45 protein-coding genes are annotated in these 42318 nt (G+C 60.7%); 26 read left to right on the top strand and 19 right to left on the bottom strand.

The genetic code is table 11. The features are described from left to right. A partial coding sequence (locus G5253_RS17880; RefSeq protein ID WP_421203883.1) for a hypothetical protein occupies nucleotides 1-276 on the top strand: 276 nt, incomplete at its 5' end. Here G5253_RS17880 and G5253_RS17875 read toward each other — a convergent pair. Then, nucleotides 233-2815, bottom strand: coding sequence for a bifunctional acetate--CoA ligase family protein/GNAT family N-acetyltransferase (locus tag G5253_RS17875; protein WP_266135756.1), 2583 nt, complete (start codon nucleotides 2813-2815; stop codon nucleotides 233-235). The genes G5253_RS17880 and G5253_RS17875 overlap by 44 nt on opposite strands. A 73-nt stretch (nucleotides 2816-2888) precedes the next feature. Continuing rightward, nucleotides 2889-3080 (bottom strand): hypothetical protein, encoded by a 192-nt coding sequence (locus G5253_RS17870; protein ID WP_005339486.1) that lies wholly within the window; start codon nucleotides 3078-3080, stop codon nucleotides 2889-2891. Between the two features lie 192 nt (nucleotides 3081-3272). On the opposite strand from G5253_RS17870, the gene G5253_RS17865 reads away from it, so the two are divergent. Continuing rightward, complete coding sequence (locus tag G5253_RS17865) at nucleotides 3273-4133, top strand: hypothetical protein (protein ID WP_266135757.1); 861 nt, start codon at nucleotides 3273-3275, stop codon at nucleotides 4131-4133. Here G5253_RS17865 and ilvY read toward each other — a convergent pair. Next, nucleotides 4122-5015 carry an HTH-type transcriptional activator IlvY gene (ilvY, locus tag G5253_RS17860; protein ID WP_005342097.1) on the bottom strand — a complete coding sequence of 298 codons (894 nt, stop codon included), beginning with the start codon at nucleotides 5013-5015 and terminating at the stop codon, nucleotides 4122-4124. The genes G5253_RS17865 and ilvY overlap by 12 nt on opposite strands. 221 nt (nucleotides 5016-5236) lie before the next feature. Between ilvY and ilvC the strand changes: the two genes are divergently transcribed. Beyond that, nucleotides 5237-6718 carry a ketol-acid reductoisomerase gene (gene ilvC / locus G5253_RS17855; RefSeq protein WP_041210772.1) on the top strand — a complete coding sequence of 494 codons (1482 nt, stop codon included), beginning with the start codon at nucleotides 5237-5239 and terminating at the stop codon, nucleotides 6716-6718. Here the strand turns inward: ilvC and G5253_RS17850 are convergent. The 6 genes from G5253_RS17850 to coaBC form a co-directional block, all read right to left on the bottom strand. Continuing rightward, complete coding sequence (locus G5253_RS17850; protein WP_378006418.1) at nucleotides 6715-6900, bottom strand: hypothetical protein; 186 nt, start codon at nucleotides 6898-6900, stop codon at nucleotides 6715-6717. The two genes, ilvC and G5253_RS17850, sit on opposite strands and share 4 nt — an antisense overlap. Further along, entirely contained in the window at nucleotides 6888-8537 is a 1650-nt protein-coding gene (gene pgi, locus G5253_RS17845; RefSeq protein ID WP_266135687.1) for a glucose-6-phosphate isomerase, read from the bottom strand. The genes G5253_RS17850 and pgi overlap by 13 nt, the downstream gene beginning before the upstream one ends. A gap of 347 nt (nucleotides 8538-8884) precedes the next feature. Continuing rightward, the gene (locus G5253_RS17840) at nucleotides 8885-9721 is read right to left on the bottom strand and encodes a mechanosensitive ion channel domain-containing protein (RefSeq protein WP_005339493.1); all 837 of its coding nucleotides are present in this window, start codon (nucleotides 9719-9721) and stop codon (nucleotides 8885-8887) included. A gap of 165 nt (nucleotides 9722-9886) precedes the next feature. Beyond that, nucleotides 9887-10483, bottom strand: coding sequence for a nucleoid occlusion factor SlmA (gene slmA / locus G5253_RS17835; protein WP_005339495.1), 597 nt, complete (start codon nucleotides 10481-10483; stop codon nucleotides 9887-9889). 69 nt (nucleotides 10484-10552) lie between these two features. Beyond that, nucleotides 10553-11011, bottom strand: a complete 459-nt coding sequence (dut, locus tag G5253_RS17830) for a dUTP diphosphatase (RefSeq protein WP_005339498.1) — start codon at nucleotides 11009-11011, stop codon at nucleotides 10553-10555. An 80-nt stretch (nucleotides 11012-11091) separates the two neighbouring features. Further along, nucleotides 11092-12294: a bifunctional phosphopantothenoylcysteine decarboxylase/phosphopantothenate--cysteine ligase CoaBC gene (gene coaBC / locus G5253_RS17825; protein ID WP_005357385.1), complete on the bottom strand. Its 1203-nt coding sequence runs from the start codon at nucleotides 12292-12294 to the stop codon at nucleotides 11092-11094. A 148-nt stretch (nucleotides 12295-12442) separates the two neighbouring features. Here coaBC and radC point away from each other — a divergent pair, with 148 nt between their 5' ends. The 6 genes from radC (at nucleotide 12443) to G5253_RS17795 (ending at nucleotide 16105) form a co-directional block, all read left to right on the top strand. Continuing rightward, nucleotides 12443-13117, top strand: a complete 675-nt coding sequence (gene radC, locus G5253_RS17820; RefSeq protein WP_033113596.1) for a RadC family protein — start codon at nucleotides 12443-12445, stop codon at nucleotides 13115-13117. Between the two features lie 136 nt (nucleotides 13118-13253). Then, entirely contained in the window at nucleotides 13254-13490 is a 237-nt protein-coding gene (gene rpmB / locus G5253_RS17815; RefSeq protein ID WP_005307492.1) for a 50S ribosomal protein L28, read from the top strand. Between the two features lie 11 nt (nucleotides 13491-13501). Beyond that, nucleotides 13502-13669 (top strand): 50S ribosomal protein L33, encoded by a 168-nt coding sequence (gene rpmG / locus G5253_RS17810; RefSeq protein ID WP_005307500.1) that lies wholly within the window; start codon nucleotides 13502-13504, stop codon nucleotides 13667-13669. A gap of 93 nt (nucleotides 13670-13762) precedes the next feature. Next, nucleotides 13763-14218: a hypothetical protein gene (locus G5253_RS17805; RefSeq protein ID WP_216952392.1), complete on the top strand. Its 456-nt coding sequence runs from the start codon at nucleotides 13763-13765 to the stop codon at nucleotides 14216-14218. A gap of 24 nt (nucleotides 14219-14242) precedes the next feature. Continuing rightward, nucleotides 14243-15055, top strand: coding sequence for a bifunctional DNA-formamidopyrimidine glycosylase/DNA-(apurinic or apyrimidinic site) lyase (gene mutM, locus G5253_RS17800; protein WP_005357390.1), 813 nt, complete (start codon nucleotides 14243-14245; stop codon nucleotides 15053-15055). 177 nt (nucleotides 15056-15232) lie between these two features. After that, entirely contained in the window at nucleotides 15233-16105 is an 873-nt protein-coding gene (locus G5253_RS17795) for a VirK/YbjX family protein (protein ID WP_216952390.1), read from the top strand. Between the two features lie 106 nt (nucleotides 16106-16211). Here G5253_RS17795 and coaD read toward each other — a convergent pair whose 3' ends face one another. Then, on the bottom strand, nucleotides 16212-16694 hold the full coding sequence (gene coaD, locus G5253_RS17790; protein ID WP_040069411.1) for a pantetheine-phosphate adenylyltransferase: 483 nt from the start codon (nucleotides 16692-16694) through the stop codon (nucleotides 16212-16214). Nucleotides 16695-16828: 134 nt separating this feature from the next. Here coaD and G5253_RS17785 point away from each other — a divergent pair, with 134 nt between their 5' ends. Next, complete coding sequence (locus G5253_RS17785; RefSeq protein WP_266135685.1) at nucleotides 16829-17866, top strand: glycosyltransferase family 9 protein; 1038 nt, start codon at nucleotides 16829-16831, stop codon at nucleotides 17864-17866. Nucleotides 17867-17917: 51 nt separating this feature from the next. Here G5253_RS17785 and G5253_RS17780 read toward each other — a convergent pair whose 3' ends face one another. Beyond that, nucleotides 17918-18694, bottom strand: coding sequence for a glycosyltransferase family 2 protein (locus G5253_RS17780; RefSeq protein WP_266135684.1), 777 nt, complete (start codon nucleotides 18692-18694; stop codon nucleotides 17918-17920). A gap of 367 nt (nucleotides 18695-19061) precedes the next feature. Here G5253_RS17780 and waaF point away from each other — a divergent pair, with 367 nt between their 5' ends. The 5 genes from waaF (at nucleotide 19062) to G5253_RS17755 (ending at nucleotide 23121) form a co-directional block, all read left to right on the top strand. After that, the gene (gene waaF, locus G5253_RS17775) at nucleotides 19062-20096 is read left to right on the top strand and encodes a lipopolysaccharide heptosyltransferase II (RefSeq protein ID WP_124243350.1); all 1035 of its coding nucleotides are present in this window, start codon (nucleotides 19062-19064) and stop codon (nucleotides 20094-20096) included. Nucleotide 20097: 1 nt separating this feature from the next. Continuing rightward, nucleotides 20098-21363: a lipid IV(A) 3-deoxy-D-manno-octulosonic acid transferase gene (gene waaA, locus G5253_RS17770; protein ID WP_216952385.1), complete on the top strand. Its 1266-nt coding sequence runs from the start codon at nucleotides 20098-20100 to the stop codon at nucleotides 21361-21363. Nucleotides 21364-21458: 95 nt separating this feature from the next. Beyond that, entirely contained in the window at nucleotides 21459-22439 is a 981-nt protein-coding gene (locus G5253_RS17765) for an MDR family oxidoreductase (RefSeq protein WP_216952383.1), read from the top strand. Nucleotides 22440-22513: 74 nt separating this feature from the next. After that, nucleotides 22514-22651, top strand: coding sequence for a hypothetical protein (locus G5253_RS17760; protein WP_216952376.1), 138 nt, complete (start codon nucleotides 22514-22516; stop codon nucleotides 22649-22651). Between the two features lie 137 nt (nucleotides 22652-22788). After that, the gene (locus tag G5253_RS17755) at nucleotides 22789-23121 is read left to right on the top strand and encodes a DUF2799 domain-containing protein (protein WP_216952374.1); all 333 of its coding nucleotides are present in this window, start codon (nucleotides 22789-22791) and stop codon (nucleotides 23119-23121) included. Between the two features lie 18 nt (nucleotides 23122-23139). Here G5253_RS17755 and G5253_RS17750 read toward each other — a convergent pair whose 3' ends face one another. Together G5253_RS17750 and G5253_RS17745 are read right to left on the bottom strand one after the other, a co-directional pair. Continuing rightward, nucleotides 23140-23304: a hypothetical protein gene (locus G5253_RS17750; protein WP_216952372.1), complete on the bottom strand. Its 165-nt coding sequence runs from the start codon at nucleotides 23302-23304 to the stop codon at nucleotides 23140-23142. A gap of 112 nt (nucleotides 23305-23416) precedes the next feature. Further along, nucleotides 23417-23857, bottom strand: coding sequence for a flagellar basal body-associated FliL family protein (locus tag G5253_RS17745; RefSeq protein ID WP_216952370.1), 441 nt, complete (start codon nucleotides 23855-23857; stop codon nucleotides 23417-23419). Between the two features lie 145 nt (nucleotides 23858-24002). Between G5253_RS17745 and G5253_RS17740 the strand changes: the two genes are divergently transcribed. Both G5253_RS17740 and ubiA read left to right on the top strand, forming a co-directional pair. Further along, nucleotides 24003-24539 carry a chorismate--pyruvate lyase family protein gene (locus tag G5253_RS17740; RefSeq protein ID WP_266135683.1) on the top strand — a complete coding sequence of 179 codons (537 nt, stop codon included), beginning with the start codon at nucleotides 24003-24005 and terminating at the stop codon, nucleotides 24537-24539. Continuing rightward, nucleotides 24536-25405, top strand: a complete 870-nt coding sequence (gene ubiA, locus G5253_RS17735; RefSeq protein WP_005339536.1) for a 4-hydroxybenzoate octaprenyltransferase — start codon at nucleotides 24536-24538, stop codon at nucleotides 25403-25405. Before G5253_RS17740 ends, ubiA begins: the two co-directional genes overlap by 4 nt. 69 nt (nucleotides 25406-25474) lie before the next feature. On the opposite strand, the gene plsB is transcribed toward ubiA, so the two are convergent. Beyond that, nucleotides 25475-27898: a glycerol-3-phosphate 1-O-acyltransferase PlsB gene (gene plsB / locus G5253_RS17730; RefSeq protein ID WP_266135682.1), complete on the bottom strand. Its 2424-nt coding sequence runs from the start codon at nucleotides 27896-27898 to the stop codon at nucleotides 25475-25477. A gap of 204 nt (nucleotides 27899-28102) precedes the next feature. Between plsB and lexA the strand changes: the two genes are divergently transcribed. The 4 genes from lexA to dinF all read left to right on the top strand — a co-directional run bounded on the left by lexA (nucleotide 28103) and on the right by dinF (nucleotide 31627). Next, complete coding sequence (gene lexA / locus G5253_RS17725; RefSeq protein ID WP_005339540.1) at nucleotides 28103-28726, top strand: transcriptional repressor LexA; 624 nt, start codon at nucleotides 28103-28105, stop codon at nucleotides 28724-28726. Between the two features lie 484 nt (nucleotides 28727-29210). Further along, nucleotides 29211-29426, top strand: coding sequence for a hypothetical protein (locus G5253_RS17720; RefSeq protein ID WP_019446524.1), 216 nt, complete (start codon nucleotides 29211-29213; stop codon nucleotides 29424-29426). 210 nt (nucleotides 29427-29636) lie between these two features. Beyond that, a complete protein-coding gene (locus tag G5253_RS17715) occupies nucleotides 29637-30263 on the top strand; it encodes an SCO family protein (protein ID WP_005339543.1) in 627 nt (208 codons plus the stop codon). 2 nt (nucleotides 30264-30265) lie between these two features. Then, complete coding sequence (gene dinF / locus G5253_RS17710) at nucleotides 30266-31627, top strand: MATE family efflux transporter DinF (RefSeq protein ID WP_266135681.1); 1362 nt, start codon at nucleotides 30266-30268, stop codon at nucleotides 31625-31627. A gap of 13 nt (nucleotides 31628-31640) precedes the next feature. Here the strand turns inward: dinF and trmL are convergent, their stop codons facing one another. From trmL to G5253_RS17695, 3 genes are all read right to left on the bottom strand, one after another. Continuing rightward, nucleotides 31641-32105 (bottom strand): tRNA (uridine(34)/cytosine(34)/5-carboxymethylaminomethyluridine(34)-2'-O)-methyltransferase TrmL, encoded by a 465-nt coding sequence (trmL, locus tag G5253_RS17705; RefSeq protein WP_266135680.1) that lies wholly within the window; start codon nucleotides 32103-32105, stop codon nucleotides 31641-31643. A 74-nt stretch (nucleotides 32106-32179) separates the two neighbouring features. After that, nucleotides 32180-33550 (bottom strand): ATP-binding protein, encoded by a 1371-nt coding sequence (locus G5253_RS17700; RefSeq protein ID WP_410170594.1) that lies wholly within the window; start codon nucleotides 33548-33550, stop codon nucleotides 32180-32182. Further along, a complete protein-coding gene (locus G5253_RS17695) occupies nucleotides 33532-34227 on the bottom strand; it encodes a response regulator (RefSeq protein ID WP_227341731.1) in 696 nt (231 codons plus the stop codon). Before G5253_RS17695 ends, G5253_RS17700 begins: the two co-directional genes overlap by 19 nt. Before the next feature lie 85 nt (nucleotides 34228-34312). Here G5253_RS17695 and G5253_RS17690 point away from each other — a divergent pair, with 85 nt between their 5' ends. The 4 genes from G5253_RS17690 (at nucleotide 34313) to G5253_RS17675 (ending at nucleotide 37769) form a co-directional block, all read left to right on the top strand. Then, entirely contained in the window at nucleotides 34313-35224 is a 912-nt protein-coding gene (locus G5253_RS17690; RefSeq protein WP_216952360.1) for a cation diffusion facilitator family transporter, read from the top strand. Nucleotides 35225-35232: 8 nt separating this feature from the next. Further along, on the top strand, nucleotides 35233-36012 hold the full coding sequence (gene cysE / locus G5253_RS17685) for a serine O-acetyltransferase (RefSeq protein WP_005339552.1): 780 nt from the start codon (nucleotides 35233-35235) through the stop codon (nucleotides 36010-36012). A gap of 20 nt (nucleotides 36013-36032) precedes the next feature. After that, nucleotides 36033-37313 (top strand): hypothetical protein, encoded by a 1281-nt coding sequence (locus G5253_RS17680; RefSeq protein WP_266135679.1) that lies wholly within the window; start codon nucleotides 36033-36035, stop codon nucleotides 37311-37313. Nucleotides 37314-37559: 246 nt separating this feature from the next. Then, entirely contained in the window at nucleotides 37560-37769 is a 210-nt protein-coding gene (locus tag G5253_RS17675; protein WP_005342050.1) for a cell division protein ZapB, read from the top strand. Between the two features lie 77 nt (nucleotides 37770-37846). Here the strand turns inward: G5253_RS17675 and elbB are convergent, their stop codons facing one another. Then, on the bottom strand, nucleotides 37847-38497 hold the full coding sequence (elbB, locus tag G5253_RS17670; protein ID WP_421203875.1) for an isoprenoid biosynthesis glyoxalase ElbB: 651 nt from the start codon (nucleotides 38495-38497) through the stop codon (nucleotides 37847-37849). A 400-nt stretch (nucleotides 38498-38897) separates the two neighbouring features. On the opposite strand from elbB, the gene polA reads away from it, so the two are divergent. After that, nucleotides 38898-41663: a DNA polymerase I gene (polA, locus tag G5253_RS17665; protein WP_266135677.1), complete on the top strand. Its 2766-nt coding sequence runs from the start codon at nucleotides 38898-38900 to the stop codon at nucleotides 41661-41663. Nucleotides 41664-41749: 86 nt separating this feature from the next. Here the strand turns inward: polA and G5253_RS17660 are convergent, their stop codons facing one another. Further along, the gene (locus G5253_RS17660) at nucleotides 41750-42292 is read right to left on the bottom strand and encodes a gamma carbonic anhydrase family protein (RefSeq protein ID WP_201954613.1); all 543 of its coding nucleotides are present in this window, start codon (nucleotides 42290-42292) and stop codon (nucleotides 41750-41752) included. Between the last annotated feature and the right edge of the window lie 26 nt (nucleotides 42293-42318).

Here is a 42318-nt window from a genome sequence, read left to right as displayed (position 1 = left end):
TGGGAAGGCCTTTTTGCTATGGGCTGTTTTTGCCAACTGACCCCGATGGTTGCACACCGGAACCAACACAAAGCCCGACCTCATGACCGGGCTTTGGTGTTTTTTAGCTTGTTAAACCGCCAATGGCTCGCGTTTACCTGTCGGAAGGATGGCCAGATAGCCGGTTATTTCCACCATTTTCTGGCTATATCCGGCCTTATCAGCCATTTGAGCGAGTTTACAGGCGGCCAAATCAGCCTTTTGCCGCCTGCTGGTTGCAGGGAAGTTCCATATTGACCACCCCCTCTTCCATTTGCACATCGATCTTGAAGCCAAGTCGTTTGGCGAGGTTGACCATGCCGCGATTGCTGGGCATGGTCATGCCGGATAACTGGCCAATCCCCTGCTCTTTGGCGTAACGGATGATCTTCTCCATCATCAATTTGCCGAGCCCCACCCCTTTCAAGTCCGATCGCACCAGAATGGCAAACTCGGCATCGCTCAGGTCCGGAGTCGAGATAGCGCGTACCACGCCGAGGATTTGATCCTGCTGCTCGCCATCTTGCCCCACAGCCACGAAGGCCATCTCCCGGTCGTAATCGATCTGGGTCATGCGAGCCAGCTCTTCATGGCCCAGCTCGCCCACATCGGCAAAGAAGCGTTTGTACCTGTCTTCATCGGAGACCTGCAGCACGAACTGCTTGTGAGCCGGTTCATCTTCCGGCCGGATCGGGCGCAGCAGGATATGGCGCTGATCCTTAAGCCAGGCACCCTCCTCCAGTTCGGTAGGATAGGGACGGATCGCCAGTCGGTTGCTGGTCGGGATGGTGGGGTCAGCCAGCGTAAGGCTGGCATCCAGTACCACCATTTCGGCACCGCACGCTTGTAGCGGGTGCAGGTCCAGCTCCTGAATCTCCGGAAAGGCGAGTAATAGCTCGGAGAGCTGGCAGAGCACCTGACCGAGGGCATCGATATCCAGTCGCTCCGGCGTGGCCTGCTCACGGATCTTGCGACTCTTGAGTGCGCCAATGATCTGGTAACGAGCCAGCGCCTGATTGAGCGGCGGTAGCGCTGCTACCATCTCCTGTGGTTCGGCGCCCGATTCCCCCAGCAGGATGACGGGGCCAAAGATGGCGTCTTGCTGGATCCGTACCCGCAGTTCGAGGCCGCCGCTGCGGCGAGCCATCCGCTGCACCAGCAAGCCTTCGATACGGGCGCCCGGATCATGTTGTCTGACCCTGTCCAGAATGGCATCTGCCGCTTGTGCCACTTCGGCCGAGGTGCGCAGGTTGAGGACCACCCCGTGTACCGCAGACTTGTGCAGGATATCGGGCGATCGCAGTTTCACAGCTACCGGATAGCCGATCTGCTCGGCAGTCAGGGTCGCCTCGATGGCGTCGGTGACGATCCAGGTTGGCAGGGTAGCGAGCCCGGCAGCCTGCAAGATAGGGTGGGCGAGATGTGTATCCAGCCTCAGCTGTTTGCGGTCTTGCGCCTGGCGGATCAGCTGCTGGCACTGCTCGCCATTGAGCTGGTTGCCATGCAGGGATGCCGGGGTTTCCATCAACTGCTTCTGGTTGCGGCGGTATTCCACCATGTGCATGAAGGCGGCCATGGCGCTTTCCGGCGTGCGGTAGGTCGGGAAGCCCGCCTCGGTAAAGAGTTTGCGCCCCTCCTGCACCGAGTATTCGCCCGCCCAGTTGGTGAGGATATTGAAACGGCGCGCTCTGGGATGCTGTTTCAGATGGGCGATAAGATGGCTGGCCAGCGGCGCGCTCGGTGCCGTGAGCGAGGGGGCGTGGATAATCAGGATGGCGTCGATGCCGTCTTCCTGCAACACGCTGTCCAGCGCCTCCTGATAGGTGGTGATGGTGGCATCGCTGCCGATATCGAGCGGCGGGCGAGCCAGCTTGCCGCCCCGCTCCAGCAGCACATCTACCGCCATATTGGCCAGCCCGCGACCGTTGGAGATGATGGCGAGCCGCTCCCCCTTGAGGGTCATGGAGTGGCTGAGGGTTTCCACCGCGGCAAACAGTTCGTGGGTATCCCGCACCCGCAGCATACCGGCGCGACGGATGGCGGCATCATAGACATTGTCGAGACCGTGGGCCGGATCGTGGCGCCCGCTTTTCAGCACCAGGATCGGCTTGTTGCGTGAGGCTGCCCGCGCCGCCGAGAGAAAGTGGCGGGCGTCGTGCAACTTGTCCATGTAGATCAAAATGGCGCGGGTGACGCTGTCGCGGGAGAGCTGGTCCAGCAGCTGGCCGAAGTCGATATCGCAGTGATCACCAAGGGAGATGAAGGCGGAAAAGCCCAGTTCATGCTGCTTGGCCCAATCCAGAATGGTGGTGCTGACGGCGGCGGATTGCGACAGAAATGCGACCTGCCCCGGCTTGGCGGCAATGGGGGAAAAGCTGGCGTTGATTCCCTGGCCGGGCAGCAGCATTCCCATGCTGTTGGGGCCGAGCAGGCGAATGCCATATTGCTGGCAGACCCGTTTCAGCTCCAACCGCTCCTCGGGGGAAAAGTCGGCGGCCAGTATGATGGCTGCGCCCGTACCCTTCTGGCCGAGCGCTTCCAGCAACGGCAAGACCCGCTCTCGCCTGGTGCAGATGATGGCGAGATCCGGGGTCAGCGGAAGACTGGCGATATCGGGATAGGCCAGCACGCCGGCGATGGCCTTGTTGCGCGGGGTGACGGGGAGGATGGGCCCTTTGAAGTGGCCCGCCAGCAGGTGACGCACGATCACATGACCCGCCTTGAGCGGGTCGGTCGAGGCGCCGATCACGGCGATTGATTGGGGTTTGAACAGCCGATCCAGACCGCTTGCTTTCATGGGCACTCCCGACAAAAGAGGGAAGATACCAGTCTAATACGCCTTTGCTGCGGGTTCTGTGACCGGATCCTGATCACCGTTTGTTCAGGGCATTGGCACGCAGATAAAAGCGCAGTTCGCCCTGCACCCGGCGAATGGCTCCCAGGTGGCGTTCCTGAAGATAGATATCCTGCTCCCGATCGAGCGCCGTACTGGGCACGCCCATGCTCTGCAGATACTCGTCAAACAGGGTTGAACCCTTGATCTCTACCAGATGCTGTTTCATGGCTCTCCTCCCTGCGCCTTGGCGTGTGTTGATGAACTCCCAGTCTGAGATGACCTGCCGGGTTTGCCTATTGTCACTTTTGACACGAGATTTGACACGAGAGCGCTCACACATCTTTCAGAGAGGGCGCCGTTGAGACGCTGGCTGGCGTTATAGTATGGCGAGGAGCACGAGGCACGGATGGTGCACAGGATGATCAGAGTCTGGTGGTGGTGCATGGCACTGTGGACGGTTGGCGTATCGGCAACCGAGCAGCCTATCCGCGCTTGGAATCTGCTGCTGGATCACCCCAACCCCGCCGTCGTCCAGTTGTTGCGCCTCTCCCTCGATCTCACCGTGCCCGAATATGGCCCCTATCAGCTGGTATCCAGCCCGCAGATGGAGCAGGGGCGGGCGGTGAAGGAGCTGCGTAGCGGCGAGCTGGTTCAGATCGGTGTCTTTGCCCCCGATGGTGAGCGAGAGCGGGAGTTGCTGGCAATCCACATTCCGCTGGCCAAGGGGCTGCTGGGATGGCGGGTGTGTCTGGTTCGGCAGGGGGATGAGGGGCGTTTTGCCGCCATCGGATCGTTGGCGGACTGGCATCGCGCCGGGCTCTCCATCGGTCAGCACAGATCCTGGCCCGATACCCAGTTGCTGCGGGATAACGGCCTCAAGGTGACGGTGGGCAATCTTTATGAGGCGCTCTTCAACATGTTGCGCAAGAAGCGTTTTGATTGCTTCCTGCGCTCGGTCATCGAGATCGAGGATGAGCTCAGGCAGCATCCGGATCTCGCCATCGAACCCCGTCTGGTGTTTCGCTATCCGCTGGCGCTGCTGTTTTTCGTCTCGCCAAAATATCCGGAGCTGGCGCAGCGCATCGAGCTCGGCCTGCTGCGGGCGCGGCAGTCTGGTGCTTTTGACCGGGTCTTTGAAGAGGGATTTGGCAGCACCATTCGGCGGCTGAAACTGGATGAGCGGGTGCGCCTCGAGCTGCATAACCCCGACTTGCCGCAGCCCAGTCGCGTCATGATGGCCGATCCGGCCCTTATCTATAAACCGGTGTCAGCGCAGTGAGCCCTGATTCTGCGCGGTATCCCAGAAGGCACGGATCAGCGGTTCCTCCAGCCGCTTCTTGAGCACCCCGATCCCCACATCAAATGGTTTGAAGGCAGGTTTGAGGTCGATGATCCGCACCTTGTCGCCGAGCGGGCTGTGGTCGATGACCGCCGCCGGCACCAATCCTACGCCACAGCCGAGCGCCACCATGGCGACAATCCCCTCGTTACCCGCCACTTCGGCATAGATGTTGGGCGCTATCCCCTTGTTGCGAAACCACTGATCGCTGCGTTTGCGGGCCAGCCCCTGCTCGGAGAGGATGACTGGCAACTGCTCCCAATCAGGTTCTCCCTGACGGAACCACTGGTTCAGTTGCGGTGCGTTGCGCGGCGCGATAAAGACCAGCGGCACCAGCTGCAGGCTGGCGAACTCCAACTTGGCGGGCAGGGCATCGGGACGGGCGGCGATGGCGAGATCGGCCTCATCGGCCAGGATCTTGTCCACCGCCAACGCCGGGTCGCCAGTCTCCAGCTTGATCTCCAGCTGGGGGTAGCGGCGGCGAAAGCGCTCCAGTACCTCGGGCAGCAGAAAGTAGCTGGCAGTGACCGAGCAGAAGACCCGCAGCCGCCCCTGCAGCGGTTCATCGCTGCGTTTGAGCTCCTGTTTGAGCTGGCGCCACTCCTGCAACAGGCCGCCGCCGAATTCGCGCAGCTTCTCGCCGGCGGGGGTGAGCCGTACCGAGCGGTTGTCCCGTTCGAACAGGATGCAGCCGGTCTCCTGTTCCAGTCGCTGGATGGCGCGGCTCAGAGTGGAGGGGCTGACCGCCATGGCATCGGCGCTCTTGCCGAAATGAAGGGAGTCGGCGAGGTGGAGAAACAGCTCGAGATTGCGAAGATCCATCTTTCAGCTCCTGGCGCGGCATATGTGCCCGATATCCAGCGGTTGGCGGCTTATTTCTGCCATCTCGCGGTACATTCAGCAGGCAATTATGAAGGGTGATCGTTTCAGTTATTGCAACGTACTGTTTCGAATATATCAGTTCAGGCAATAAGTGTCCCGCGCTATAGTGGTTCAGACAACGCCGCTATCCGGCATGGAATCAATCGAACGGAGCAATCACCATGGCTAACTATTTCAACACCTTGAACCTGCGTCAGCAGTTGGCCCAACTGGGCAAGTGTCGTTTCATGCAGCGCGAAGAGTTCGCGGACGGCTGCAACGTGCTGAAGGGCAAGAAGGTGGTGATTGTGGGCTGTGGTGCCCAGGGTCTGAACCAGGGTCTGAACATGCGCGACTCCGGGCTGGATATCTCCTACGCCCTGCGCAAGGCCGCCATCACCGAGAAGCGCGCTTCCTGGCAGAAGGCTACCGACAACGGCTTTGCGGTCGGTACCTATGAAGAGCTGATCCCGACCGCCGATCTGGTGCTGAACCTGACTCCGGACAAACAGCACTCCGACGTGGTAAAAACCGTGATGCCGCTGATGAAGCAGGGCGCCGCGCTGGGTTACTCCCACGGCTTCAACGTGGTGGAAGAGGGTCAGCAGATCCGCTCCGACATCACCGTCGTGATGGTTGCGCCCAAGTGCCCGGGTACCGAAGTGCGTGAAGAGTACAAGCGCGGCTTCGGCGTACCGACCCTGATCGCCGTTCACCCGGAAAATGACCCGAAAGGCGAAGGCATGGCCATCGCCAAGGCGTGGGCCTCTGCTACTGGCGGCGACCGTGCCGGAGTGCTGGAGTCCTCCTTCGTGGCGGAAGTGAAATCCGACCTGATGGGCGAGCAGACCATCCTCTGCGGCATGCTGCAGGCCGGTTCTCTGCTCTGCTACGACAAACTGGTTGCTGAAGGCACAGACCCGGCCTACGCCGGCAAGCTGATCCAGTTCGGTTGGGAGACCATCACAGAAGCCCTGAAGCAGGGTGGCATCAGCCTGATGATGGACCGCCTCTCCAACCCGGCCAAGCTGCGCGCCTTCGAGCTTTCCGAGCAGCTCAAGACCCTGATGCGCCCGCTGTTCGAGAAGCATATGGACGACATCATCGCCGGTGAGTTCTCCCGCGGCATGATGGCCGACTGGGCCGAAGACGATGCCAAGCTGTTCGGCTGGCGCGAAGAGACTGGCAAATCTGCCTTCGAAAATGCGCCGGCGTTCGCAGGCAAGATTGCCGAGCAGGAGTACTTCGACAATGGCGTGGTGATGGTGGCCATGGTCAAGGCGGGTGTCGAGCTGGCGTTCGAGACCATGGTGGCCTCCGGTATCTACGAGGAGTCTGCCTACTACGAATCCCTGCACGAGCTGCCGCTGATCGCCAACACCGTTGCTCGCAAGCGTCTGTACGAGATGAACGTAGTTATTTCCGACACCGCCGAGTACGGTAACTACCTGTTCGCCAATGCTGCTGTGCCCTTGCTGCGCGAGCACTTCATGCCGACCCTGAAAGCGGGCGATCTGGGTGCCAGCAAGGCGGAAGGGCAGAGCGTGGATAACCTGGCGCTGCTGGCGGCCAACGAAGCGACTCGCAACCACCCGATCGAGAAAATCGGTCAGGTACTGCGTGGTTATATGAAGGACATGAAGCGCATCGCCGTTGGTGGTTAAGCCAGCATCGGGCTGGATGATGAAGGGGCGGAGATGACGATCCCCGTCGCCGGTCGGGCTGGACACCCGACCGGCCAGCCAGAAAAATCAGCCTGACAGTCATAAAAGATGGTCATAAAAAAGCCCCGCTCATCGAGCGGGGCTTTTGCATTCAGGAAGGCCGGATAAATCAGGCTTTCCACGCTTTCCAGGTGTTGATCAGACCGTTGGTGGAGCAGTCGTGGCTGGTGACAGCCTCGTTGTTGCCCAGCTCCGGCAGGATCTTGTTGGCCAGCTGTTTGCCCAGCTCCACACCCCACTGGTCGAAGGAGAAGATGTTCCAGATTGCGCCCTGTACGAAGATCTTGTGCTCGTACATGGCGATCAGGGCACCCAGGGTTTTCGGGGTCAGGCTCTTGAACAGGATGGAGTTGGTCGGGCGGTTGCCTTCGAACACCTTGAACGGCACCAGATCCTTGACCTGCTCCAGCGTTTTGCCAGCAGCCAGGAACTCGGCTTCGACCTCTTCCTTGCTCTTGCCGAAGGCCAGCGCCTCGGTCTGGGCGAAGAAGTTGGCCAGCAGTTTCGGGTGGTGGTCACCGATCGGGTTGTGGCTGATGGCCGGCGCCAGGAAGTCACAGGGGATCAGCTTGGTGCCCTGGTGGATCAGCTGGTAGAAGGCGTGCTGGCCGTTGGTGCCCGGCTCACCCCAGATGATGGGGCCAGTCTGGTAGTCAACCGGCTTGCCGTTGCGATCCACGTACTTGCCGTTGGACTCCATGTTGCCCTGCTGGAAGTAGGCAGGGAAGCGGTGCATGTACTGGTCGTACGGCAGGATGGCTTCGGATTCGGCACCGTAGAAGTTGTTGTACCACAGGCCAATCAGCGCCAGCAGCACCGGCACGTTCTGCTCATAGGAGGCAGTGGCGAAGTGCATGTCCATCTCGAAGGCGCCTTGCAGCAGGGCTTCGAAGTTCTCGAAACCGACAGACAGGGCGATGGGCATGCCGATGGCAGACCAAGAGGAGTAGCGGCCGCCAACCCAGTCCCAGAACTCGAACATGTTGTTGGTGTCGATGCCGAACTCGGCCACGGCCTTGCCGTTGGTGGAGAGCGCGGCGAAGTGCTTGGCAACGTGGGCCTTGTCACCGGCGATGTTGATGAACCAGTCGCGGGCGGTCAGGGCGTTGGTCATGGTCTCCTGGGTGGTGAAGGTCTTGGAGGCCACCAGGAACAGGGTGGTTTCCGGATCGATCTTCTTCAGGGTCTCGGCGATGTGGGTGCCATCGACGTTGGAGACGAAGTGCATCTGCAGGTGGTTTTTGTAGGGACGCAGTGCCTCGGTGATCATCACCGGGCCGAGATCGGAACCACCGATACCGATGTTGACCACGTGCTGGATCGCTTTGCCGGTGTAGCCTTTCCACTCGCCTCCGATTACCTTCTCGCAGAAGCCTTTCATCTTGGCCAGTACGGCGTTCACTTCCGGCATCACGTCCTTGCCGTCGCACTCGATGGGGCGGTCGGAGCGGTTGCGCAGGGCCACGTGCAGTACGGAGCGGCTTTCGGTCATGTTGATCTTGTCGCCATTGAACATGGCATCGATCGCGCTGCGAAGATCGGTCTCTTTGGCCAGATCAACCAGCAACTTGAGGGTTTCTTCGGTGATCAGGTTCTTCGAGTAATCAACCAGGATGTCGCCGCCGAAGGTGAGGGAAAACTTGTCAAAGCGCTTCGGGTCCTGCGCGAACAGATCCTTGAGTCGGGTCTCTTTGTTTGCTGCAAAGTGGGCTTCCAGTGCCTGCCAGGCCTGGGTTTGGGTTGGATTGATATTTTTCATAGGATTCCTGAAATGCCAAGTTGTGTTTGAACCTTGCAGGCAAGGTCCCGCCAAACCTTATTATCCGAGCATTATAGCGAGCCGATCGGGCGGCCCGTGTAACAGATTTTTACCGATTGTCTTTTACCGCAATGGGTCACTGTCGGGAGCATGCAACCAGAACATTGGGATTATGTGTCACGAAAGCAAGGCGGATCTTGCGCTTGCTCATGATTGGGGCCACCCCGATAGCCTGAAATTGTTTTCATCCGGTTGGCGTGGTTATGCACCGACATGGCCATGGGCTGGGGCCAGAAACGACAATGCCAGCCCGAAGGCTGGCATTGTCTGTTGCAGCAGAACCGCGATCACGCCTGCGGTTTTTGCATGTGCATCACCATCTGCGGGAAGGGGATCTCGATGCCTTCGGCATCAAAGGTCAGTTTCACCTTCTCGTGGAAGTCGAACCAGACACCCCAGTAGTCAGCGGTTTTCACCCAGGGGCGCACCACGATATTGACCGAGGAGTCGGCCAGCGCGGCGACGGCGATGGTGGCTGCCGGATCTTTCAGGATGCGCGGCTCTTCGCTTACCAGACGCTCCAGGATCTGTTTGGCCTTGCGCAGGTCAGAACCGTAGCCGATGCCAAAGGTCATATCGACGCGGCGGGTATCCATACGCGAGTAGTTGACGATGGTGCCGTTGAGGATGGCGGAGTTCGGTACTACCACCATCTTGTTGTCACCTGAGGTGAGGGTAGTGGTAAAGAGCTGAACGGACTGCACCACACCCGCGGTGCCCGCCACTTCGATAAACTCGCCCGCCTTGATGGGGCGGAAGATGATCAGCAGGAAGCCGGCAGCGAAGTTGGAGAGCGAGCCCTGCAGCGCCAGACCGATGGCCAGACCGGCGGCACCGATAATGGCGACGAAGGAGGCTGTCTGCACGCCGACACGGCCCAGCGCGGCGATCACCACGAACACCAGAATGGCGTACTTGAGGATGCTGCCGACGAAGTGGGTGACTGTGGTGTCCAGCTTGCGGGCCTGCATCACCTTGACCACGCCACCGCTGATGAGGTTGGCGGCGATATAGCCGACCAGCAGGGTCAGCAGGGCGGCGGCGATATTGACGCCGTATTCGATCAGCAGTCCCTGATTATTGACCAGCCAGGTCTGCGCTTCGGTAATGATTTCGGGTTCCATAGGATGTCCTGTCAGGTTCTAAAAGGTTTATGGTGGATAAATCTAACACCGCAGCGCGACAGTACGGGTCGCATCTGGTACTTCTTTTCTGCCATAAAAACCTGCCATAAAAAAGAAGGGAGGCCAAAGCCTCCCTTCTTTTTGCTGAATGACGCGAAAAAACCATCAGCTCTGCAGCAGTTGGCTGCGGATAAATTGCCACTGATCTTCGAAACCGGCGGTCGGCTTGAGCTTGAACTCGGAACGGACAAACTGGCTGATACGGCCTTCGGTGTAGGCCAGCAGCAGATTGGCCAGCATGGTCTCGTCGAGCTGGAAGCCTTGACCCTCGCGCAGCCGCTTCTCGCGCAGCACCTGCTTGATCTGGGTCTCCAGCTTGTCAAACAGGATGCTGATGCGATCCCGCAGCCGGTCGTGCTCGCCCAACAGGGCATCGCCGTTGAGGATGCGGGTGATGCCGGGATTGCGCTCGGCGAACACCAGCAGCAGCTGCAGGATGTGGTGGCAGCGCGCCATGGTGTCTTTCTCTTCCGCCATGATCAGATTGACCCGTGACAGCAGGGAATCCTCGATAAAGTCGATCAGCCCCTCGAACATCCGCGCCTTGCTTGGAAAGTGTCGATAGAGGGCTGCTTCAGAGACGCCGACCTCGGCCGCCAGACGGGCCGTGGTGATGCGCTGACCCGGACTGGTTTCCAGCATATGGGCGAGCGCCTGCAGGATCTGATCGCGCCGACTCTGTTTCTGATTACTGCTTGCCATGGATTCCCCTAAAAAAAACAATGGCTTGATTCTGTTATTAGGCACCGCCCATCGGGCTGGTGTGGTCTGTTATTGGCGACCAGAAGAACCAAAACCGCCTTCACCCCGTTCGCTCTGATTGAACTCATCGACCAGTTGGAAGCTGGCCTGAACCACCGGCATGATCACCAGCTGGGCGATGCGCTCGCCGGGTTGCATGGTGAACTCATCCTTGCCACGGTTCCAGACCGAGACCATCAGCTGACCCTGGTAATCGGAATCGATCAGTCCGACCAGGTTGCCCAGCACGATGCCGTGCTTATGGCCGAGGCCGGAGCGGGGCAGAATGGTGGCACACAGACCCGGATCCTGGATGTGGATGGCCAGACCGGTCGGCACCAGAGTGGTATCGCCCGGAGCCAGAGTCAGCGGCGCATCCAGCAGGGCGCGCAGATCCATGCCGGCAGAGCCGGGAGTGGCGTAGGCGGGCAGCGGGTACTCGGTACCGATACGGGCATCCAGAATCTTCAGTTCAATTTGTGTAGTCATGAATCGCTTTTTCAGTTGGATCTTGTATTGGCGCCCCTCTTGGCAGGCGGGGCGCCGTGAGTCTTGTTCTTTCGGGACGCTCAGTGCCGGTAGTGGCGTGCAATCAGGGCGATCAGGTGACGGGCCAGCGTCAGCTTGTCGGCCAGCGGCAGCGGGGCCTGGCCCCCTTGCCAGAACACGGTCAGGGCGTTGTCATCGGCGTTGAAGCCTTGCCCCTCACGGGACACATCGTTGGCGGCGATCATGTCCAGCCGCTTACGCTGCAACTTGTCGAGGGCGTATTGTTCCACATCCACGGTTTCGGCGGCAAATCCGACGGTGAAGGGTTTGTCTGAAAGGGCACCAACGGCCGCGATGATGTCGGGGTTTTTCACCAGCTTCACCACCATCTGGTCGTTGTCGCCGGTTTTCTTGATCTTCTGGCTGGCCACCTGCTCAGGACGATAGTCGGCTACCGCCGCGCAGCCGATGAAGAGGTCGCACTCGCCGACCCGGCTCATCACCGCCTGATGCATCTGCTCGGCGCTCTCGACATCGACGCGGGTAACACCTGCTGGCGTAGCCAGCGTCACCGGGCCGCTCACCAGCGTCACCTCTGCGCCTGCTTCACGGGCGGCGCGAGCGATGGCGTAGCCCATCTTGCCGGAGCTGTGGTTGCTGATGTAGCGCACCGGATCCAGCGCCTCGCGGGTTGGCCCTGCGGTCAGCAGCAGTTTGACGCCTGCCAGCAAGGGCTCGGCGGCCAGTTGCTGACAGCAGCGATCCACCAGTTCGAGGGGGTCCAGCATCCGCCCCGGGCCCACATCGCCACAGGCCTGGCTGCCGGCATCCGGCCCCCACAGCAGAATGCCGCGGCTGGCCAGGGTCTTGAGGTTGGCCTGGGTCGCTGCGTTGAGATACATCTGCTGGTTCATGGCGGGCGCCAGCGCGATGGGCGCCGGCGTGGCCAGACAGAGGGTGGTCAGCAGTTCGTCGGCCATGCCTGCAGCCATCCGCGCCATCAGGTTGGCGCTGGCGGGGGCGATCAGTACCAGATCGGCCCACTTGGCCAGCTCGATATGGCCCATGCCCGCTTCGGCAGAGGGGTCCAGCAGGCTGTAGGCCACCGGATGACCGGAGACCGCCTGCAGGGTCAGCGGGGTGATGAACTCCTTGGCGGAGCGGGTCATCACCACCCGCACCTCGGCACCCTGATCTTTCAGACGGCGTACCAGCTCGGCACTCTTGTAGGCGGCGATCCCGCCGCTGACACCCAACAGGATGCGTTTATCGGCCAATCTCATCTGCTGTTTCTCTATCCGGCTCACTTTGACTGGTCGGCTAAGATACCACAGGCAGGGGATGACGACAGGGGTTGGCATCAAGGGGTTGTGGCGGGGAACACGCAAATATTTGCTATGTTTTTCCTCAACAGGGAGAGAGGAGAGACAAATGAGCATCAAGGAGTGGCCGGAAGATGAACGCCCCAGAGAGAAGCTGCTGCGACAGGGGCCGACGGTGCTCAGCGATGCCGAGCTGCTCGCCATCTTCCTGCGCACCGGCGTCAATGGCCTGAGTGCGGTCGATCTCTCCCGTAACCTGTTGAATCAGTTCGGATCGCTGCGCAATCTGCTAGGCGCGGATCAGCGCGCTTTCTGCGAGGCACACGGTCTTGGCCCAGCCAAATATGCCCAGTTGCAGGCGGTGCTGGAGATGGCCAAACGCCATCTGGCGCAGCAGCTGCAGCGGGGCGATGCCCTCACCTCACCCCAGCTGACCCGCGACTATCTGCAGGCCCAGCTGCGGGATCGGCCGCGCGAAGTGTTTGCCCTGCTGCTGCTCGACAATCAGCACAGAGTCATTCAATTTGTTGAGCTTTTTTACGGCACCATCGATTCGGCGAGCGTCTGGCCAAGAGAAATCGTGCAGATCGCGCTCAAACATAATGCAGCCGCGGTGATTCTGGCGCATAATCACCCGTCCGGCGTCGCCGAGCCCAGCAGGGCCGACCGCCAGATCACGGATCGGATCACGGCCGCTTTGGCCCTGATCGATATCAGAGTGCTGGATCACTTGGTGATCGGTGACGGCATCACGGTTTCTTTTGCCGAGCGCGGTTGGCTATAACTGTGCTCTGGCACCGTATTAGTTGATCTTTGATCACGGATGCTGTATAAAATGCCGCCTTCTGTTTGCCCCGCAATCGAAGGCCAGCGGGGCAGATATTTGCTCGAGCAATGAAGTAAGATTTGGAGAGACTGACATGTCTAGAGTATGCCAAGTAACCGGCAAGCGCCCGGCAGTTGGTAACAACCGTTCGCACGCTAACAACGCTACCAAGCGTCGTTTCCTGCCGAACCTGCACACTCACCGTTTCTGGGTTGAGAGTGAAAAACGCTTCGTAAGCCTGCGCGTATCCGCAAAAGGCATGCGTATCATCGACAAGCGTGGCGTTGAAGTGGTTCTGGCTGAACTGCGCGCCAGCGGTGTTAAGGTATAAGGAATTAGATCATGGCTAAAGGTATTCGCGAGAAAATTCGCCTGAACTCCAGCGCCGGTACTGGTCACTTCTATACCACTACCAAAAACAAGCGCACCATGCCCGAAAAAATGGAGATCAAAAAGTTTGATCCCGTTGTTCGTCAGCATGTGATCTACAAGGAAGGCAAAATCAAGTAATTACTTGATGCTGCATTCCCAAAAACCCGGCTTCGTGCCGGGTTTTTTTATGCGTCGAATTCAGTACACTGCCGGTTCAAAGGGAGACTTGCCATGTTCAAATTGAGCCGCAAAGGCTGGAATAACGTGATCATCGTGGTGGTGCTGATCGTGATCACCCTGTTGCATCGTATGGAGTTGGCCCAGCAGGAGAATAGCGCCAAGCGGGCTCGCCCCTTGCTGCCTGATGCGGCTGTGGTGCTCACCTGGCAGGGGCCGAGCTGGCAGATTGAGCGGATCGGTCAGGGCTGGCGCAGCGGGCCGGATCTGGGGCTCGACAGCGCGCAGCTGGATGCCCGTCTGGCACGTTGGCAGGGCTGGTTGTTACCCCCCGGTGAAGCGGTACGCGGTGCGCCGGTGACCATCAAGGTGTGGATTGCCGGCCAGAACGATCCGGTCGAGATCGGCCTCTATCAGAATAGCGGTCAGTATGGTGCCCAGCTGCCCTCCGGTCTCTGGCTCGCCCTCACAGCCGAGCAGTATCGCGATCTGCTGCGCCCTGCCCCCTGAGTTCCTTTTCCTTGTGAGGTACCCATGCCTGAATTGCCAGAAGTTGAAGTCAGCCGTCAGGGGATCTCCCCCTGGCTCACCGGTATCAAGGTGACGCGCGTGGTGGTGCGGGATGGCCGCCTGCGCTGGCCGATCCCCGGTGAGATTCAGGAGCTGGTGGACCTCACCATCCATCGGGTGCGCCGCCGTGCCAAATACCTGCTGCTGGAGACCGATTTCGGCACCGCCATCCTCCATCTGGGGATGTCCGGCAGCCTGCGGGTACTGGATATCGGCACCCCGGCCGAGAAGCACGACCATGTGGATATCGAGCTGGAGAATGGCAAGCTGCTGCGGCTAAACGATCCGCGCCGCTTCGGCGCCCTGCTCTGGACCAGGGAACCGGCCGAAGCCCACGCGCTGCTCGCCAAGCTGGGGCCCGAGCCGCTCACCGATGCCTTCAGTGCTGATTACCTGCAGGGGCGTGCCAAGGGGCGCAGCACTGCCATCAAGCAGTTCCTGATGGACAATCAGGTGGTGGTCGGGGTAGGCAACATCTACGCCAACGAGGCGCTCTATGCCGCCGGCATTCACCCCAAACGGGCGGCGGGCAATATCAGCGCCGAGCGGCTGGGAACCCTGGTGGCCGAGATCAAGCGGGTGTTGGCCGAAGCCATCCGGCAGGGCGGCACCACCCTCAAGGATTTCACCAGTGCCGATGGCAAGCCAGGCTATTTCGTGCAGCAGTTGCAGGTCTACGGCCGTGGCGGTCAGCCCTGTTTCCACTGTCACACCCTGCTGACCGAGACAAGAATGGGGCAGCGTACCACGGTTTTTTGCAGTCATTGCCAGCGCTGAGCGTACTTTTTTCCCCGATCCGGGGGAAGTTGTAACAGCATATTTCCAGGCTGTTGAATATTTGCGCAGTCATTACTAGTATCAGCGGCCGTTCAGGCGGTTTGAGAACTAGAAATGACTTTAAAATCAATAGACTGGGAATATTTATCCCGGCAGGAGCGCTATTGCGCAAAATCCATGGCCCGCTTCCTCTACCCCGAGGGATGTGACCGGAAAACCTTCAATCGCGGCAAGTTCGTGCTGCGCAGCCTGCTCTATCGCAAGTCGCTGAGCCGGGTCTTCAGCCTGTTTCAGTGCGACTCGCTCAAGGCACTGCCAGCGGTCTATCCCGAGCTGCTCGACAAGCCTATGCGACCCTATCGCTTCGCCTGTGCCAGCGCCCGTGAGCGGGCCGAGATGCTGGAAAATCACTACCGGTTGCTGCTGGAGTGCTACCCGCAGCTGATCGACCCCCTCTATCTGGGCGAGGGGATCGCGCTGGGGCACTATCCCCAGAGTGGCTGCCGCATTCTGCTGCGCCACGATGGCACCTTCCGCCGCGAGGCCGAGCTGGCGCTCTCCATCGTCAACGGCGAGGGGCAGCGCCTCTACAGCTGCGCCTTTTCGCTGGCGGGTAGCGTGGATCGTTTGATTCTGATGATCGGCTCCATGCAGGGGCCGGAGCCTGCGGTCGACAATGCTCAGGATCGGGTGCGCGAGCTGACCAAAGAGGGACACGGCCTGCGGCCCAAATCCCTGCTGGTGCAGCTGGTGCTGCAACTGGCGCAGAGCATGGGGGCGGCGGAGGTGCTGGCGGTGCGCAAGCGTGCCCACGTGTTTCAGGCTAGGCGCTACAGCAGCAAGCAAAAAGCCAACCTGCAGGCCGATTATGACGAGCTGTGGCAGGAATTCGGCGCCCGGGATGTGGATGCCAACTTCGTCGCCCTGCAAGCCCAGCCGCGCAAGCCGCTGGAGGAGATCGCCTCCAAGAAGCGGGCCATGTACCGGCGCCGCTACGAGTGGCTCGATCTGCTGGTGCAGGAGATGAATGAGCGGTTTGCCCGTCAGTAACCGGCAAGCATGCTGACCTCTCTATAACGAGAAAGATACAACAAGGGCTACCCGTGGGTAGCCCTTGTTCGTTGTTGCCGTCGGGAATGGCCAGTGTGGAAGGGAATCACCCTTTCTGTTTGGCGGCGATGGCTTGGGCCACCACGGGGTCGACAAACTGGCGGATGTCGCCACCGTGCAGCGCCACCTCTTTCACCAGGGTGGAGGAGATAAAGGAGTTCTCCTCGGCCGGGGTGAGGAAGACGCTTTCCAGCTCAGGCATCAGGCGGCGGTTCATATTGGCCAGCTGAAACTCGTACTCGAAGTCGGAGACGGCGCGCAGGCCGCGGATCAGCACGTTGGCCTGATGCTCTTTGGCGAAATCGACCAGCAGACCGGAGAAGCCCACCACCTTGACGTTGGGAAGCGTGCTGGTCACTTGCTGGACAAGCTGGACACGTTCTGCCAGATCGAACAGAGGTCGCTTGCTCGGGCTGTTGGCGACACCGACCACCACCTCGTCAAACAGCTTGGCGGCGCGGCCGATGAGATCGGCGTGGCCATTGGTAACGGGATCAAACGTCCCGGGATAGATCACCCTGGTAGTCATCTTTGCGGTCCTGCAACCTGGAAATTTGGTCGCATTATAAGGTCGTCGCTTGAGAATAGCAGTGCATCAGGCAAGAATACGCCATCGCGCATCAAGCCTCCCTGCATTGGTGACAGGGAGCAAAGGGATTTTTTATGAAACGTATTCTGGTCGTTCGCAATGACAAGATTGGTGACTTCATGCTGGCGTGGCCGAGTTTCGCCATGCTCAAAGGCTCCATGGAGTGTCATGTGACTGCCCTGGTTCCGGCCTACACGGCCCCGCTGGCCCGGCTCTGCCCCTGGATTGATGAGGTGATCATCGATCCGGGCGTGCGTGCCGACAAGGAGCAACAGCGGGCACTGCTGGCGCGGATCAAGGCGGCGGCGTTCGACGCGTCCATCTGCCTCTTCTCCAACTCCCGCAACGCCATGCTGGTGTGGAAGGCACATATCCCTTACCGGCTGGCGCCGGCGACCAAGCTGGCGCAGGTGCTCTACAACCAGCGACTGGTGCAGCGCCGCTCCCGCTCCCAGAAGCCGGAATCCGAGTACAATCTGGAGCTGATCCGCCGCTTCCTGGCCGATCAGCAGGTGGCCGTGGTGGAGCCCAAGACCCCGTTCCTGCAGTTCGATGAGGAGACTCTGCGGCAGGTGCGCGAGCAGCTGGCGCTCAAGCTCAAGCTCGATGCCAGCCGCCCCTGGCTGATGGTGCATGCCGGTAGCGGCGGTTCGGCCAACAACCTCTCCATCGAGCAGTACGCCCGCATCATCATCAAGCTCAATCAGACCTGCCCCGAGCTGCAGTGTGTGCTGACCGCAGGCCCGGGCGAGGAGAAGATGGCCGAACAGCTGGCGGCCGAGCTGCTGGCCCACGGCGGCAACGGCTGGATCTACCGCTCCAGCGATGGTCTGCCGATGTTCTGTCAGGTGTTGGCCAACGCAGCCCTGTTCGTTGCAGGCAGTACTGGCCCGCTCCATATCGCTGGCGCGCTCGATGTGCCGACCATCGGCTTCTTCCCGATGCGCCGCTCCGCCACTCCGCTGCGCTGGAAGCCCCTCAACAGCGAAGGGCGTCACCTCGCCTTCAGCCCGCCGGAGGATAGCGACCATCCTGAGGATATGAGTCAACTCGATCCCAAGACCATGGTGCCGGTGATGGCCCGCTGGGCGGCGCCTTTCTGGCGCAAATAACGTATGCAGCAATGCAAACAGGGCCCCGCGGGGCCCTGTTTCGTATGACGGTTATTCCGGCTGCTGCGGTTGCTGGCGCACCCAGAGGTCGGCGTATTTGACGAAGGTGGAGTGGGCGGAGAGGATGGCCAGCAGCAACCCCTGCTTGCCATCGAGGAAGCCCGCTTTGAGCAGGTACATCTTGATGAAGCAGCCGACGGCGTGCATCAGCCCCTGACTGAGGGAGCCCTTCTTGCCGCGAGCGGTGCGCTGATCGGCCCAGGCGCGGGCATAACCGGCGGATTTGACTAGATAGTGCTCCAGATCCCGATAGGTGAAGTGGTGCAGGTCGCCGTAGAGGTTGACGATCTTCAAGTTGGCGCGCACTTCCACCTTCTCGTGCACCAGCGCCTCGTTGTAGCTGGTGAGCGCCTTGGGATAGAGGCGCAGCACCCGATCCGGATACCAGCCACTGTGGCGGATAAAGCGGCCAAATACCCAGGAGAGGCGCGGCAGCGAGTAGATGGTGTCGCTGGCCGGATTGGCCATCACATTGGCGATGGCGGTTTTCAGCTCGGGGGTGAGTCGCTCGTCGGCATCCAGCCACAGCACCCAGTCGGACTGCACATGGGACTGGGCCAGTCGGCGCTGTTTGCCAAAGCCCGGCCACTTGGCGTTGACGAAGAAACGGGCCCCAAATTCGGCGGCAATGGCCGGGGTCTCGTCCTGACTGCCCGAGTCCAGAATGACGATCTCGTCCACCAGTCCGTCGAGGGAGGCGAGGCACTTGCGCAGGTTGTCGGCTTCATTCTTGACGATCAGAACGGCAGCCAGAGTCGGTTTTTTCACGAAATGGGGCTCTCGGTTGTTGCCCGTCTGGCGGGACATGCTCGAATTGGCGCCCATTCTAGCCTAAAAGCGTGGCCGGGGCATGACCCAGGTGGCGGCTGGCCGAGGCGATTACCAAGGATCTTCTGTTATTTATCCGACCATTTGCTTGTGGCGCGTAATCTCGCCCGGCCGAGGCAAAGCAGAGGCGGTTGCCAAGGAGCTTCTGTTATTTATCCGGCCGCTGCTTGTGGCGCGTAATCTCGCTCGGCCGAGGCAAAGCAGAGGCGACTACCAAGGATCTTCTGTTATTTATCCAGCCATTCTTGGGGCATAATCTCGCCCAGTGATGATTAACCGCCGGGCCAGACCCGAGAGAAGACGCGTAATGAAAATATTGGTGATCGGCCCCTCCTGGGTCGGCGACATGGTGATGTCCCAGAGTCTCTACAAGGCGATCAAGGCCAACCATCCCGAGTGCGAGCTGCACGTGATGGCCCCCGCCTGGTGCTGCGCCCTGCTGGAGCGGATGCCGGAGGTGGACAAGGCGATCACCATGCCCCTTGGCCACGGTGACTTCAAGCTGGTGGCGCGCCGCCGCCTCGGCAAGCAGCTGGCAGCCGAGAAGTACGATCAGGCCATCGTCCAGCCCAACTCCATGAAGTCGGCGCTGATCCCCTGGTTTGCCCGCATTCCGGTGCGTACCGGCTGGAAAGGGGAGCACCGCTTCGGCCTGCTCAACGATATGCGCAGCAACAAGTCCGCCTTCCCGCTGATGGTGGAGGGCTATCTGGCGCTCGCCTATCCCAAGGCGCAGATGAAGAGCCGGGCCGATATTCCGACCATTCCCCACCCCTCTCTGCACGTCGATCTGGTCAACCAGAGCAAGGCGCTGGAGCGACTGGGGCTGGATCGCGCCCGCCCGGTGCTGGTGCTCTGCCCCGGTGCCGAGTTTGGCCCGGCCAAGCGCTGGCCGGAGGGGCACTACGCCGTGGTGGCTCAGCAGCATCTGGACGAGGGGTGGCAGGTGTGGATCTTCGGCTCCAACAAGGATGTGCCGGTGGCCAATACCATCCGGGATCGGGTCAACCTGCTGACTCGCCCCAACTGCCACGTGCTGGCGGGCAAGACCAGCCTGCACGAGGCGATCGATCTGATGGCGCTGGCCAGCCGGGTCATCTCCAACGACTCCGGCCTGATGCACATCGCCGCCGCCCTCAACCGGCCGCTGGTGGGCGTCTATGGCTCCACTTCGCCGCTCTACACCCCGCCGCTGGCGGATCGGGTCGAGATCGTCCACACCGACATCGAGTGCCGCCCCTGCTTCAAGCGCACCTGCAAGTTCGGTCATCTCAAGTGCCTGATCGACCTGGCGCCGGAGCAGGTGGTCGATGCCTGCAAGAAGCTGGAGCAGAGTCAGTAAAATGCCCTACCGTCTGCTCTACAACCTGCTGATCCATCTGGGATTGCCGCTGGCGCTGCTGGCCCTCTACAAGCCGAAGAAAGGCAAGCCCGGCTTTGGCAAGCGCTGGGCCGAGCATCTCGGGCGGCTGCCCGCCACCGGACAGGAGGCGCCGCTCTGGATCCATGCTGTGAGCGTGGGGGAGACGCTGGCCATCACGCCGCTCATTCGTGCCCTCAAGGCGGAGCGGCCTGATCTGCCGATCCTGCTCACCACTACCACCCGCACCGGCGCCGATCAGGCTGCCAGGCTGGGGGATCTGGTGATCCATCGCTACGCACCGCTCGACTACCCTTGGGCCATTGCCGCCTTTCTCGACACCTTCAAGCCGCGCGCGCTCTGGGTGATGGAGACCGAGTTGTGGCCGAACTGGCTGGCCGCCTGCGAGGCGCGCCACCTGCCGGTGACCATCATCAACGCCCGCCTCTCCGAGCGTTCCTGCCAGCGTTATGCCCGCTTCCACGGCGCCTTCGACGCCCTGAGCCGGCCACTGACCCATCTGCTCTGCCAGCATCAGGATGATGCCGACCGTTTTGCCCGCCTCGGCATCGATCGTTCGCGGCTGGCGGTGACTGGCTCCATCAAGTTCGATATCCAGTTTGGTGACGAGGTGCAGACCAAGGGGCGCGCCCTGCGCCAGCAGCTGGGCGCCGAGCGGCCGGTCTGGATCGCCGCCAGTACCCATCTGGGTGAGGACGAGCAGGTGCTGGCCGCCTTCGATCTGCTGCTCAAACGCCAGCCCGACGCGCTGCTCATTCTGGTGCCGCGCCACCCCGAGCGGTTCGACCGGGTGGCTGAGCAGTGTGACCCTTACGGCTGCGTGCGGCGCACTGATGGTGCTGCGGTGAGTGCGGAGGATAAGGTCTATCTCGGCGATACCATGGGCGAGCTGCCGCTGATGCTGGCGGCGGCCGATGTGGCCTTCGTTGGCGGCAGTCTGGTGAAGATTGGCGGTCACAACCTGCTGGAGCCGGCAGCCCTCGGCAAGCCCTGTCTGACCGGCCCCGCCTACTTCAACTTCAGCGACATCACCCGCCAGCTGGTGGCTCAGGGGGGCGCCGCCATCGTGGCCGATGCCGCCGAGCTGGGCGAGCGGGTGACCCAGCTGTTTGCCGACGGCAACGCCCGTCGCGAGATGGGCGAGCAGGCCCGCGCCGTGGTGTTGCGCAATCAGGGTGCGCTGGCGCGCACTCTCTCGCACTGCCTCACTGCGCTGGAGAACGACTGAACCCATAACGAGCATCGCACTGGCTCTGGATTTTCAACTGCAAAAGTGCCAAAGCAGCTAACCGTTCCGTTTCAATCCCCATCAAAGAGGCAACCATGTTCAAGGCTCTGTTACTGGAAAACCAAGACGGCAAGACTGTTCCAACCCTGACCCGACTGACCGAGAGCCAGTTGCCGGAAGGTGAAGTGCGGGTAGCGGTCGTTTACAGCTCCATCAACTACAAGGACGGGCTGGCCATTACCGGCAAGGGCAAGATTGTGCGTCAGTGGCCGCTGGTGCCCGGTATCGACTTCGCCGGTACCGTGCTCGAGTCTGCCGACAGCCGCTATAAGCCCGGCGACAAGGTGGTGCTGACCGGTTGGGGCGTGGGCGAAGGGCATTGGGGCGGTATGGCCGAACAGGCGCGGGTCAAGGGGGACTGGCTGGTGCCATTGCCCGCCGGGCTGGATGAACGGCAGGCCATGTGCATCGGTACCGCCGGTCTCACCGCCATGCTCTGCGTGCTGGCGCTGGAAGAGGCGGGCATTACTCCCGAAAGCGGCGAGGTGCTGGTCACCGGTGCGGCAGGCGGTGTGGGGGCCACCTCGGTCGCCCTGCTGGCGGCCCTTGGCTATCAGGTGGCGGCGCTGACCGGTCGTCCCGAAGAGCAGGGCGCCATGCTGACCGCACTGGGTGCCAGCCGCATCGTGCCGCGCAGCGAGCTGCAGGTGCCTGCCAAACCGCTGGAGAAGCAGCTTTGGGCCGCTGCCATCGATACCGTCGGCAGTCAGGTGCTGGCCAAGCTGCTGGCCCAGATGAACTATGGCGGCGCTGTGGCAGCTTGTGGGCTGGCGGGCGGTTTCGATCTGCCGACCAGTGTGATGCCCTTTATCCTGCGTAATGTGCGGTTGCAGGGGGTCGATTCGGTGATGTGCCCGTTTGAACGTCGCCAACTGGCGTGGCAGCGACTGGCACGGGATCTGCCTGCCAGCTTCTTTGAACAGGCGGTCACCGAGATTGGGCTGGAGCAGGTAGTGGAGGCCGCCGAGGCCATCACGCAAGGCCAGATCGCCGGCCGCACCTTGGTCAAACTTTGAACTCTCTCTGACTGGCGAGCCCGACAATTCTGGATAAAATTGGAGTGCGGGTGAACTATCCAAGGAGAGTGAAGATGGGTGGACACAAGCCGGATTACGACTCCTCTGATGATGATTGGGAGCCGGATTCCTGGGAAGAAGAGCTGGATCAGTGGGAAGAAGAAGGCTGGCAGGACGATGATCCCTTCGATGACCCCTTCAACAACCCGTGATCCATAGCATTGAATGAACAGGCGGGCATTGTGCCCGCCTGATTTTTTTGGTGCGCTCACAGGGTGGATGCAAGTTGCTTGTGGTCATCCCCTGGCTGGTCAAGAATGAACAGCTCAAACGACACTCAAGGATGACTATGCGACTTTCCATCATATTGCTGGCGGCCCTGCTGGGGGGCTGTGTCTCCAACGATGACCCTTGCGAGAAGGTGTGGAGCGAAGTGGGGGAGGCTGACGGCAAGCTGGGCTTCACCACCGAACGGGTTGAGTTCCATCAGGGCCAGTGTGGCAAGAAGGTGGATACCGAACTGTGGAAGCAGGGACATCAGAAGGGATTGGCATGGTATTGCCGCCCCGAGCATCTCTATCTGGCTGGCCGCTCAGGCGAGGAGTATCGCGGTGTCTGCCCGAACGATACCCAGGCGCGCAGATTGTTCGAGCAGGGACGACAGGGTTGGACCGATCAATAGTGCACTGACCGTGAGGGGTTACTCCTCTTTCAAGCGGAGTGGCAGGCAGAGGTAACCCTTGTCATTGGCGCTGCGGGCGCACTTGCCGCAGACGAATTTCGGCTTGCGAACAATTTTGCGCAACGCTTTGAGATCCGTGGGGATCTCGTGGCGACGCCACTCACACAGGGTCTTGCTGCCCATAACGACTACCTCTAAGACTCGACGGCCGTATTGTAATCGATTTTCATTTCGAGTGAATCGGTAAAGCTCGCTTATTGGCCGTTATGCCAATAAGCGATTGTTTCGGGAGGGATTACTGGTAGAGGAACTTGGTGAAGATAAGCTCGCGCACCGCTTTCTTGCCAGTCTCTTTGACCAGCAGTTCGTTGACCTTGGTTTCGCACTCCTTGCGCAACTCTTCACGGCTGACCAGGGATTTGATCTGCTCGGCGCTCTTGCTGCCCATCAAACGAATGATGGTATCTCGGATGAGCGGGTCATGCTGCTCCAGCAGCTTGAGGTCGGCTTCGTTTTCCGCCATTAGCTCCACCGTGACTCGGACATAACCGAGGGTTTTGCCGTTGCTCAGGTAGTTGGTGATGATGTCGGGGTCGAGCGCGTGGTAGGAAAAGCCCGGCTTGGCGGCTGCGGCTGCTTCTTCTCCCTCTGCGGGCGGCTCTTCTTCGGATGAGGCTTGTACATGCAGCGCACCACAGCTCAGTAACAACACCAGCAGAATTTTGAAGATCTTCATATAGATGGCTCATCAGCAAGAGATAACCCATTTTTGATGTTGCCATCGGGGCCGTCAAGCACGGATGTTCTTACATTTCGCTATTGATTTACGGATAATAAACCGGATTTTAACCTGAACACGGAAATCTCTGGATGGTGAAGCTGTGAAGTCCGAGTTGACTGTTCCTCTCACGCCGTTAAGCGGGTGGCTGGCCCCCGAATCTTGTGAATTGCCCGCCAGCTTGCGCCCCTGGCTGCTGGAGCCCGGCTCCATGACCCGGCGTCTGCGTCTGCACAATCGCCACTTTTCGGTGGAATGGCTGGGCAATCACCCGGTCGCCCTTTCTGCCGATGAGCAGTGGCTGGTGGATTCGGCCTCGCCGGCTGGTACCTGCCGCGAGGTGATCCTGCACGGGGATCGTGGGCCCGCCGTGCTGGGCTGGACCCTGTTTGCCGATGACGCGCTGCAAGGGAGCGGCATTGCCGAGCTTGGTGAGCAGCCGCTGGGTGAGCGGGTATTTGGCCATGAGCCTGCCCGCCGCGATCATCTGCAGCTGGCCCGTTTCGATATTGCCGCCAATCCCCGTTGCCCGGCCGCCACTGTCTGGGGGCGTCGTTCCCGTCTGTTTCTGGGGCAGTGGCCACTGCTGGTGCACGAGCTGTTTCTGCCCTCTCTCGTCTGTGACAAGGAGCTGGAGTGAATCTGTTAACCAAGGAGCGGGGACTTGCCTATATGCAGTTGGCCCGCGTCGACAAACCCATAGGTACTCTGCTGCTGCTGTGGCCAACCCTGTGGGCGCTCTGGCTGGCCGCTGGTGGCCTGCCCAATCTCTGGGTGCTGACCGTGTTTGTGGTCGGCGTCTTTTTGATGCGCTCGGCAGGGTGCGTCATCAACGACTATGCGGATCGCAACTTCGACGGCCATGTCAAACGCACCGCTGGTCGCCCCTTGCCCACGGGCAGAGTCAAACCGTGGGAGGTGTTGGCGCTCTTCTTCGTGCTGGCGCTCATTTCGTTTGGTCTGGTGCTGACCATGAATCCGCTCACCATCGGCCTGTCGTTTGTCGCCCTGCTGCTGGCGGTGAGCTACCCCTTCATGAAGCGCTTTATCTCCAATCCCCAGCTGGTGCTCGGGATGGCCTTCTCCTGGTCGATCCCGATGGCCTATGCGGCGCAGGCGGATGCCCTGCCGCTGGTGGCCTGGCTGCTCTTCTTCGCCAACCTGCTCTGGACGGTGGCTTACGACACCCAGTACGCCATGGTGGATCGGGATGACGACCTCAAGATCGGCCTCAAATCCAGCGCCATCCTGTTTGGTCGTTACGACAAGCGGATCATCGGCGCACTGCAACTCTCGACGCTGCTGCTGTTGCTGGCGGTCGGGCAACTGATGACGCTGGGGGGCTGGTATTACTGGGGATTGCTGGGAGCGGCGGTGCTGTTTGTCTATCAGCAGCGGCTCATTCGTGAGCGGCAGCGGGAAGCCTGCTTCCAGGCGTTTCTCAACAACAACTATGTGGGGGCGCTGGTGTTTGCCGGTCTGGTGCTCGACTACCTGCTGGCGTGACCTGTTCCTGCGCAGACTCCGATAAAAAAGAAGGCCGCATCATGCGGCCTTCTTTGTTTGCTTTGCAGATTAGAGCTGGTTGCCCGCCTGAATGGTACGGCGGATCTTGTTGCTCAGCAGCGGCACTATGTTGTCGGCCAGCGCCTGGAAGCGGCCGAGATCCGGCTTGCACTCGGAGGAGAGGTAACCCTCCTTGCGCAAGGTGTGGATCAGGGTGCTGAACAGCTTCTGGTCGAAGAACTCGGGGGCGTTGATGCCGTGCAGGGTGCCGAGGCGCTCTGCCATCATCAGGCCGTCCGCCTCCAGCTGCTCCGCTTCGATATGAGGCTGGGCCAGTACCCGGGTCAGCACGATGGCGTAGCGTTGCAGGGTCTCCTGAATGCTCTCCGCCAGCAGCAGTAGGCGCATCTGGTTGGCCGGATTGACCCAGTAGCCGTCATCGCGGGTCTCGATCAGTTGCTGGGTCTGCAGCGCGTCGAGCAGGCTGTCGACCAGCGCCGGCAGCTCCTCCTCTTCATGACGCAGGAACAGCTCGGTCTTGAGCAGCGGATAGATGTCGATGCAACGGGCCATGATCTCGCTGCGGGAGATCCCCTCGCACCGTTCGATCAATGCCGCCACCAGAGAGGGCATGGCGAACAGGTGGAGGATGTTGTTGCGGTAGTAGGTCAGCAGGATCGCCTGATAGCGGTCGAGACTGATGATCTGCCCCAGCTTGTCCTCGCTCACCTCGAACTTGTTGAGCTCCATCGCCTGATCCAGCAGGGTGGCGGCATCTTCGGCCGGCATGGTGCTCTGCGGGCTGTAGGGCACCGCCTTGAGCAGATCCAGATAGGTGTTGAGCTGGGCCTGCAATTCGTCGCGGGTCAGGGCGTGGCGCTCGGCGGCCAGCAGCGCCAGCGCACTCAGGGTCAGGCCGTTGACCGCGGCAGCGCCGTTGATGCGGGTCATCAGCAGTTCGGCCAGATTGTTGACGGTGCCCGCCATCCACTCCGGACGCTCCTCTTCCCCGATGTGCTTTTTCCAGTCGGGGATATGTTCGCTCAGGTAGCTGTTGAGAGTCAGCGGCTCGCCGAAGTTGACGAAACCACGGCCGTAGTTGCGCAGCTTGCGCAGGATGCCGAGCACCTGCAGGAAGCTCTCTTTCTCCTTGCGGCTCCCTTTGAGCTCGTTGTGGTAGGTGTTCACCTCCATCACGTGCTCGTAGCCCAGATAGACCGGCACCAGAGTGACCGGCCTGTCCAGCCCGCGCATCATTGCCTGCAGGGTCATCGCCAGCATGCCGGTCTTGGGCGGTAGCAGACGGCCGGTACGGGAGCGACCACCTTCGGTGAAGAACTCTACCGAGTAACCCTTGGCAAACAGCAGGTTGAGGTATTCCCGGAATACCGTGCTGTAGAGCGGGTTGCCCTTGAAGGTGCGGCGAATGAAGAAGGCGCCGCCGTGGCGGAAGATGGGGCCCGCCGGCCAGAAGTTGAGGTTGATGCCTGCCGCGATATGGGGTGGCACCATCCCCTGGTGGTAGATGACGTAGGAGAGCAGCAGGTAGTCCATGTGGCTGCGGTGGCAGGGAACGTAGACGATCTCGTGCCCTTCCTGCGCCAACTGGCGTACCTTCTCGGCGCCATTGACCGACAAACCGCGGTAGAGCTTGTTCCACAGCCAGCCGAGGAAGCTCTCGCCCAGGCGGATTAGACGGTAGGAGAAGTTGGAGGCGATCTCGTCCATGTAGCCATGGGCGCGCTTTTGCGCCTTCTCGAGGCTGATCCCCTCGCGCTGGGCCTCCTCTTCAATCGCCTGCTGGATCACCGCGGAGTCGAGCAGCTGCTTGAACAGCAGGTTGCGGTTCGGCAGTTTCGGGCCGGTGGCAGCCAGCTGCTGACGGCTGAAGTGGGTACGGGCCACTCGCGCCAGCTTGTGGGCGATGGCCTCGTCGGTGCCGTGCTTGTCCGCCATATAGCGTAGGGAGAGGGGCGGCGAGAAGCGCACCAGATTCTCGCGACCCTTGAGGATCACGATAAGTGCCTTCTTCAGCCGGTTCGGCGCCAGGCTGCTGATGATGTTGAGGCCGGAGGCTTCTTCCCCTTCCCGACCCGGAGCGCGGCCCCAGAACAGGGTGACGGGCACTACCTGGATATCCAGCTCGGGATCCTGCTTGTGCAGATCCAGCAGCTGGTGGAACTCCTGCAGGAAGGGGAGCGGTTTGCTGCGTTTGCCAAACAGGGGAGGCGGACGATCCAGACAGACATAGCGCGGCAGCAGCTGGCCGTTCAGTTCCAGCGGCGTGAAGGGACCGGGCAGACCGAGATCCTCGCAGCACTGCTGCAGGGTCATCAGGTCGGTGATCGAACTGGTTTTCAGGGCATAGACGATGGGTCTGGCCGGATCCAGATTGAGTTCTGTGATGGGATTTTCCGGCAGGCTCTTGTGATTGACCAAGCCGCTGACCGGCCATTGCAAGATGGCTCTGGAAATCTTCTGTCCTAGGGACATGTGCGTCTGCTCTCCAAAAAAATGCGGCGTGAGCATAGCAAATCGACAGCCCCTTGTCGCCGAGAGGTACGATGAGTCGGCTGCGCAGGATCAAAACAGCAGTAAATGAGGGGTTGGTTGCGACAAATGTCAGCTGCGCCTTGCCTTGGCCACTGCACTGTATATACTGCCAGTGTGCTGTATAAAAAGACAGGTGCCAATTCTATGAAACCCCTTACCCCCCGCCAGGCCGAAGTGCTGGAGCTGATCAAGGTGAACATGAGCGAGACCGGTATGCCGCCGACTCGTGCCGAGATTGCCCAGAAGCTTGGTTTCAAGTCGGCCAATGCGGCCGAAGAACATCTGAAGGCCCTGGCCAAAAAAGGGGTCATCGAGATCATGCCGGGCACGTCCCGCGGCATTCGCCTGTTGCTCGAAGAGGAAGAGGTGCTGGAAGAGAGCGGCCTGCCGCTCATCGGCAAGGTCGCTGCCGGTGAACCCATCCTGGCTCAGGAGCATATCGAGAGCCACTATCAGGTTGATCCCGCCCTGTTCCACCCGCGCGCAGATTTTCTGCTACGGGTGCAGGGGATGAGCATGAAGAACATCGGCATTCTGGATGGCGATCTGCTGGCTGTGCACAAGACCCAGGAGGTGCGCAACGGTCAGGTGGTGGTCGCCCGTCTCGATGAGGATGTCACCGTCAAGCGCTTCCAGCGCAAGGGCAGTCAGGTATGGCTGCTGCCAGAGAATGAAGAGCTCTCCCCCATCGAGGTGGATCTCTCCTGCCAGCAGCTCACCATCGAAGGGCTGGCGGTCGGGGTGATCCGCAACGCCGACTGGATGTAATCATCTCCGCCAACTGCGTTTGCCACACGGCCTCCTTCGAGAGGCCGTGCTGTTTCTGGCGCACTTTCCCTGTCATATCAAACAGATCATCGGTGGCGGCATTTTTGTCCTGCGCGACCGGCTACCAATCATCCATTTCAGATATATGCTCAGATCAGTGCCCTGTCGCCGAGACAGGGCTTGGCGCCTCCCTCTGACCATCGCAATGCGCCGTGACGGGAGGGCCGGTAACAACGAGAATCGGGCAGTACACCTTCACGGGATATGAAGGGGGAGTGGGGAGATCCCGAGCCTTGTCAGGCAAAGGGGACCACTCGTAATGGTTGCAGATAGTCGTGACGGGCCTGTTCCCAGTTCAGGCCGACGAAGCAACATGACCTGTCGGTCAAGGAGGACTGGTATGGCATCAAGATCGCCATGGGATTCAGAGGCTGGGGCTGCGCCAGCGGAATCGTCAATCACCCGTTTTGTCAAAGGTAGCCGGATGACCTGGTTTTACGGTCTCTGGCTGCACCATCGTGGTTCGCACTGGACGCTCTGGCTGGGATGTCCGAAAGAGAAGGTGGTGCGTCTGGTGCTGCTGTTCAAACGGGGTCACGGCGATCGCCAGGGGGAAGAGGGCTGGCTGGCCCCCGTGATTCCCATCGGCGTGCGGGCCATCGGCAAGATGTTGCAGCAGGGGCGTAACGCTCGCCCCTGAGCAGAAGAGACAAACAAATCCATCCATAACCGGCACCCAAGGGGGCCGGTTTTTTTATGGCCGCAACTGGCGATTAATTATGCCAAATGGTCGACTCCTGACAGGGCGTTGCACAAGGTTGAACCACCTTGGCGGCTCGCTGGGGTACAATGCCTCCCTCTTGTCCGGTCACTGCTGGCCATCTGCCTCGAACTGAAAGGGTCTCTTGTTATGATGAAGCTCCGCTATCCCCTGCTCTTTCTGCTGCTGACAGCCTGTCTGATCCTGGTGTTTTACGCCACGCAGCCAGAGCAGCCGGAACAGGCCGATTATTATCCGGCGGGGCGGGACATCAATGATTTTGCCTTTACCGATGCGGACAACCAGCCGTTCACTCCTGCCAACCTGAAGGGGCACTGGACCTTCCTGTTCGTCGGCTACACCTTCTGCCCCGATATCTGCCCCACCACGCTGGCAGATATGCGCTCCGTCTATGACCAGCTGAAGAAGATGGCGCCCGACAGTCAGGTGGTGTTTATCTCGGCGGATCCCCAGCGTGACGATATTCCACGCCTCAAGACCTATACCGCCTTCTTCAATCCCGAATTCAAGGCGGCTACCGCCCCCCACGACAAGCTGTTCCCGTTTGTGCGCAATCTGGGGCTGATCTACTCCATCGCCAATCAGGGGGAGAAGGATTATCTGATCGATCACTCCGCCTCCATCGTGCTCATCAATCCCAAGGGCAAGCTGCAGGCGGTATTCCGCCCGCAGGTGGCGCCGGGTCAGGTGCCCAGGGTGCAGATGGCCACCATGCTCTCTGATTTCGCCCGCATCCTGAAGTTGGCAGGCCACTGAGCGTGACCCCAGCTGTTGCCCCCTGGTGGCGAGATCCCTCTCGCCACCGCGCCGTCTTTGCGCTCGCCCTGCCGATGGTTTTCTCCAATATCACCACCCCCTTGCTGGGGCTGGTGGACACCTGGGTGATCGGTCATCTCGGTCAGGCCTGGTTTCTGGGGGGCGTCTCGGTCGGTGCGACCCTGATCAACCTCATCTTCTGGCTGCTCGGCTTTTTGCGGATGTCGACCACCGGCCTGACGGCGCAGGCGCACGGCGCCGCCGACGGTCGTGCCCAGCTCGATACTCTGCTGCGGGCGCTGGGGCTGGCCATTACTCTTGGCCTGGCGCTGCTGTTGTTGCTCTTCCCCCTGTTGCCACGGCTGATCGCCCTGAGTGGCGGCTCGCCCGAGGTGCAGCTCTATGCGGGCCAATATGTGGCGGTGCGGATCTGGAGCGCCCCGGCGGCGCTCTGCAATCTGGTGATCATGGGTTGGCTGTTGGGGATGCAGGATGCCCGCAGCCCCATGGTGATGTTGATCCTCACCAATCTGGTCAATATGGCGCTCGATGCCCTGTTTGTGCTCGGGCTCGGCTGGCAGGTGCGCGGCGTGGCAGCGGCCTCGGTCATGGCGGACTACTGCGCGCTGGCAGTCGGTATCTGGCTGGTACGCCGTCAGCTGCGGCAACTGGCGCCGACGGTGTGGCAGGATGGCTGGCAGCGCTGGCGGCAGCTTGCGCCCATGGTGCGGTTGCTCGGCCTCAACCGCGATATCTTCCTGCGCTCCCTCTGTTTGCAGCTCTGCTTTGCCTTTATGACCTTGCAAGGGGCACGATTGGGGGACGTGGCGGTGGCCGCCAATGCGGTGCTGCTCAACTTCCTGATGCTCATCTCCTACGGACTCGATGGTTTTGCCTATGCGGTGGAGGCCATGGTAGGACGAGCCATCGGTCAGCAGGATCGGCAGAAACTACGGGAGGCCATCGTGCTCAATCTGGGCTGGGCCTCCCTCATTGCCAGTGGTTTTACCCTGCTGTTTGCCCTCTTTGGTGCCCACCTTATCGGCTATATCACCGACATTCCGGCCGTGGTGGCGGAGGCAAATCGTCAGCTTCCCTGGCTGATCGCCATGCCCTTGCTAGCGGTCTGGTGCTTCCTGCTGGATGGCGTATTTATCGGGGCGACCCGGGCGCGGGAGATGCGCAACAGCATGTTGCTGGCCGCGTTTGGCGGCTTCTTCCCGATCTGGTGGCTCTGTCAGTCGTGGGGCGTGGCCGCGTTATGGGCGGCGATGGCGGCGCTGATGGTGGGGCGCGGTCTGTCGCTGGGGGTCACTTGCTGGCGGCTGGAGCGCAGCGGGCATCTGCTCGACGCCCGCCACTGATCATCGGTGGCGCTTACATGGCACCGTCGTAGCCGAGCTGGCGCCAGCTCTCGTAGACAAAGACAGACACCGCGTTGGAGAGGTTCATGCTGCGGCTCTGGGGCACCATAGGGATGCGCAGCCGCTGCTCGAACGGCAGACTCTCGATGATCTCGGTGGGCAGGCCGCGACTCTCCGGGCCAAACAGCAGGGCGTCGCCAAGGGCATACTGGGCCGCCGAGTGTGCGGTGCGGCCCTTGGTGGTGCAGGCGAACACCCGCTTGGGCGCCACGGCGGCCAGAAAGGCCTCATAGCTCGGCCAGCGCTTCACCTCGGCAAACTCGTGATAGTCGAGTCCCGCCCGTTTTACCCGCTTGTCATCCCACTCAAATCCCAGCGGCTCGATCAGATGGAGCCGGTAACCGGTATTGGCGCAAAGCCGGATGATATTGCCGGTGTTGGGCGGAATTTCCGGCTGGTAGAGGACGATATCGAGCATGACGAGCTCCTGCAAAGAGGTGTAAAGCCAAGAAGGGGCGCCAGCATACCCAGCGCCCGTCCGGATGAAAAGGATCAGGCGATGGGCAAGCGGATGGTGATGGTCAGCCCGGTGGGGTGATTGTTGCTGGCCGCAATGGTGCCGCCGTGGCGCTGGATCGCCTCCGAGGCGATGGCCAGCCCCAGCCCGGTGCCGCCAGTCTTGGCGTTGCGGGCGTCATCGACCCGGAAGAAGGGCTGGAACAGCAGCGCCTGCTGCTCGTCTGGCACCCCGGGGCCGTCATCCCGAATGGTCATCACCCACTCCAGTCCCTCCCGATACCAGTCCACCTTGATGAACTCGCGGGCATATTTGAGGGCGTTGCGCAGGGGGTTCTCCACCGCCCGGGCCAGCAGCTCGGGCCACATCTGGATCGACTCTGCGGGCAGCGGCGGCAGTCTGAGCTGTTTGCCGCTCTGATTCGCTTCGAACATGGCATCTTCGAGGATGGGTTCCAGCAGGTCGGCCAGCGGATGTACCACCGGCGCCTCCACATGCTGCTGCACTCGCGACAGATCCAGCAGATCGCCGATCAGCTTGTCCAGCCGCCCGATCTCCGATTCGATCCGCGCCAGCTCGGCGCTGTCACCCTGCTTGCGGCGGATCAGCGCCTGCGCCAGTTGCATCCGGGTGAGGGGGCTGCGCAGCTCGTGGGAGATATCGGAAAGCAGCTGTTTCTGCTTCTGGATCATGCTCTTGAGTGTCTCCACCATGCGGCTGACGTTATCCGCCAGCTGGCCGATCTCGTCGCCCCGTCCCAGGTTGGGGATCTGTACCTCCAGATTGCCAGCCGCCAGTTGGGAGACCGATTTCTGCAACTGCAGGATGGGGCGGGTCAGCCGCCAGGCGAGCAGCAGGCAGAGTGGGGTGCTGACCAGCATCGAGATGCCCAGAATGCGGATCGGGTGATCCAGCACCTGTATGAACAGGAACAGGTAGGGGTTCTCGGCATTGAGGCCGAAATAGACGTGATAGCGATGGCCGCGGTGCTCCATCAGGAAGGGACCAGCGATCGCCTTGCGATCCTCGTTGCCCAGCATGGGTTTGGCCGGGTCATCGGCGTCCACCATAAAGCGAACCACAAACTTGCGCGGATGGGTGGTGGACTGGATCTGCCCCCTCTCGTCGCGCAGGTAGACATTGTCCACCGGGAGCATGGCGATCTTGTCCATCGTTTTGGCCAGATCGAAATCCTGATTCGGATCGGCAGCGTTGAGCAGGGCCTGCACATTTTTCTGCATTCGCACCGCCTCATGGGTCGGCAGCGGGATCTGGTTGCGAGGATCCAGAGTGGGCAGGCTGATCACGGCGGCCAGCATCACCAGCAGCATGAACCAGAACCAGAGGAAGATGTGGGTCGATATGCCGTTGAGGGAGCTGGTACTCTTTATTCTTGCTCTAGCCACAGGTAACCGCGCCCCCGTACGGTTTTGAAGCGGGGCTGGCCATCACTGCGGTCCGGCAGCTTCTTGCGCAGGTTGCTCAGGTGCATGTCGATGGCCCGATCGAAGGGCTCCAGCTTCTTGCCAAGCACCTGTTCGGAGAGGTGGCTCTTGCTGACAATCTGGCCGGGATTGCGCAGCAGGCACTCCAGCAGCCCGAATTCGGTGGCGGTCAGCTCCAGCAGTTGTACGCCGCAGCGGGCCTGCTGCAGGCCGGGTTGCAGCACGATATCCATGAAGTGCACTTCGTCGGAGGAGCTGCCACGCTGGGGCGGGGCACTCTGGGTACGACGCAGGATGGCGCGAACCCGGGCCAGCAGCTCCCGATCGTCGAACGGCTTGGCCAGATAGTCGTCGGCACCCGCTTCCAGACCGTTAACCCGATCCTGGCTGTCGCCACGAGCGGTCAACATCAGCACCGGGGTTTCATGGGTCTTGCGCAGCTTGGTCAGCATGGCAAAGCCGTTGAGCTTGGGCATCATCACATCCAGCAACACCAGATCGAAGCTCTGCTCCGCCAGCCGTTGCAGCCCCTCTTCACCATCCTCGGCGACCGTGACCTGAAATCCCTCCAGGGTCAGAATTTCGGTGAGCAGCTGGGTCAATTCAAGATCGTCGTCGACCAGGAGTATTCTGTTCATCGGGTGTTATTCCGCAGATTTTCGCGCCAAACTGACGCCGGGGTCAGGGTATAATAAGTTTTTCATCGCCAGAGGAAAGCCGGTTTTGAGCCATCAACAATATTCCCGTTGGGTTACCTTTGCCAGCATGGCGGCCGTCACGACTGCCACCCTGCTCATCATCGGCAAACTGATCGCCTGGCTGATGACCGACTCGTCGACCCTGCTGGCGTCGCTCACCGACTCTTTTATGGATGTGAGTGCCTCCATCATCAACCTGCTGGCCATTCGCTATGCGCTGGCCCCCGCCGATGATGAACACCGCTTCGGTCACGGCAAGGCGGAGTCTCTGGCGGGGCTGATCCAGTCGGCCTTTATCTCCGGTTCCGCATTGCTGCTGGTGATGCACGGCATCTCCTCCCTGCTCAAACAGGCACCTATTGAACGGTTAGAGGCGGGTCTCTGGGTTAGTGGCGGTTCCATTGTGCTGACCCTGCTGCTGGTCAGTTTCCAGAGTTTCGTTATTCGCAAGACCAACAGCGTGGCCATCAAGGCGGACATGTTGCACTACCGCTCCGATCTGCTGCTCAACGCCGGTGTCTTGCTGGCGTTGGTGCTGGCGGGGCAGGGGTGGTACTGGGCTGACGGCCTGTTTGCCATCCTGATCGGGTTGTTCCTGTTGTGGGGGGCGGGACATATCGGCTACGAGTCGGTGCAGGCCCTGCTCGATCGTCAGTTGCCAGCGGAAGAACAAGCGAGAATAATGGCCCTCTGCTGCGCCGTCGAAGGGGTACACGGCGTACATGACCTGCGCACCCGTCAATCCGGGCCGACCCGATTCGTACAGTTGCATCTGGAACTGGATGATCAGATCCCCCTGGTCAAGGCCCATCAGATCGCCGATGAAGCCGAGCTGGCGGTTCGCCAGGCATTCGAGCGGATGGATGTCATCATCCACATGGACCCCATCTCGGTGCTGACAAAAGAACAACAGAGCCCTCACCCAGAACAACAGTAGGCTGCAACATGGATGAACTGGTTGCCAAAACCTGGCACAAAATTCAGCAAGAAGCGGAGTGCATGGCGGCCCAGGAGCCGATGCTGGCCAGCTTCTTCCACTCCACCATTCTCAATCACAAGAATCTGCGTTCGGCGCTGAGCTTCCAGCTGGCCAACAAACTCGACAGCGCCACCATGCCCGCCATCGCCCTGCGCGAGGTGATCGAGCTGGCCCTGCGCAGCGAGCCCGAGCTGCTGACGGTAGTGGCGGCCGACATCTGCGCCGTGCAGGAGCGCGATCCTGCGGTCGACCTCTTCTCCACCCCGCTGCTCTACCTCAAGGGGTTCCATGCCCTGCAGGGGTATCGGGTCGCCAACTGGCTGTGGCGTCAGGGGCGCCGCTCGCTGGCTCTTTATCTGCAGAACCAGATCTCGGTGGTGTTCGGGGTGGATGTGCACCCGGCCGCCCGCATCGGCAAGGGGATCATGTTCGACCACGCCACCGGCATAGTGGTGGGCGAGACGGCGGTGATTGAGGATGATGTCTCCATCCTGCAGAGCGTGACCCTCGGTGGTACCGGCAAGGAGAGCGGCGATCGCCACCCCAAGATCCGCGAAGGGGTGATGATAGGGGCGGGCGCCAAAGTGCTCGGCAATATCGAAGTGGGCGTGGGCGCCAAAATTGGCGCGGGCAGCGTGGTGATCAACCCGGTGCCGCCTCATACCACGGTCGCTGGCGTACCCGCCAAGATCGTCGGCCGTCCGGAGTGCGACAAGCCTTCACTGGATATGGATCAGTGTCTCTGATCTCCCGGCCGGAGTAGTCGATGGCCAAACGTTGGTCGGGTTATCTGATTTTGGGGATGTGGCTGCTCAACTTGCTGCATCTCTATCTGGGACTCTCCCCCTGGCCAGCGGCCATGGCGGCCTGGGGGGCATCACTGCTCACCTGGCCTTGGCTGGTGGGGGCCGCCAAGCGGCAGGCGCTGGCCTTGTATGGTGCGGCGCTGTTGCTGCTCATCTTCTCCTGGTGGCAGGGAGCGACCCTCACTGCCGGTGACTGGCTGCTGCCCAACATCAATATGCTCACCATGTTTGCCGCGGTGAGCACCCTCAATCTCGCCACCTCGGGTCTCTTGACCGGCACCACCTCCTGGACCGGGCGTAAAGGTCTGTGGAGCACCATGGCCAGCCTCAATCTGCTGGGGGCGGTCATCAACCTCTCGGTGTTGTTTATCATCGGCGATCGACTGGAGCGTAATGGCACCCTGGAGCGGCGTCAGGTGATGGTGCTGAGCCGGATCTTCTGTGCCGCCGCCTTCTGGTCACCCTTCTTTGTCGCCATGGCGGTGGCGCTTACCTATGCGCCGGGCTTGCAGCTCTCCCATATTCTGCCGTTCGGGATCCTCGCCGCCTTACTGGCGATGGGGCTGACTGCCTGGCAGGTGGAGCGGATCGGGGTCGATGACTTTGCCGGTTATCCGCTGCGGTTGCAGACCCTGGGGTTGCCGGTCACGCTGGCGCTGCTGGTGCTGCTCATCAAGCAGAGCTGGCCCCAGCTCGGCATTCTGGCGGTGATCGCACTGGTGGCCCCGCTGCTGGCGTTGCTCTTTATGCCGAGGGCCGGGCGCAAGGCGGCCCTCAAGCGGCAGGTGGTGGAGCGCTTCCCCGCCATCGGTGGTCAGCTGGTGCTGTTTCTGGGGGCCGGTTTGCTGGCGGCAGGCATCAACAGTGCGCTGTCGGTCATCGATTTCGGTGCCGGTCACGGCCTGCCGCTGTTCAACCACTTTGGCTGGCTGGAGGCATCCCTCACTCTGCTGCTGATCCTGCTGGTGGCCATCGTCGGGGTGCATCCGCTCATCAGTATCTCCGGGCTGGCGCCACTGCTCTGGCCGCTGGCGCCGGATCCCAGCCTGCTCGGTATGTGTTTCCTGCTGGGATGGGGGCTTGCCACCGGCACCAGTCCACTCTCCGGATCCAATCTGGCGCTGGCCTCCCGTTACAACCTCAGTGCCGGGCTGATCCTGCGCTGGAACCTGCTTTACGGCCTGCTGATGTATGTGGTCGCCTGTCTGTTGCTGGGGGCTTATATCGCCTTGCATGGATAGCGACCGTGCCATCAGGATGGCATCAATGATGCGTTGGTAGCGGCGCTTTTTAGGTACGGTTTAGAGTGTTGTCGCGGCTCGGGCGCAGGATGCGAGAAAAATAGACGCATATTTAGACAATACATCTATGGAAGGCGCATTTTACAGCGCACTGGCTTGTTTGTGCCGATGCGCTCGGGGTATGCTGGCTCCACGCGCTTGAATCGCCCTCTGTGGGGCATCGCAATTGAACAAACAGGTATGCATATGTCACTAGAAGTCCTTGAGCAACTCGAATCCAAAGTACAATCCGCTGTCGACAACATCTCCCTGCTGAAGATGGAGCTGGACGAGCTGAAAGAACAGAACAGCAAGCTGCAAGACGAGAACCATCAGCTGCGTAACGAGCACGCTGCATGGCAGGAGCGTCTGCGTGCCCTGCTGGGTAAAATGGATCAGATGGGCGAAACCATCTAATTCATCGCCTTCAGGCAGAATTGAAAACGGGCCGCTCTATGAGCGGCCCGTCTATTTTTGTTTTGGCGGGATGGGAATTACAGCGCCAGCAGTTGTTTGACTGTCTTCTCGATGCCGTCCGCGGCTTCGACTATGTTGTTGGCCAGCATGTAGGCGGGGGTGGAGATCACCTTGCGCTCCTGATCCACCACAAACTCGTTGACCGGGCAGTTGAGATGGCTGCCACCCATCTCCTCGATGGCGTTGGCGGTACCCTCGTCATGGCCGATGGTCGCCAGCGTTCCAGCACCATATATCAGCGGGATCATGGCGGGCGCGATGCAGATATAGGCGGCCGGTTTATTGGCTTTGGCAAAGCTCTGGCACGCTTTCAGCACATCGGGCTGGATCTGGCATTCGGCGCCCCTGATTGCGAAGTCGCACAGGTTTTTGGCAGCGCCAAAGCCACCGGGCACCAGCAGGGCGTCATAATCTACCGCATCCAGCTCGGCCACATCCTTGATCTGGCCACGGCAGATGCGGGCCGCTTCGACCAGCACATTGCGGCTCTCTCCCTCGCTCACTTCACCGGTCAGGTGGTTGATGACATGGAGCTGCGCCACGTTCGGGGCGAAGCACTGGACGGCGGCTCCCTGACGGGCCAACGCCAGCAGGCTGATTACGGCCTCGTGGATTTCGGCCCCGTCAAAGGCACCGCAGCCACTCAAAATCACGGCCACTTTTTTCATGGCAAACTCCTCGTTGTTGAAAATGTGAGCCAGGATGGATTGTTGTACTTTTGTATGGTTATCGCTCGCCCTCCGCTGGTCAAGTCATCTTGCTGTGCTAGGATTGTTTCGTTTTGGATCCTGCCGTACCTACTCCCTTAAATCTTTTTCCACATTGATCGAGATCATTCTAACTGTCTTGCGATCTGTTTTTACGATCTCAATTAATTGTTTTTAATGGCTTTTTATATTCTTATGCACAGTTTTATCACTGTGCACTCTGATGCGCCCCATTTTTGAACACAGAGTTATCCACAGATTGAGTCCCTTTATCAGGCGCTGTGTGCTGTTGCTGCGCCCCTTGGTGTGAGGGGGGCCCTGTGGCATCCTAGCGGCTGTTTATCTCTGGCAGGACGATTTCATGGCCCCTAGCAACCCCCTTATTCTGGTCGACGGCTCCTCGTATCTTTACCGCGCCTTCTTCGCCTCCCAGCAGGCTGATCTGCGCACATCGACCGGTTTGCCGAGCGGCGCCGTCCGTGTCATGGCCAACATGATGCGCAGCCTGCGCAAGCAATATCCTGACTGTCATGTGGCCGTGGTGTTTGATGCCAAGGGCAAGACCTTCCGCGACGACATCTATCCCGAGTACAAGGCGACCCGCGCCAGCATGCCGGACGATCTGCGCAGCCAGGTTGCCCCTATCCACCAGATGATCAAGGCGATGGGTTTCCCCTTCCTGATGGTGGAGGGGGTGGAGGCCGACGACGTGATCGGCACCCTGGCCCGCCAGGCGACCGAGAAGCAGCTGCCGGTGCTGATCAGCACCGGTGACAAGGATATGGCACAGCTGGTCTCCGACCATGTCACCCTGATCGACACCATGAAAGATGTGAAGACCGATCGGGAAGGGGTGATCGAGAAGTTTGGCGTACCGCCCGAGCTCATCATCGACTATCTGGCCCTGATGGGTGACAAGGTCGACAACATTCCCGGCATGACCGGTGTCGGCGAGAAGACCGCACTGGCCCTGCTGCAGGGGATTGGCAGTATCGACGAGATTGCCGCCAATCTGGACAAGGTGGCCGCGCTCGGCTTTCGTGGCTCCAAGGCCTTTGCCGACAAGTTCCGCGAGCAGGAGGAGCAGGTTCGTCTCTCCTATCGACTGGCGACTATCAAGACCGATGTCGAGCTGGAACAGAGTCTGGAAGAGCTGTTGCTCAAGCCGGTCGACAAGGAGTCCCTGCTGGCGGTCTATCGCGAATACGAGCTGCGCAACCTGATCAAGGAGCTGGAATCCGGTGGTGAAGAGGGGAGCGAGAGCGCCGGACAGGACGAAGCTGGCGATGAGAGCGCTGCTCCGGTTGCCGCCATCGAAACCGACTACCGCTGCATTCTGGACGAAGCCGAGTTTGACGGCTGGCTGGAACAGTTGAAAGCGGCACCGCTGTTTGCCTTCGATACCGAAACCACCAGTCTCGACTATATGGAGGCACGGATTGTTGGCGTCTCCTTCGCGGTTGAGCCGGGCAAGGCTGCTTATGTGCCGTTTGGCCACGACTATCTTGGGGCACCGGTACAGCTGAGCGAGGCCGTGGTGTTGGGCAAGCTCAAACCGCTGCTGGAAGATCCGACCCGTCTCAAGGTGGGGCAGAACCTCAAGTACGATCGCAACGTGCTGCTTAACCATGACATCGACCTGCAGGGCATTGCCTACGACACCATGCTCGAGTCCTACGTGCTCAACTCCACCGCCAGCCGCCACGATATGGATTCGCTGGCCAAGCGTTACCTCGGGGTTGAGACCACCTCCTTTGAAGATATCGCCGGCAAAGGAGTGAAACAGCTCACCTTCAACCAGATCGAGTTGGAGCAGGCGGCCCCCTATGCGGCGGAAGATGCCGATATCACCCTGCGTCTGCACCAGACCCTCTGGGGTCAGCTGGAGGCCGTGCCGGGTCTCGCCAAGGTGTTCAGCGAGATCGAACTGCCGCTGCTGCCGGTGCTGGCGCGGATGGAGCGGCTCGGTACCACCATCGAACCCAAGCTGCTGCATCAGCAGAGCCAGGAGATCGAAGTGCGTCTGGCAGAGCTGGAGAAGCAGGCTCACGAGCTGGCAGGGCAGGAGTTCAATCTCTCCTCGCCCAAGCAGCTGGGGGAGATCCTCTTCACCAAGCTGGGGCTGCCGATCATCAAAAAGACCCCCAAGGGTGCCCCATCCACTGCGGAAGAGGTACTGGCCGAGCTGGCGGAGAGCTATGAGTTGCCGCGCCTTTTGATGGAGCACCGTGGGCTGGCCAAGCTCAAGTCCACCTACACCGACAAGCTGCCGCTGATGATCAAGCCGCAGACCGGGCGGGTGCACACCTCCTATCATCAGGCGGTGGCGGCGACCGGCCGGCTCTCCTCCACCGATCCCAACTTGCAGAACATCCCGGTACGCAACGAACAGGGGCGCCGCATCCGGCAGGCCTTCATCCCGTGCGCCGGTTACAAGCTGGTGGCGGCGGACTACTCCCAGATCGAGCTGCGCATCATGGCGCACCTCTCCGGCGACAAGGGTCTGCTGACCGCTTTCGCCGAAGGCAAGGACATCCACAAGGCGACCGCCGCCGAGGTGTTCGGGGTGGCGCTCGAGGCGGTGACCAGCGACATGCGCCGCAGTGCCAAGGCGATCAACTTCGGCCTCATCTACGGCATGAGTGCCTTCGGTCTGGCCAAGCAGCTGGGGATCGGTCGTGCCGAAGCGCAGAAGTACATGGATCTCTACTTCGAGCGCTACCCGGGCGTGCTGGAGTATATGGAGCGCACCCGTCAGCAGGCGGAAGCCCAGGGGTATGTCGAGACCCTGTTTGGTCGTCGCCTCTATCTGCCGGATATCAAGTCCCGCAACGCCGGTCTGCGCAAGGCTGCCGAACGGGCCGCCATCAACGCCCCGATGCAGGGCACGGCCGCCGATATCATCAAGCGCGCCATGATCAACGTGGATAGCTGGATCCGCGGTATCGAGGATGAGTCGATCCGCATGCTGATGCAGGTACACGATGAACTGGTGTTCGAGATCCGCGAAGAGAAGCTGGAGGAGTACACCGCCATCATCAAGGAGAAGATGTCGGCCGCAGCCGAACTGCATGTGCCGCTGCTGGTTGAAGCGGGCACAGGTGACAACTGGGATCAGGCCCACTGATTTCCGGTCAGCCGTTCTGCACGGCTATATAGCTATATAAGAAGCGAAGCCCGGCATCATGCCGGGCTTCTTCATCTCTGCCGTTCCTATAACGTCTCTTGCAGATACTCATCCTTGAGCAGGACATAGTTGTCCGCCGAGGTTTTGAGGAAGGCGAGCTCGGCCGGTTTGAGCGGGCGAGCCTGTTTAACGGGATTCCCTATATATAGAAAGCCCGACTCGAGTCGCTTGCCCGGTGGCACCAGTGAACCTGCGCCGATCATCACATCATCTTCAACCACGACGCCATCAAGCAGAATGGCACCCATGCCGACCAGCACCCGGTTGCCGATGGTGCAGCCGTGAAGCATCGCCTTGTGACCCACAGTGACATCTTCACCGATCAGCAGCGGATAGCCGGTTGGGTTGCTGGCGCTCTTGCGAGTCAGGTGCAGCACAGTGCCGTCCTGAATATTGCTGCGGGCGCCGATGCGGATATGGTTCACATCCCCCCGCGCCGCCACCATGGGCCAGATGCTGGCATCATCGGCCAACTCGATATCGCCCACCAGTGTTGCGCAGGGGTCTACATACACCCGTTTGCCCAGTTGTGGGCGTTTTCCCTTGTAAGGTCTCAGTCGCAAGTCCATCTTGGCCTCCTTGTTTTCGGCCATTC

The organism is Aeromonas sp. 602658, assembly GCF_049173005.1.
Classification (GTDB): Bacteria; Pseudomonadota; Gammaproteobacteria; order Enterobacterales; family Aeromonadaceae; genus Aeromonas; species Aeromonas veronii_A.
The sequence above is the reverse complement of the archived record's forward strand: the minus strand, read 5'-3'. Positions and strand labels throughout refer to the sequence as shown.

Excerpts from the sequence above, each read along its gene's own strand:
- mutM (WP_005357390.1), top strand. The coding sequence starts at position 14,243 with ATGCCTGAATTGCCAGAAGTTGAAGTCAGCCGTCAGGGGATCTCCCCC.
- waaF (WP_124243350.1), top strand. The coding sequence starts at position 19,062 with ATGAAAATATTGGTGATCGGCCCCTCCTGGGTCGGCGACATGGTGATG.
- pgi (WP_266135687.1), bottom strand. The coding sequence starts at position 8,537 with ATGAAAAATATCAATCCAACCCAAACCCAGGCCTGGCAGGCACTGGAA.
- elbB (WP_421203875.1), bottom strand. The coding sequence starts at position 38,497 with ATGAAAAAAGTGGCCGTGATTTTGAGTGGCTGCGGTGCCTTTGACGGG.
- lexA (WP_005339540.1), top strand. The coding sequence starts at position 28,103 with ATGAAACCCCTTACCCCCCGCCAGGCCGAAGTGCTGGAGCTGATCAAG.
- radC (WP_033113596.1), top strand. The coding sequence starts at position 12,443 with ATGAGCATCAAGGAGTGGCCGGAAGATGAACGCCCCAGAGAGAAGCTG.
- G5253_RS17795 (WP_216952390.1), top strand. The coding sequence starts at position 15,233 with ATGGCCCGCTTCCTCTACCCCGAGGGATGTGACCGGAAAACCTTCAAT.
- G5253_RS17765 (WP_216952383.1), top strand. The coding sequence starts at position 21,459 with ATGTTCAAGGCTCTGTTACTGGAAAACCAAGACGGCAAGACTGTTCCA.
- G5253_RS17660 (WP_201954613.1), bottom strand. The coding sequence starts at position 42,292 with ATGGACTTGCGACTGAGACCTTACAAGGGAAAACGCCCACAACTGGGC.
- slmA (WP_005339495.1), bottom strand. The coding sequence starts at position 10,483 with ATGGCAAGCAGTAATCAGAAACAGAGTCGGCGCGATCAGATCCTGCAG.
- ilvY (WP_005342097.1), bottom strand. The coding sequence starts at position 5,015 with ATGGATCTTCGCAATCTCGAGCTGTTTCTCCACCTCGCCGACTCCCTT.
- G5253_RS17805 (WP_216952392.1), top strand. The coding sequence starts at position 13,763 with ATGTTCAAATTGAGCCGCAAAGGCTGGAATAACGTGATCATCGTGGTG.
- G5253_RS17870 (WP_005339486.1), bottom strand. The coding sequence starts at position 3,080 with ATGAAACAGCATCTGGTAGAGATCAAGGGTTCAACCCTGTTTGACGAG.
- coaD (WP_040069411.1), bottom strand. The coding sequence starts at position 16,694 with ATGACTACCAGGGTGATCTATCCCGGGACGTTTGATCCCGTTACCAAT.
- G5253_RS17760 (WP_216952376.1), top strand. The coding sequence starts at position 22,514 with ATGGGTGGACACAAGCCGGATTACGACTCCTCTGATGATGATTGGGAG.
- G5253_RS17720 (WP_019446524.1), top strand. The coding sequence starts at position 29,211 with ATGACCTGGTTTTACGGTCTCTGGCTGCACCATCGTGGTTCGCACTGG.
- G5253_RS17750 (WP_216952372.1), bottom strand. The coding sequence starts at position 23,304 with ATGGGCAGCAAGACCCTGTGTGAGTGGCGTCGCCACGAGATCCCCACG.
- polA (WP_266135677.1), top strand. The coding sequence starts at position 38,898 with ATGGCCCCTAGCAACCCCCTTATTCTGGTCGACGGCTCCTCGTATCTT.
- G5253_RS17785 (WP_266135685.1), top strand. The coding sequence starts at position 16,829 with ATGAAACGTATTCTGGTCGTTCGCAATGACAAGATTGGTGACTTCATG.
- G5253_RS17675 (WP_005342050.1), top strand. The coding sequence starts at position 37,560 with ATGTCACTAGAAGTCCTTGAGCAACTCGAATCCAAAGTACAATCCGCT.
- G5253_RS17745 (WP_216952370.1), bottom strand. The coding sequence starts at position 23,857 with ATGAAGATCTTCAAAATTCTGCTGGTGTTGTTACTGAGCTGTGGTGCG.
- waaA (WP_216952385.1), top strand. The coding sequence starts at position 20,098 with ATGCCCTACCGTCTGCTCTACAACCTGCTGATCCATCTGGGATTGCCG.
- G5253_RS17755 (WP_216952374.1), top strand. The coding sequence starts at position 22,789 with ATGCGACTTTCCATCATATTGCTGGCGGCCCTGCTGGGGGGCTGTGTC.
- plsB (WP_266135682.1), bottom strand. The coding sequence starts at position 27,898 with ATGTCCCTAGGACAGAAGATTTCCAGAGCCATCTTGCAATGGCCGGTC.
- G5253_RS17680 (WP_266135679.1), top strand. The coding sequence starts at position 36,033 with ATGGCCAAACGTTGGTCGGGTTATCTGATTTTGGGGATGTGGCTGCTC.
- G5253_RS17875 (WP_266135756.1), bottom strand. The coding sequence starts at position 2,815 with ATGAAAGCAAGCGGTCTGGATCGGCTGTTCAAACCCCAATCAATCGCC.
- trmL (WP_266135680.1), bottom strand. The coding sequence starts at position 32,105 with ATGCTCGATATCGTCCTCTACCAGCCGGAAATTCCGCCCAACACCGGC.
- dut (WP_005339498.1), bottom strand. The coding sequence starts at position 11,011 with ATGACTACACAAATTGAACTGAAGATTCTGGATGCCCGTATCGGTACC.
- rpmB (WP_005307492.1), top strand. The coding sequence starts at position 13,254 with ATGTCTAGAGTATGCCAAGTAACCGGCAAGCGCCCGGCAGTTGGTAAC.
- G5253_RS17865 (WP_266135757.1), top strand. The coding sequence starts at position 3,273 with ATGATCAGAGTCTGGTGGTGGTGCATGGCACTGTGGACGGTTGGCGTA.
- G5253_RS17840 (WP_005339493.1), bottom strand. The coding sequence starts at position 9,721 with ATGGAACCCGAAATCATTACCGAAGCGCAGACCTGGCTGGTCAATAAT.
- G5253_RS17715 (WP_005339543.1), top strand. The coding sequence starts at position 29,637 with ATGATGAAGCTCCGCTATCCCCTGCTCTTTCTGCTGCTGACAGCCTGT.
- coaBC (WP_005357385.1), bottom strand. The coding sequence starts at position 12,294 with ATGAGATTGGCCGATAAACGCATCCTGTTGGGTGTCAGCGGCGGGATC.
- cysE (WP_005339552.1), top strand. The coding sequence starts at position 35,233 with ATGGATGAACTGGTTGCCAAAACCTGGCACAAAATTCAGCAAGAAGCG.
- G5253_RS17695 (WP_227341731.1), bottom strand. The coding sequence starts at position 34,227 with ATGAACAGAATACTCCTGGTCGACGACGATCTTGAATTGACCCAGCTG.
- rpmG (WP_005307500.1), top strand. The coding sequence starts at position 13,502 with ATGGCTAAAGGTATTCGCGAGAAAATTCGCCTGAACTCCAGCGCCGGT.
- ilvC (WP_041210772.1), top strand. The coding sequence starts at position 5,237 with ATGGCTAACTATTTCAACACCTTGAACCTGCGTCAGCAGTTGGCCCAA.